The 56323-nt window shown below is 67.1% G+C and carries 54 protein-coding genes and 1 other RNA gene (2 of these 55 running past the window's edge); 27 read left to right on the top strand and 28 right to left on the bottom strand.

What is annotated here, in order from left to right:
- On the bottom strand, window positions 1-593 hold the 5' portion of the coding sequence (locus U1839_RS15230; protein WP_332804456.1) for a crotonase/enoyl-CoA hydratase family protein. Its footprint begins 187 nt before the window's first position; the window shows 593 of its 780 coding nt (coding positions 1-593); its start codon is at window positions 591-593; its stop codon lies beyond the left edge, outside the window.
- A 101-nt stretch (window positions 594-694) separates the two neighbouring features.
- The gene (locus U1839_RS15225) at window positions 695-2230 is read right to left on the bottom strand and encodes an acyl-CoA synthetase (protein ID WP_332804455.1); all 1536 of its coding nucleotides are present in this window, start codon (window positions 2228-2230) and stop codon (window positions 695-697) included.
- Window positions 2231-2337: 107 nt separating this feature from the next.
- Here U1839_RS15225 and U1839_RS15220 point away from each other — a divergent pair, with 107 nt between their 5' ends.
- Genes U1839_RS15220 through U1839_RS15210 form a run of 3 tightly spaced genes read left to right on the top strand, consistent with a single transcriptional unit; the run spans window position 2338 to window position 3619 of the window.
- Window positions 2338-2775 carry a PaaI family thioesterase gene (locus tag U1839_RS15220; protein WP_332804454.1) on the top strand — a complete coding sequence of 146 codons (438 nt, stop codon included), beginning with the start codon at window positions 2338-2340 and terminating at the stop codon, window positions 2773-2775.
- Window positions 2775-3164 carry a PaaI family thioesterase gene (locus U1839_RS15215; RefSeq protein ID WP_332804453.1) on the top strand — a complete coding sequence of 130 codons (390 nt, stop codon included), beginning with the start codon at window positions 2775-2777 and terminating at the stop codon, window positions 3162-3164. The genes U1839_RS15220 and U1839_RS15215 overlap by 1 nt, the downstream gene beginning before the upstream one ends.
- Window positions 3164-3619: a hypothetical protein gene (locus U1839_RS15210; RefSeq protein ID WP_332804452.1), complete on the top strand. Its 456-nt coding sequence runs from the start codon at window positions 3164-3166 to the stop codon at window positions 3617-3619. The genes U1839_RS15215 and U1839_RS15210 overlap by 1 nt, the downstream gene beginning before the upstream one ends.
- 212 nt (window positions 3620-3831) lie before the next feature.
- On the opposite strand, the gene U1839_RS15205 is transcribed toward U1839_RS15210, so the two are convergent.
- On the bottom strand, window positions 3832-4155 hold the full coding sequence (locus U1839_RS15205; RefSeq protein ID WP_332804471.1) for a PQQ-dependent sugar dehydrogenase: 324 nt from the start codon (window positions 4153-4155) through the stop codon (window positions 3832-3834).
- Window positions 4156-4197: 42 nt separating this feature from the next.
- Here U1839_RS15205 and U1839_RS15200 point away from each other — a divergent pair, with 42 nt between their 5' ends.
- Complete coding sequence (locus U1839_RS15200; RefSeq protein ID WP_332804451.1) at window positions 4198-4788, top strand: hypothetical protein; 591 nt, start codon at window positions 4198-4200, stop codon at window positions 4786-4788.
- Between the two features lie 312 nt (window positions 4789-5100).
- Here U1839_RS15200 and U1839_RS15195 read toward each other — a convergent pair whose 3' ends face one another.
- Window positions 5101-6354, bottom strand: a complete 1254-nt coding sequence (locus U1839_RS15195; protein ID WP_332804450.1) for a PQQ-dependent sugar dehydrogenase — start codon at window positions 6352-6354, stop codon at window positions 5101-5103.
- A 170-nt stretch (window positions 6355-6524) separates the two neighbouring features.
- Between U1839_RS15195 and rimP the strand changes: the two genes are divergently transcribed.
- The 15 genes from rimP (at window position 6525) to U1839_RS15120 (ending at window position 20485) form a co-directional block, all read left to right on the top strand.
- A complete protein-coding gene (rimP, locus tag U1839_RS15190; protein WP_332804449.1) occupies window positions 6525-7094 on the top strand; it encodes a ribosome maturation protein RimP in 570 nt (189 codons plus the stop codon).
- Window positions 7094-8707 (top strand): transcription termination factor NusA, encoded by a 1614-nt coding sequence (gene nusA / locus U1839_RS15185; protein ID WP_332804448.1) that lies wholly within the window; start codon window positions 7094-7096, stop codon window positions 8705-8707. The genes rimP and nusA overlap by 1 nt, the downstream gene beginning before the upstream one ends.
- Window positions 8708-8994: 287 nt before the next feature.
- Complete coding sequence (locus U1839_RS15180; RefSeq protein WP_332804447.1) at window positions 8995-9708, top strand: DUF448 domain-containing protein; 714 nt, start codon at window positions 8995-8997, stop codon at window positions 9706-9708.
- Entirely contained in the window at window positions 9705-12446 is a 2742-nt protein-coding gene (infB, locus tag U1839_RS15175) for a translation initiation factor IF-2 (protein ID WP_332804446.1), read from the top strand. Before U1839_RS15180 ends, infB begins: the two co-directional genes overlap by 4 nt.
- Before the next feature lie 191 nt (window positions 12447-12637).
- Window positions 12638-13033 (top strand): 30S ribosome-binding factor RbfA, encoded by a 396-nt coding sequence (gene rbfA, locus U1839_RS15170; protein ID WP_332804470.1) that lies wholly within the window; start codon window positions 12638-12640, stop codon window positions 13031-13033.
- A 31-nt stretch (window positions 13034-13064) separates the two neighbouring features.
- Entirely contained in the window at window positions 13065-13340 is a 276-nt protein-coding gene (locus U1839_RS15165) for an AbrB/MazE/SpoVT family DNA-binding domain-containing protein (RefSeq protein ID WP_332804445.1), read from the top strand.
- Complete coding sequence (locus U1839_RS15160) at window positions 13328-13729, top strand: type II toxin-antitoxin system VapC family toxin (protein ID WP_332804444.1); 402 nt, start codon at window positions 13328-13330, stop codon at window positions 13727-13729. The genes U1839_RS15165 and U1839_RS15160 overlap by 13 nt, the downstream gene beginning before the upstream one ends.
- Window positions 13730-14083: 354 nt before the next feature.
- Window positions 14084-14305 (top strand): hypothetical protein, encoded by a 222-nt coding sequence (locus U1839_RS15155; protein ID WP_332804443.1) that lies wholly within the window; start codon window positions 14084-14086, stop codon window positions 14303-14305.
- Window positions 14305-14889, top strand: a complete 585-nt coding sequence (locus U1839_RS15150) for a thymidine kinase (RefSeq protein ID WP_332804442.1) — start codon at window positions 14305-14307, stop codon at window positions 14887-14889. The genes U1839_RS15155 and U1839_RS15150 overlap by 1 nt, the downstream gene beginning before the upstream one ends.
- Window positions 14886-15578, top strand: coding sequence for a site-2 protease family protein (locus tag U1839_RS15145; protein ID WP_332804441.1), 693 nt, complete (start codon window positions 14886-14888; stop codon window positions 15576-15578). Before U1839_RS15150 ends, U1839_RS15145 begins: the two co-directional genes overlap by 4 nt.
- A 66-nt stretch (window positions 15579-15644) precedes the next feature.
- Window positions 15645-16013, top strand: a complete 369-nt coding sequence (locus tag U1839_RS15140) for a DUF6491 family protein (RefSeq protein ID WP_332804440.1) — start codon at window positions 15645-15647, stop codon at window positions 16011-16013.
- 39 nt (window positions 16014-16052) lie between these two features.
- Window positions 16053-17072 carry a tRNA pseudouridine(55) synthase TruB gene (gene truB, locus U1839_RS15135; RefSeq protein WP_332804439.1) on the top strand — a complete coding sequence of 340 codons (1020 nt, stop codon included), beginning with the start codon at window positions 16053-16055 and terminating at the stop codon, window positions 17070-17072.
- 23 nt (window positions 17073-17095) lie between these two features.
- A complete protein-coding gene (rpsO, locus tag U1839_RS15130) occupies window positions 17096-17365 on the top strand; it encodes a 30S ribosomal protein S15 (protein ID WP_332804438.1) in 270 nt (89 codons plus the stop codon).
- Window positions 17366-17614: 249 nt separating this feature from the next.
- Window positions 17615-19984, top strand: coding sequence for a polyribonucleotide nucleotidyltransferase (gene pnp, locus U1839_RS15125; protein ID WP_332804437.1), 2370 nt, complete (start codon window positions 17615-17617; stop codon window positions 19982-19984).
- Between the two features lie 150 nt (window positions 19985-20134).
- Window positions 20135-20485, top strand: a complete 351-nt coding sequence (locus U1839_RS15120; RefSeq protein ID WP_332804436.1) for a hypothetical protein — start codon at window positions 20135-20137, stop codon at window positions 20483-20485.
- A gap of 62 nt (window positions 20486-20547) precedes the next feature.
- On the opposite strand, the gene U1839_RS15115 is transcribed toward U1839_RS15120, so the two are convergent.
- Window positions 20548-22308, bottom strand: a complete 1761-nt coding sequence (locus tag U1839_RS15115) for a chloride channel protein (protein WP_332804469.1) — start codon at window positions 22306-22308, stop codon at window positions 20548-20550.
- 156 nt (window positions 22309-22464) lie between these two features.
- Between U1839_RS15115 and U1839_RS15110 the strand changes: the two genes are divergently transcribed.
- On the top strand, window positions 22465-24150 hold the full coding sequence (locus U1839_RS15110) for a M20/M25/M40 family metallo-hydrolase (protein WP_332804435.1): 1686 nt from the start codon (window positions 22465-22467) through the stop codon (window positions 24148-24150).
- 69 nt (window positions 24151-24219) lie between these two features.
- Here U1839_RS15110 and U1839_RS15105 read toward each other — a convergent pair whose 3' ends face one another.
- The 5 genes from U1839_RS15105 to U1839_RS15085 form a co-directional block, all read right to left on the bottom strand.
- Window positions 24220-25416 (bottom strand): hypothetical protein, encoded by a 1197-nt coding sequence (locus U1839_RS15105; protein ID WP_332804434.1) that lies wholly within the window; start codon window positions 25414-25416, stop codon window positions 24220-24222.
- Window positions 25417-25421: 5 nt separating this feature from the next.
- Window positions 25422-25931, bottom strand: a complete 510-nt coding sequence (locus U1839_RS15100) for a hypothetical protein (RefSeq protein ID WP_332804433.1) — start codon at window positions 25929-25931, stop codon at window positions 25422-25424.
- 201 nt (window positions 25932-26132) lie between these two features.
- A complete protein-coding gene (locus tag U1839_RS15095) occupies window positions 26133-27542 on the bottom strand; it encodes a hypothetical protein (RefSeq protein ID WP_332804432.1) in 1410 nt (469 codons plus the stop codon).
- A complete protein-coding gene (locus U1839_RS15090; protein ID WP_332804431.1) occupies window positions 27539-29116 on the bottom strand; it encodes an MFS transporter in 1578 nt (525 codons plus the stop codon). The genes U1839_RS15095 and U1839_RS15090 overlap by 4 nt, the downstream gene beginning before the upstream one ends.
- Window positions 29098-30069 carry a chorismate mutase gene (locus tag U1839_RS15085; RefSeq protein WP_332804430.1) on the bottom strand — a complete coding sequence of 324 codons (972 nt, stop codon included), beginning with the start codon at window positions 30067-30069 and terminating at the stop codon, window positions 29098-29100. The genes U1839_RS15090 and U1839_RS15085 overlap by 19 nt, the downstream gene beginning before the upstream one ends.
- A 104-nt stretch (window positions 30070-30173) precedes the next feature.
- On the opposite strand from U1839_RS15085, the gene U1839_RS15080 reads away from it, so the two are divergent.
- Entirely contained in the window at window positions 30174-31187 is a 1014-nt protein-coding gene (locus U1839_RS15080) for a polyprenyl synthetase family protein (protein ID WP_332804429.1), read from the top strand.
- Between the two features lie 27 nt (window positions 31188-31214).
- Window positions 31215-31481, top strand: a complete 267-nt coding sequence (locus U1839_RS15075; RefSeq protein ID WP_332804428.1) for a hypothetical protein — start codon at window positions 31215-31217, stop codon at window positions 31479-31481.
- On the opposite strand, the gene U1839_RS15070 is transcribed toward U1839_RS15075, so the two are convergent.
- From U1839_RS15070 to U1839_RS15055, 4 genes are all read right to left on the bottom strand, one after another.
- Window positions 31472-31630: a hypothetical protein gene (locus tag U1839_RS15070; protein ID WP_332804427.1), complete on the bottom strand. Its 159-nt coding sequence runs from the start codon at window positions 31628-31630 to the stop codon at window positions 31472-31474. The genes U1839_RS15075 and U1839_RS15070 overlap by 10 nt on opposite strands.
- A gap of 210 nt (window positions 31631-31840) precedes the next feature.
- Window positions 31841-32761, bottom strand: coding sequence for a DMT family transporter (locus U1839_RS15065; RefSeq protein ID WP_332804426.1), 921 nt, complete (start codon window positions 32759-32761; stop codon window positions 31841-31843).
- Between the two features lie 193 nt (window positions 32762-32954).
- Entirely contained in the window at window positions 32955-34241 is a 1287-nt protein-coding gene (locus U1839_RS15060; RefSeq protein ID WP_332804425.1) for an MFS transporter, read from the bottom strand.
- 111 nt (window positions 34242-34352) lie between these two features.
- On the bottom strand, window positions 34353-36950 hold the full coding sequence (locus U1839_RS15055) for a TonB-dependent receptor (protein ID WP_332804424.1): 2598 nt from the start codon (window positions 36948-36950) through the stop codon (window positions 34353-34355).
- 144 nt (window positions 36951-37094) lie between these two features.
- On the opposite strand from U1839_RS15055, the gene U1839_RS15050 reads away from it, so the two are divergent.
- Entirely contained in the window at window positions 37095-38246 is a 1152-nt protein-coding gene (locus U1839_RS15050) for an ROK family transcriptional regulator (RefSeq protein WP_332804423.1), read from the top strand.
- Window positions 38247-38349: 103 nt separating this feature from the next.
- Here the strand turns inward: U1839_RS15050 and U1839_RS15045 are convergent, their stop codons facing one another.
- The 3 genes from U1839_RS15045 to U1839_RS15035 all read right to left on the bottom strand — a co-directional run bounded on the left by U1839_RS15045 (window position 38350) and on the right by U1839_RS15035 (window position 40974).
- Window positions 38350-39408, bottom strand: a complete 1059-nt coding sequence (locus tag U1839_RS15045; RefSeq protein ID WP_332804422.1) for a Ca2+-dependent phosphoinositide-specific phospholipase C — start codon at window positions 39406-39408, stop codon at window positions 38350-38352.
- A 118-nt stretch (window positions 39409-39526) separates the two neighbouring features.
- Window positions 39527-39952 carry a GNAT family N-acetyltransferase gene (locus U1839_RS15040; RefSeq protein ID WP_332804421.1) on the bottom strand — a complete coding sequence of 142 codons (426 nt, stop codon included), beginning with the start codon at window positions 39950-39952 and terminating at the stop codon, window positions 39527-39529.
- Window positions 39953-40026: 74 nt separating this feature from the next.
- Window positions 40027-40974 (bottom strand): cation diffusion facilitator family transporter, encoded by a 948-nt coding sequence (locus U1839_RS15035; protein WP_332804420.1) that lies wholly within the window; start codon window positions 40972-40974, stop codon window positions 40027-40029.
- Window positions 40975-41059: 85 nt separating this feature from the next.
- Here U1839_RS15035 and hrpB point away from each other — a divergent pair, with 85 nt between their 5' ends.
- Together hrpB and U1839_RS15025 are read left to right on the top strand one after the other, a co-directional pair.
- On the top strand, window positions 41060-43594 hold the full coding sequence (hrpB, locus tag U1839_RS15030; protein WP_332804419.1) for an ATP-dependent helicase HrpB: 2535 nt from the start codon (window positions 41060-41062) through the stop codon (window positions 43592-43594).
- A gap of 9 nt (window positions 43595-43603) precedes the next feature.
- A complete protein-coding gene (locus U1839_RS15025) occupies window positions 43604-43885 on the top strand; it encodes an ETC complex I subunit (RefSeq protein ID WP_332804418.1) in 282 nt (93 codons plus the stop codon).
- A gap of 160 nt (window positions 43886-44045) precedes the next feature.
- Here U1839_RS15025 and U1839_RS15020 read toward each other — a convergent pair whose 3' ends face one another.
- The 5 genes from U1839_RS15020 to U1839_RS15000 all read right to left on the bottom strand — a co-directional run bounded on the left by U1839_RS15020 (window position 44046) and on the right by U1839_RS15000 (window position 47179).
- Window positions 44046-44573 (bottom strand): NUDIX hydrolase, encoded by a 528-nt coding sequence (locus U1839_RS15020; RefSeq protein ID WP_332804417.1) that lies wholly within the window; start codon window positions 44571-44573, stop codon window positions 44046-44048.
- Window positions 44570-45250: a TPM domain-containing protein gene (locus tag U1839_RS15015; protein ID WP_332804416.1), complete on the bottom strand. Its 681-nt coding sequence runs from the start codon at window positions 45248-45250 to the stop codon at window positions 44570-44572. Before U1839_RS15015 ends, U1839_RS15020 begins: the two co-directional genes overlap by 4 nt.
- A complete protein-coding gene (locus U1839_RS15010) occupies window positions 45250-46071 on the bottom strand; it encodes a TPM domain-containing protein (protein WP_332804415.1) in 822 nt (273 codons plus the stop codon). The genes U1839_RS15015 and U1839_RS15010 overlap by 1 nt, the downstream gene beginning before the upstream one ends.
- Window positions 46068-46532 carry a TPM domain-containing protein gene (locus U1839_RS15005; RefSeq protein ID WP_332804414.1) on the bottom strand — a complete coding sequence of 155 codons (465 nt, stop codon included), beginning with the start codon at window positions 46530-46532 and terminating at the stop codon, window positions 46068-46070. Before U1839_RS15005 ends, U1839_RS15010 begins: the two co-directional genes overlap by 4 nt.
- A 62-nt stretch (window positions 46533-46594) precedes the next feature.
- Complete coding sequence (locus tag U1839_RS15000) at window positions 46595-47179, bottom strand: LemA family protein (protein ID WP_332804413.1); 585 nt, start codon at window positions 47177-47179, stop codon at window positions 46595-46597.
- Window positions 47180-47350: 171 nt separating this feature from the next.
- Here U1839_RS15000 and mscL point away from each other — a divergent pair, with 171 nt between their 5' ends.
- Window positions 47351-47785 carry a large conductance mechanosensitive channel protein MscL gene (gene mscL, locus U1839_RS14995; RefSeq protein WP_332804412.1) on the top strand — a complete coding sequence of 145 codons (435 nt, stop codon included), beginning with the start codon at window positions 47351-47353 and terminating at the stop codon, window positions 47783-47785.
- Between the two features lie 771 nt (window positions 47786-48556).
- Here mscL and U1839_RS14990 read toward each other — a convergent pair.
- The 3 genes from U1839_RS14990 to U1839_RS14980 all read right to left on the bottom strand — a co-directional run bounded on the left by U1839_RS14990 (window position 48557) and on the right by U1839_RS14980 (window position 50543).
- Complete coding sequence (locus tag U1839_RS14990) at window positions 48557-48835, bottom strand: hypothetical protein (RefSeq protein ID WP_332804411.1); 279 nt, start codon at window positions 48833-48835, stop codon at window positions 48557-48559.
- 367 nt (window positions 48836-49202) lie between these two features.
- Entirely contained in the window at window positions 49203-49877 is a 675-nt protein-coding gene (locus tag U1839_RS14985) for a transposase (protein WP_332804410.1), read from the bottom strand.
- 234 nt (window positions 49878-50111) lie between these two features.
- Window positions 50112-50543, bottom strand: a complete 432-nt coding sequence (locus tag U1839_RS14980; protein ID WP_281129619.1) for an RrF2 family transcriptional regulator — start codon at window positions 50541-50543, stop codon at window positions 50112-50114.
- A 167-nt stretch (window positions 50544-50710) separates the two neighbouring features.
- Between U1839_RS14980 and ssrA the strand changes: the two genes are divergently transcribed.
- Window positions 50711-51054: a transfer-messenger RNA gene (gene ssrA / locus U1839_RS14975) on the top strand.
- Between the two features lie 261 nt (window positions 51055-51315).
- On the opposite strand, the gene U1839_RS14970 is transcribed toward ssrA, so the two are convergent.
- From U1839_RS14970 to U1839_RS14960, 3 genes are all read right to left on the bottom strand, one after another.
- On the bottom strand, window positions 51316-53319 hold the full coding sequence (locus U1839_RS14970) for an AAA family ATPase (protein WP_332804409.1): 2004 nt from the start codon (window positions 53317-53319) through the stop codon (window positions 51316-51318).
- A 561-nt stretch (window positions 53320-53880) separates the two neighbouring features.
- The gene (locus U1839_RS14965) at window positions 53881-54552 is read right to left on the bottom strand and encodes a hypothetical protein (protein WP_332804408.1); all 672 of its coding nucleotides are present in this window, start codon (window positions 54550-54552) and stop codon (window positions 53881-53883) included.
- A protein-coding gene (locus tag U1839_RS14960) for a chromosome segregation SMC family protein (RefSeq protein ID WP_332804407.1) crosses the window boundary here: on the bottom strand, window positions 54549-56323 show its 3' portion. 1624 nt of this gene lie beyond the right edge of the window; only the last 1775 of its 3399 coding nucleotides appear in the window; the start codon falls outside the window, past its right edge — the gene reads right to left on this strand; its stop codon occupies window positions 54549-54551. The genes U1839_RS14965 and U1839_RS14960 overlap by 4 nt, the downstream gene beginning before the upstream one ends.

Here is a 56323-nt window from a genome sequence, read left to right as displayed (position 1 = left end):
GCCCGCGCCAGTTCCATCGCCGCAGCATGGGGGTCGTCGGCCAGACGCGTCACGAAGCCATGCGCCAGCGCCTCGCCCGCGTCGAATTCGCGTGCGGTATAGACCAGCTCGCGCAGCACATCGTCGCGCACCAGCGTGCGCCACAAGGGGAAGCCGGCCATATCGGGCACCAGCCCCCAATAGGTCTCGCGGATCGCGAATCGCGTTGACGGCGCGGCGATGCGGATGTCCGCGCCCGACATGATCTGGAAGCCACCACCGAACGCGACGCCGTGGACCGCCGCGATCACCGGCATCGGCAAATTGCGCCAGCCCCAGCTGACATGTTGCGGCAGGATCGACCCCTGATCGTTGCGTTCGCGGCCAAGGCCCGAGCCGCCGCCCGCCATGCTCGCCATGTCCAGCCCGGCGCAGAAGGCGCGGCCCTCGCCCGACAGCACCACGCAGCGCACGTCGCTGCGTTCGGCCAGCGAATCGATCGCCGCGCCGATCGCGGTGAACATCGCCGGGTCGAGCGCGTTCATTTTGTCGGCGCGCGACAGGCGAACATCGGCGATCTGGTCGGCGACGGTGATGGTGACGCGGTCGTTCATTCTCTGTCTCCTGCCTCCGCCGTGTTCCTGCGCAGGCAGGAACCCAGGGCCACATATGCTGCGCTCGATAACCCTGCTCTCCTGCGTGCGCAGGAGAGCAGCTAGACGATACGGCTCCCCGTCTCGCCCCAATAACGATCGCGCAACAGCCGTTTGTACAGCTTGCCCGTCGCATGGCGCGGCAGTTCCTCGACGAAATCAACCTGGCGCGGCGTCTTGACCCCCGACAGTTCGGCGCGGCACCAGCGCGTCAGCTCCTCGGCCAGCGCCGGGCCCGCCTCGGCCATGTCGACCGGCTGGATCACCGCGATCACGCGCTCTCCCATTTCGGGGTCGGGCCCGCCGATCACCGCGGCATCGGCGACGCGCGGATGCGTGATCAGCCGGTTCTCGATCTCCTGCGGGTAGATGTTGACCCCGCCCGAGATGATCATGAAGCTCTTGCGATCGGTGAGATAGAGAAAGCCCTCGGCATCGATCCGCCCGATATCGCCGAGCGTCGACCAGCCCTTGGCGTTGCGCGCCTCGGCGGTCTTTTCCGGGTCGTTGTGATATTCGAACGCGCTGCCGCCCTCGAAATAGATCAGCCCTTCTTCGTCGGGGCCGAGCTCCTCGCCGGCCTCGTTGCAGACATGCAGCACGCCGTACGCCGCCTTGCCGACCGAGCCGGGATGCGCGAGCCACTGCGCCGAGTCGATTGCGGTCAGGCCATTGCCCTCCGACCCGGCATAATATTCGTACAGCACCGGCCCCCACCAATCGATCATCGCATGCTTGACCGGGATAGGGCACGGCGCCGCGGCATGGATCGCGACCTTCAGGCTCGACAGGTCGTAGCGCCTGCGCACCTCTTCGGGCAGCTTGAGCATGCGCACGAAATGCGTCGGCACCCACTGGCTGGCATTGACGTGATAGCGCTCGATCGCCGCCAGCGCGGCTTCGGGATCGAAGTGGCGCATCATCACCACCGTGCCCCCAAGCCGCATCACCGTCATCGACCAACGCAGCGGGGCGGCATGGTAGAGCGGCGCCGGGCTGAGATAGATCGTGTCGGGCCCCAGGCCGTAAAGCCCGCGCGCCAGCATCGTCAGCACCGCCGGGGCAGCGATGTCAGGGTCTTCGGGCAGCGCGACGCGCACGCCCTTGGGGCGACCTGTCGTGCCCGAGGAATACAGCATGTCGACCCCGGCGCGCTGGTCGGCGATCGGCGTCGCCGGCATCGCCGCGACCGCCTCCTCCCATGAACGCCACCCGGCAATCGCGCCGCCCAGCGCGAACGCCTTGACCTCGCCCAGCGCCATGCCCGTAGCGGTGCCGGCGAGCGAGGCGGAGGCAATCACCAACGTCGCGCCGCTGTCGCGGATGATGTAATCCGCCTCTGGCGCGGTCAGCTTCGACGAGATGCAGACATAGAACAGCCCGGCGCGCTGTGCGCCCCAGACGATGTCGTAATATTCCGGCACATTGTCGAGCAGCAGCGCGATCGTACCGCCGGCCGCCAGGCCCTCGGCGCGAAACAGCTGCGCCGCGCGGTTGGAGCGCGCGTCGAGCTCGGCATAACTGATCTGCTCGCCCGTCTCGGCGACGATCAACGCCGCCTTGTCAGGGTGGCTCTGGGCGTGATGGCTGGGATGCACGCGATTCCTCTCCGGTTTCTCTTTGCAACCGATGCTAGCGGCCCAAAACGAAGGCGGCAACGCCCGCGACCTTGCGCGATGCGATCGAATCGCTAGGCACGGGCGAAATGGCGCATGATCTCCCTCGTTTCGACCCAGAACATTTCCGTACCTTCGGCATCGGCGGGCACGGCAGTACCATCGGCGTCGAATATCATGCGCATGGGCCGGACTGGGTGGAACTGTCGCTGCCGTTCCGCCCCGACCTGATCGGCGACCCTGAGAGCGGGGTACTGGCATCGGGCCCGATCCTGACGCTGATGGACATGGCGACGAGCCTGTCCGTGTGGACCCGGCTCGGCACCTTTTGCGCGCACGCCACGCTCGACCTGCGGATCGACTATCTGCGGCCCGCGTCCCCCGGCAAGACGGTGATCGCGCGCGGCGAATGCTATCGCATCAGTCGTTCGATCGCCTTCATCCGCGGCCAGGCGCATGACGGCGACCCCGACGACCCGCTGGCGCATGTCGCCGGCACCTTCATGGCGCCGGAGGGGTATCGCTGATGCAATTGCCTCCTTATGCCCATCTGCTCGGCCTGTCGGTCGTTCCCGGCGAAGACCCGAGCTTGCTGGTGATGCCCTTCAGCGATGCGATCGTCGGCCGCCCCGGCTTCCTCCATGGCGGCGCGATCGGCGGGCTGCTCGAAATGGCGGCGATCGTCGCGCTTCGTAAAGCAATCGATGACGAGGACGTTGATCAGCCGCACGCCAGGATCAAGCCGATCAACGTGACGATCGACTATATGCGTGGCGGTCGCGACAAGCCGACCTATGGCCGCGCCACCGTCACCCGGCTGGGCAAGCGCGTCGCCAATGTCGAGGCGCTGGCGTGGCAGGACGACCCGGCCAAACCGATATCGGCGGCCCGGATGAACTATCTGGTGGTGCGGTAATGCGCGATCCGGCGGAACAGGCGGCCGGCTATCACGCCGAGGCCGAGCGCCTGCGCAAGGCCGGCGATCTCGACGGCGCGCTGGTGCGCCAGCGCCGCACGGTCGCGCTGTGGCGCGACGTCGGTGATAGCGCGCGGCTGGCGCATGCCGTGCGCCACATCGCCGACCTGCTCGTCGAGGCCGGTCGCGCCGCCGAGGCCAGCGAGCCGATCGCCGAGATGATCGCGCTCTATGCGCGACTCGGCGACGCGCCACCGCTCGACGTCGCCAATGCGCTACGCAGCGCGGCGGTGCAGGCCGAGGCGATCGGCGATAGCGACGCCGCTAAGGTCTTCTGGCTCAAGGCACGCCAACGCTACGCCGCGCTCGACGACATGTTCGAAAAGCTGACCGGCCAACCCGGCAACCCCGGCGTCGCCGAGGCCGACGCGCGCATCAGGGCGCTGCGGGGGTAAGAGCGCTTCAGCTCCTCCCCGGAACGGGGAGGGGGACCGCGACGCGAAGCGGCGTGGTGGAGGGGCTGGTCGGGCGATAGCCGGCCACAAAGTCCACTGGTGCGTTCGCCACCAGGTGAGGCAAATGCACGCAGATTGAGCGACGCCAGAGCACACCCGACCAGCCCCTCCACCGCCTTCGGCGGTCCCCCTCCCCGTTCCGGGGAGGAACTTCAGTCCCTCACCTCGGCGTCGGCCGGAACAGGCCTCCCGCCGCTGCCGCGCTCGCCATCCTCCAATAACCACACCGCACCATCAGGCGCCTGGGCGAGATCGCGCACCCGCATGCCGACGGGATACTGTGCCGCGGGTATCGCCTTGTCCCCGTCGAGCGTCACCCGGACGATCGCCTTGCCCGATAGGGCCGCGATCAGCAGCGAGCCGCGCCAGGCGGGGAACCCCCGGCGTCGAGAAAGCAGACCGGATGATCGTGGCGTTGCGCGGTTCGCTCTGATGGGATTTGCGGACGAATTATCTTGATCGTGCGGCGGTGATATGGATCGGATAGTGAAGGCTAGGCCCAGAGAGAGATCACCGTCATGCGCCGCATGCTTGTCACCCTAGCCGCTATTGCCTCCACATTGTCATCCGTCGCCGCCGCACGAACGGACGACGCCGCAACCTCACCCGACGGGCGCTATCGCGCCTGGGTCAAGGTCGAGCGCCCTCCTGCTGTGGACGCACTGGACCGCGGCATTACCTCGCTCTGGCTGACCGATATCCGCACCGGCGCCAGGCGGATGGTCGTGCGAGGCGACAACAGACCATCGCCCGGTGCCGACTCCACAGCGTTCTGGGGACCGCATTTCTCGATGGACGGTAAGTCCGTCTATCTCAGCGTCGTGGCCGGGGAGGTATCGGCAGGCACCTTTCGAGTTGATCTGCGCACCGGAGCCAGACGTTTCATGACGCTCGGCGGCGGCGTCGTCGGCGTGATGCGGACGGGGCCGTATGCCGGCTGCCTGCTGGTCAAGCAGCATCGTTATTGGGCTAAGGGCGGGTCGTACAATCCCGTCCTGCTGCTCCGCCACGCCGGCAAGCAAATCATGATGATCCCGGGCAGCGATAAAGACGATGGAGGCGGGTCGGTCGGCCGCTGGCTGCGCACCAAGGGATGGCGCGCGTCCTGACGGCGGCGGGTGTCGCTTTGTCGCCGTCGTTCCTGCCCAGCAACCCCGGCGTCGCCGAGGCGGACGCCCGTATCAAGGCGCTGCGGGGGTAGGAGCGCTTCAGCTCCTCCCCGGAACGGGGAGGGGGACCGCGACGCGAAGCGGCGTGGTGGAGGGGCTGGTCGGGCGATAGCCAGCCACAAAGTCCACTGGTGCGTTCGCCACCAGGTGAGGCAAATGCACGCAGATCGAGCGGCGCCAGAGCACCCCCGACCAGCCCCTCCACCGCCTTCGGCGGTCCCCCTCCCCGTTCCGGGGAGGAACTTCAGTCCCTCACTTCGGCGTCAGCCGGAACAGCCTCCCGCCGCTGCCGCGCTCGCCATCCTCGAGCAGCCACACTGCACCATCCGGCGCCTGCGCCAGATCCCGCACCCGCATGCCGACGGCATATTGTGCCGCTGGGGTCGTCTTGTCGCCGTCGAGCGATACCCGGACGATCGCCTTGCCCGACAGCGCCGCGATCAGCAGTGAGCCACGCCAATCCGGGAACATTTTCCCCGAATAGAGCATCATCCCGCCCGGCGAGATCACCGGGTTCCACCAGAGTTTTGGCGCCTCCAGATCGGGTCGGCTGGGATGGTCGGGAATCGGCTGGCCGCTGTAATTGTCGCCGTTCGACACGATCGGCCAGCCATAGTTCCTGCCCGGCAGGATGAGGTTGAGCTCGTCGCCGCCGCGCGGCCCCATCTCCTCTTCCCACAGCCGCCCGTCGGGCGTGAACACCATGCCATAGGGGTTGCGGTGCCCCGTGCTCCATGTCGCGGCCTTTACCCCGCCGGCATCGGCCATCGGGTTGCCCGGCGCGGGCTTGCCGTCGAGCGTCAGGTGCAGGATCTTGCCCAGCGCCTGGTCAGGGTCCTGCGCTGGCGCGAAACGCTGGCGCTCGCCCGACGACAGGAACAGCGACTTGCCATCCGGCGCGAACAGGATGTTGGCGCCGAACTGCCCGCCGATCCCGTTGGAGCCGGAGCGCCAGATGACCTTGAGATTTTTCAATGTGCTCGGGCAAGGGCCGGAGGCACATTCTTCAAGATCAAGAAGTGTTGCGCGCGCCAGTGCGAGAGCGGATCCGTCCACGCTCGGCTCAGCATATGTCAGATAAACCGTCGCGCTCGTTGCGAAGTCGGGCGCCACCGCCACATCAAGCAAACCGCCTTGGCCACCACTGGCAATTTCGGGCACTCCCATCACTCGGGCAACAGTACCGCTGGGACTACGTGCCTTCAGCTGTCCGCCCTTTTCGGTAACGAGCAATCGGCCATCAGGGAGGAATGCCATTGCAAAGGGCTGAGCGAATGTGCCGATCGACTCGAGCGCGAACGGCGGCGCGCTGTCGGGCAGATTGGCGTGCCCGGTCGTCGCCGGCACATTGGTCACGCCATAATCCGGCGCGTTGCGCGGCAACTTCTGCGCCGGGTTGGGCGCCGGCGCCGGCGACTCGGTGCCGGCTTGCCCGGTCTGCTGCGGCGCGGCCGAACAGGCGGTGCCGGCGAGCAACAGGGCAACAGTCAGCGAGGCGAAACGCATGGCATTCTCCATCATCGGCGTAAGTCCGTTCGAACGCCCGGCACATCAGCAAGGTTGCGCGCTTGCCACGCCGACGCAACCGGCTTATATCGCGCTCACTCTCTACATCGCCAGATGAAGAGGCTGGAGCCACCCGGTTCCGGCGCCGAACCCTCATGGCTGGAACATTGATGGCGGATATCGCCGTACTGACCGCGCTGATTGCCCCCGAAGCCGAGGCTCTGGGGTTCGATCTCGTGCGCGTGAAGATGTTCGGTGGCGCCGGCGACCAGACGCTGCAGATCATGGCCGAACGCCCCGAAACGCGGCAGCTGACGATCGACGACTGCGCCGAACTGTCGCGCCGCATCTCCGACAAGTTCGACGAGGTCGACCCGATCGAGCATGAATATCGCCTCGAGGTCAGTTCGCCGGGCATCGACCGTCCGCTGACCCGGCTGGGCGATTTCGCGGACTGGGTCGGGCACGAGGCGCGCATCAACCTGGCCGCGCCGATCGACGGCCGCAAGCAGCTGACCGGCGATCTCGCCGGGCTCGATGGCGATCACATCATGATCGACGTGCGCAAGCATGAGCGCATGACGATCGGCTTCGACCAGGTTGCCGACGCCAAGCTGCTGATCACCAACAAGCTGCTCGCCGCGACCGCGCCGCTCTCGCCGGATGGCGCCGACGAGCTTTCCTATGCAGACCTGCCCGCCGAGGGCACCGACGAATTCGAGACCGAGGAAGAGATTTGATGGCCACTGCCGTTACCGCCAACCGCGCCGAACTGATCGCGATCGCCAACGCCGTCGCGACCGAGAAGATGATCGACAAGGGCATCGTCATCGAGGCGATGGAGGACGCGATCCAGCGCGCCGCGCGTGCGCGCTACGGCGCCGAGAACGACATCCGCGCCAAGCTCGACCCGACGACCGGCGACCTTCGCCTGTGGCGCGTCGTCGAAGTGGTCGAGGCGGTCGACGACTATTTCAAACAGGTCAATCTGAAGGAAGCGCAGAAGCTCCAGAAGGGCGCCGTCGTCGGCGATTACATCGTCGATCCGCTGCCGCCGATCGAGTTCGGCCGCATCGCCGCCCAGGCCGCCAAGCAGGTGATCTTCCAGAAGGTCCGCGATGCCGAGCGCGAGCGCCAGTATGAAGAGTTCAAGGACCGCATGGGTGAGATCATCACCGGCGTCGTCAAGCGCGTCGAGTTCGGCCATGTCGTCGTCGACCTTGGCCGCGCCGAGGGCGTCATCCGCCGCGACGCGCAGATCCCGCGCGAAGTGGTGCGCGTCAACGACCGCATCCGCTCGCTGATCCTCAACGTCCGTCGCGAGAATCGCGGGCCGCAGATCTTCCTCAGCCGCGCGCATCCCGACTTCATGAAGAAGCTGTTCGCGCAGGAAGTGCCCGAGATCTACGACGGCATCATCGAGATCAAGGCCGCCGCCCGCGATCCGGGCTCGCGCGCCAAGATCGGCGTGATCAGCCATGATTCGAGCATCGACCCGGTCGGCGCCTGCGTCGGCATGAAGGGCAGCCGCGTGCAAGCGGTCGTCCAGGAAATGCAGGGCGAAAAGATCGACATCATTCCATGGTCGCCCGACACCGCGACCTTCGTCGTCAACGCGCTGCAGCCGGCCTCGGTCAGCCGCGTCGTGATCGACGAGGAAGAGGACCGCATCGAGGTGGTGGTGCCCGATGACCAGCTGTCGCTGGCGATCGGCCGTCGCGGCCAGAATGTCCGTCTCGCCTCGCAGCTGACCGGCAAGGCGATCGACATCCTCACCGAGGCCGATGCCTCGGAGAAGCGCCAGAAGGAATTCGTCGAGCGCTCCGAGCTGTTCCAGAACGAGCTCGATGTCGACGAGACGCTCGCCCAGCTGCTCGTCGCCGAGGGCTTTGGCAGCCTCGAAGAGGTCGCCTATGTCGAGGTCGACGAGATCGCCGGCATCGAGGGCTTTGACGAGGATCTCGCCGCCGAGCTGCAGAACCGCGCCGCCGAGGCGCTTGAGCGCAAGGAGCAGGCCAATCGCGAGGAGCGCCGCGGGCTCGGCGTCGAGGACGATCTCGCCACCATGCCGTACCTGACCGAGGCGATGCTGGTCACGCTCGGCAAGGCCGGGATCAAGACGCTCGACGACCTCGCCGATCTGGCGACCGACGAGCTGATCGAGAAGAAACGCCAGGAACCGCGCCGCCGCGCCGAGGACGCCCCCAAGCGCCCCGAGCACAAGGGCGGGGTACTCGGCGAATATGGCCTGAGCGAAGTCCAGGGCAACGAGATCATCATGGCCGCGCGCGCCCATTGGTTCACCGACGAAGCGACCACCGGGGAGGACGCGCATGCGGAATCCTCACAATGACCCCTTAGCCTCACCAGCAACGCAAAAATCCTTCGTCACCCCGGGCGCGTCCCGGGGGCAGCGGTGGCGCGCGAGCGGCACCCGGCGCACCGGGCTGATTCAATCGCGCGCCGTCCCGTGCTTTGCCGTGGAGATGAAACGCATCGGATCCGCCGCTGTTGGGCTCGACTCTGCTGGACTCGACAATTTGTCGCCTTTCCCTGCCGAATTCCCTGCCGCGGGGACGCCGGCAGGGAAAATCGCGCGCGCCTTGTTGGGGAATCGGGACGTTCGTCCGGGAGCGCCCCATGGCTGAGCCCGAGCGTACCTGCATCCTGACGCGCGACGCCGCGCCGCGCGACGCGTTGATCCGTCTTGCCCTGGCGCCCGACGGCACCGTCCACCCCGATGTCCGCGCCAAGGCGCCGGGCCGCGGCGCGTGGATCGGCGTCAACCGCGCCGCGCTCGAAACCGCGATCGCCAAGGGCAAGCTCAAGGGCGCGCTCAGCCGTGCCTTCAAGGGCGAGGCGACGACCATTCCCGCCGACCTCCCGACCTCGATCGCCGGCGCGCTCGAACGCGCGATGCTCGATCGGCTCGGGCTCGAGGCGCGCTCAGGCATCGTGCTGACCGGCTCGGATCGCATCTCGGATGCAGCCCGTTCCGGCAAGTTGCATCTGCTGCTCCACGCTGCCGATGCCGGCATCGACGGCAACCGCAAACTCGACCAGGCATGGCGCGTTGGCAGCGACCGCGAGGGCGAGGATTTGCGGGGCTTGGTAATCCCGTTGCCCCGCACCATATTGTCCGTGGCGTTGGGCCGCGAAAATGTGGTACACGTAGGCCTGACGGACCCCCACGCCGCTGCCCGGGTGCGCGAAGCGCTAACCCGGTGGCTGCACTTTATCGGCCCCGACCCGGACCCCGAGCCTTGCGAAACCGCCTCGCAGGGCGCATCGGCGTCCCGCACTAGCGGGACGGAACGGGCCGGCAAGACTTTGATCGACGAGGAACACGAGTGAGCGATACCGACAACGAAAAGCCGAAACTGGGCATGCGCGCGCCGCTGGGGCTGAAGCGCACCGTCGAGACCGGCAAGGTCAAGCAGAGCTTCAGCCATGGGCGGTCGAACACCGTCGTGGTCGAGGTGAAGCGTCGCCGCATCCTCGGCCCCGGTGGCGCCGTCACCGAGGCGCCCGCCTCCGTCGAGGCCGCACCCGCGCCCGCCCCGGCGCCGCAGGCGCGTGCGCCCGAGCCGCCGCGGACACCGGCACAGTCGCCCGGCAATTCGCTGCTCTCGCGCCAGGAGCTGCAGGCCAAGCTGCTGCGCGAGGCAGATGAGTCGCGCATGAACGCGCTCGAGGAATCGCGTCGCCGCGAGGAGCGCGAGCGCATCGACGCCGCCGATGAGGAGCGTCGCCGCGCAGAGGAGCGCGCCCAGGCCGCCGAAGCACCGCCCGCGCCCGAAGCCCCCGCTGCTCCGGCACCGGCCGCGCCGACCCCCGCCGCCGCCGCACCCGTCGCAGCGGCACCCGCCGCCGCGCCGACGGCGGCACCGACTCCGGCCCCTGCCCCCGCAGCACCGCCCGCCCCGCGCCCCGCGCCCGTGCCGGCCGCGCCGATCAGCATCGGGCTCGACCCGTCGATGCCCGCACCGCGTCGCTTCACGCCCGTCGCGCGCCCCGAGCGCCCGGCACCGCGTCCGGCAGCTGCGGCACCCGCCGCGCCGGCAGCCGCGTCGTCGAACACGAGCAGCGGCACGACCGCCGGCACCGGTTCCACCTCCGCCGGTGCCGTCGCGCGCCGCCCGGCCGGCAGCGAGCCGCCACGTCCGCAACAGCGCGACCGCAAGGGCGACGATCGTCGCCAGTCGGGCAAGCTCACCGTCAATCGCGCGCTCGGCGCCGATGAGGGCGCCCGCGCCCGCTCGCTCGCCGCGCTGAAGCGTGCCCGCGAGAAGGAACATCGCCGCATGGGCGGCCCGCGCGAGGCGCAGGCCAAGCAGGTCCGTGACGTTGTCGTGCCGGAAGCGATCACCGTGCAGGAACTCGCCAATCGCATGGCCGAGAAGGGCGCCGACCTGGTCAAGGCATTGTTCAAGATGGGCATGCCCGTCACGATCAACGCGACGATCGACCAGGACACCGCCGAGCTGCTGGTGACCGAATTCGGCCACAACATCACCCGCGTCAGCGACTCGGACATCGACCTCGCGGTCGAGACCGATGTCGATGCCGAGGAGACGCTGCAGCCGCGTCCGCCGGTCGTCACGATCATGGGCCATGTCGATCACGGCAAGACCTCGCTGCTCGACGCGCTGCGCGGCACCGATGTCGCATCGGGCGAGGCCGGTGGCATCACCCAGCATATCGGCGCCTATCAGGTCACGCTGAAGGACAAGTCGAAGATCACCTTCCTCGACACGCCGGGCCATGAGGCCTTTACCGAAATGCGCGCGCGCGGCGCCAACGTCACCGACATCGTCGTGATCGTGGTCGCGGCGGACGACGGGCTGATGCCGCAGACGATCGAGGCGATCAACCACACCAAGGCGGCCGGCGTGCCGATGATCGTGGCGATCAACAAGGTCGACAAGGAAGGCGCCAATCCGCAGAAGATCCGCGAACGCCTGCTCGAGCACGAGGTCGTGGTCGAGGAGATGTCGGGCGACGTGCAGGACGTGCTCGTCTCCGCGCTCAAGAAGACCGGGCTCGACGAACTGATCGAGAAGATCCAGCTCCAGGCCGAACTGCTCGACCTCGGCGCCAACCCCGACCGCATGGCCGAGGGCACGGTGATCGAGGCCAAGCTCGACAAGGGCCGCGGCCCGGTCGCGACGGTGCTGGTCAGCCGCGGCACGCTCCGGGTCGGCGACGTGTTCGTCGTCGGCGCCGAGAGCGGCAAGGTCCGCGCGATGGTCAACGACAAGGGCCAGCAGATCAAGGAAGCCGGCCCGTCGATGCCGGTCGAGGTGCTCGGCCTGTCGGGCGTGCCGCGTGCCGGCGATCCGCTGTCGGTCGTCGAGAACGAGGCGCGCGCCCGCGAGGTCGCCGCCTATCGCCAGGGCGTGCTGACGCAGAAGCGCACCACCTCGGTCCCGGCCAGCCTGGAGAGCATGTTCTCCGCGCTCAAGGACAAGCAGGCGATCGAATATCCGCTGGTGGTCAAGGCCGACACGCAAGGCTCGGTCGAGGCGATCGTCGCGTCGATCAACAAGATCTCGACCGCCGACATCAAGGCCCGCGTGCTGCATTCGGGCGTTGGCGGCATCACCGAGAGCGACGTGACGCTGGCCGGCGCCTCGGGCGCGCCGATCATCGGCTTCAACGTCCGCGCCAACGCCAAGGCGCGCGAGATCGCCGAGCGGCAGAAGGTCGCGTTCAAATATTATGACGTGATCTACGACCTGATCGACGAGATCCGCGCCGGCATGGCGGGCGAGCTGGGGCCGGAAGCGTTCGAGACGGTCGTCGGCCGCGCCGAAATCCGCGAGGTGTTTTCCGCCGGCAAGCACGGCAAGGCGGCCGGTCTGCTGGTCACCGAAGGCACCATCCGCAAGGCGCTCAAGGCGCGCATCACGCGCGCCGACGTCATCATCTACCAGGGTGAGATCGCCTCGCTGAGACGCTTCAAGGACGATGTCGCCGAAGTGCGCGCCGGCCTCGAATGCGGCGTGACCTTCACGCAGAACTTCGTCGACATCAAACCGGGCGACTTCCTCGAAACCTTCGAGGTCGAGTTGCGCGAACGTACGCTGTAAATGCCGGAAAGTCGGGGAAGACGTCCGCGGCGGGCGCCTTCCCCACCCCCGACCAAGGCGGAAGTCCGGGCCGCGCGGCGGTGGCGTTCGATCCGTCAGGGAATTGGCGCCGGCTTGACGGCGGGCTGCTTGCCGGGGTTGCTGTTGTTCGCTTTCGTGCCTCTGGCATTGCTCACCGGATCGATCATTCCATGAGTCGACAAAACGAATCTTCGGAAACCAAGACCGTGCGCAGCCTGCGCGTCGGCGAACAGGTGCGTCACGCGCTGTCGGACCTTCTCGCGCGCGGCGACGTGCATGACGAGACGCTCGCCAGTCACCTCGTGACGATCACCGAGGTGCGCATGTCGCCCGATCTGCGCCACGCCACGGTGTTCGCCAAGCCGCTGCTCGGCGCCGACGAGGAGAAGGTGCTCAAGGCGATGCGCACCCATACCGCCTATCTCCAGCGCGAGGTCGCGCGGCGCGTGAACCTGAAATACGCCGCGAAGCTCAAATTCCTCGGCGACGACAGCTTCGACGAGGGCAGCCACATCGACACGCTGCTGCGCGACCCGCATGTGGCGCAGGACCTGGCGGGCGATTGACATCGGCGCCGGTAAGACACATCTTACCGTCATGGGCGCGCAAACCAGAATGTCGGAGAAGGGGCAGGTCGTTATCCCCAAGGATGTACGCGACGCCATGGGCCTCAAGCCTGGCCAGACGCTGGACGTCGTGCGCACCACCAGCGGCGTGCTGCTGACGCCGGTGCAGAACAAGAGCGGACGGACGAGCGAAGAGATCTTCCTGCATTTGCGCGAGATCGCGCCGCCATGGGAAGGTCCACCGGTTTCGATTGAGGACATGGATCGCGCGATCGATCAGATGTTTCGGGATACGTGGAAGAGTTGACCAACGCGCTCGACACCAATGTCGTCGTGCGCATGCTGGCCGAAATCGGCACGCCGCAATACGAGACGGCCAAAGCGTTGTTCGCGCAGCGCTTCACGATCACGGTCTCAGTGTTCATGGAGACGCAGTGGGTGTTGCGATCAGTCTATCACTGGCCGCGCGAACGCATTGCAATGGCGTTCGGCGACATAATGGACTTGCCGCATTTCGTCGGCCCATCGCTTGCACTTGGCTGGATCATCGACCGATTTGCGAAGGGCGCCGACTTTGCCGACATGGTGCATCTCCACACAGCCGACGACGCCGACGCCTTTGCGACATTCGACCAGCAACTGGCACGCCTCGCCGGAGCGAGCAGCCCAATTCCGATCGAGACATTGCGTGGCTGACGCTGCTGCGAGGCGGCATTCTCCGGTGACGCGCGCCCTGATGTTCGGGAGCCTCGCCGCGCTTACAGGCTGCGGGCGCATCGACCCTGTTTCGCCACCGCAGATCAGTGCGGCGGATTTGCATCGGATCGAACAGATCGACTTTGCGACATATCGACCGCACGTGTCGCCGGCGTGCAACGTACCTAGCAGGGCGGTGGGACTGTCATACTGGGCCGGGCGGATGACCACGTCGCAGCGGTTGATGCTGACTTTCGGCTTCCACCGGCTATCGCGCTGGGCAAGCTCGGCGCGGAGCGGGCGCTTGTCGATCCGGCGCTCGAAGCAGTGCTGCGCCGCACTTCGACGCGCATCATGCTCGACATGCCGGCCAGCCGCATCGCAAGCAGGCGCGCGGCATTACCGGGCAATTGCAGGACCGGCTATGAGTTGTCGGCGCCGAGCTATAGCGGTTCGATCGCCTTCATCGATCGCGACTATCTTTGCGACTGGTGCGGCAACGGCGCGACGCTGGCGATGAAATATGACGGCAAAGCTTGGCAATTGGTCGCGATCCACGACAATTGGGTCAGCTGATGGCCAAGCTCTATTTCTACTACGCCTCGATGAATGCGGGGAAATCGACCACGCTGCTGCAGGCCGATTTCAACTATCGCGAGCGCGGCATGAAGACGATGTTGTTCACTGCGGCGATCGACGATCGCTTTGCGGCGGGGACGATATCGTCGCGCATCGGGCTGGAGCATGACGCGATCATGTTCGGCGCGGACACCGACATCGCCGCGCTGGTGCGCGCGAGCACGGACAAGCCGGCCTGCGTGCTGGTCGACGAAGCGCAGTTCCTCACCGGGCGCCAAGTCGATCAGCTGGCGCGGCTCGCCGACAGCGACGGCATCCCGGTGCTTGCCTATGGTCTGCGGACCGATTTCCAGGGCGCGCTGTTCCCCGGCTCGGCGCGGCTGCTGGCCATCGCCGACTCGCTGGTCGAGCTGAAGTCGGTCTGCGAATGCGGACGCAAGGCGACGATGAACCTGCGCGTCGACGCCCAGGGCCGCGCCGTCGCGCAGGGCGCGCAGACCGAGATCGGCGGCAACGACCGCTATATCGCGCTGTGCCGCCGCCATTTCACTGCGGCACTGGATGAGGCGGCAGCGCGATGAACCCCGACAATGTCGTTTACCAGGTCGCGGCGTGGGTGATTCCGCTGATCATCGCGATCGTGTTCCATGAGGTTGCGCACGGCTATGTCGCCTATCTGCTCGGCGACCGCACCGCGCAGCGGCTCGGCCGGCTGACGCTCAACCCGATCCGCCATGTCGACCCGGTCGGCACGGTGATCGTGCCGCTGGTACTGGCGCTCGCCCATGCGCCGATCTTCGGCTGGGCCAAACCGGTGCCGGTGATCGCCTCGCGGATGCGCAACCCGAAACTCGACATGGCATTGGTGGCGATGGCCGGGCCGGCGAGCAATCTGCTGCTCGGCTTCATCGCTGCGCTCGGCGTCACATTGCTCGCGGTGACGCAGGGAGGGGCGCTGCCAGAGGTGGGCATAGCCGGTTTCCTGGCCGATAACCTGTTCAATTTCCTTATGATCAACGTCTTCCTCGCGATCTTCAACATGATTCCCCTGCCACCCTTCGACGGCGGCCATGTCTTCGCGGCGGTGCTGCCCAAGTCGCTTGCGACACCTTATGCACAATTGGGACGCTACGGTTTTCTGATCATGCTGGGGCTGCTCGTCATATTGCCGACGATTGCGCCCGGCGCCGATGTCGTGGCGCGGATCATCGGCCCGGTTGCCGATGGCGTTGCGCGCCTGTTCCTCCGCGTCGCACACGGCGTGTTGTGATCGCTTCATCCTGAATTCAGCCTCGGGCCCGCAGGGTGGTGCGTCGGAGGGGAAGAGGAAGTGGTCATGATGAAATATCCCGCAGTCGCCCTGCCCCTGATGCTGCTCGCCGTAACGGCACAGGCCCAGACGCCGGCGTCCGAGGTCGGCAAGCCGGCGCGCATTCCGTTCATCCGTTTCGGCCAGATCGAGGATTTCGAGGCCGATAGCGACAAGGGCGTCTATCTGCAGGACGCACATCGCCGCTGGTATTATGCCAGCATCTTCGGCCCCTGCACCGGACTGCCCTTCGCGACGCGGATCGGCATCGACACGCGTTTTGCCGGCGACACGCTCGATTCGACCGGCACGCTGCTGGTCGATGGCGAGCGCTGCAAGATCGACCAGCTGACGACCAGCGCCGCGCCGCCGAAAAAGGCCAAGCACAAGCATTGAGGCTGGCCGCGCCGCGTCGCGCGCCCTAAGCGCCGCGCGATGCATGGCTGGATCATCCTCGACAAGCCGCTCGGGCTCGGCTCGACCCAGGCGGTCTCGGCCGTCAAGCGCGCGCTGCGTACCGGCGGCTATGGCAAGTACAAGGTCGGCCATGGCGGCACGCTCGATCCGCTCGCCACCGGGGTATTGCCGATCGCGCTGGGCGAGGCGACCAAGCTCGCCGGCAGGATGCTCGACAGCGACAAGGTCTACGACTTCACGATCCGCTTCGGGGAACAGACCGACACGCTCGATGCCGAGGGCGTCGCGATCGCCACCAGCGACGTGCGGCCGACGGCGGCGGCGCTGGAAGCGGTGCTTGCACGGTTCACCGGGCCGATCGAACAGGTGCCGCCGGCCTATTCCGCGCTGAAGGTCGATGGCGAGCGGGCGTACGACCTGGCGCGCGCCGGGGAAGAGGTGGTGCTGGCGACGCGCGCGGTGACGGTTCACGCCTTAAACTCCTCCCCGGAACGGGGAGGGGGACCGCCCGCTTCTTCAGCGGGTGGTGGAGGGGCTTGGCGCGCGGCGCACGGGCAACGCGCTCCAAGCCCCTCCACCAGCTTCGCTGGTCCCCCTCCCCGTTCCGGGGAGGAATTTGAAGGGGGGGAGGCATTGGAATCGGCCACGCTCACCGCGCATGTCTCCAAGGGCACCTATATCCGCAGTCTCGCGCGCGACATCGCGCTGGCGCTGGGGACGGTCGGGCATGTCACCATGTTGCGGCGGACCAAGGCCGGCCCGTTCGGCCTCGATCAGGCGATATCGCTGGACAAATTGGCCGAATCCGCTATGGCGCGCGAGCTTGAACACCTACTTCTGCCGTTGAGGGCGGGGCTGGACGACATCCCGGCTCTATCCCTCACCCCCGAACAGGCAGGGCTGCTCCGACAGGGGCGGGTTCTGATCGGGATCGCTTCGCACGATGGCCTCTGCTTCGCGACGCTGGACGATGTTCCGGTCGCCCTTGCCGAGGTTCGGGACGGCAACGTCTCCGTGGTGCGCGGCTTCAACCTGTAATGTGATGTCGAGGAACGAATAACATGACGATTTCGCAAGAGCGCAAGGACGTGCTCGTCAAGGAACATGGCCGTATCGAAGGCGACACCGGTTCGCCCGAAGTGCAGGTAGCGATCCTGACGGAGCGTATCCGCAACCTCACCGAACATTTCAAGATCCACGCGAAGGACAACCATTCGCGCCGCGGTCTGCTGATGCTCGTCAACAAGCGGCGTAGCCTGCTCGATTACCTCCGTCACAAGGATGGCGAGCGCTATACCGCCATCATCGCGAAGCTCGGCCTCCGCAAGTAACACGGGACGGCGCCCAAACGGGCGCCGTTTCACTATCCGGGGTACGGGCAATTCGGCCCGCGCTCCGGCCAAACCTTCCCCGTTCGCCCCGAGCTTGTCGAGGGGCTGCACTTCTTCAATCCGGAAGAAGGAAGAAAGAACGAGGCTTCGACAAGCTCAGCCCGAACGGGTTGGGAGGGTAATGCAAGAGCCACTGATGGCTCGCACAGGCCCCGGCACGCATTGGGCGGCCGGCGTAAAGGAAATACAATGTTCGACACCAAGAAAGTAGAAATCCAGTGGGGCGGCCAGACCCTCTCGCTGGAAACCGGCCGCGTTGCGCGCCAGGCTAACGGCGCCGTGATGGCGACGCTCGGCGAAACCGTGGTGCTGTGCGCGGTCACCGCCGCACGCTCGGTCAAGGAAGGGCAGGATTTCTTCCCGCTCACCGTCCATTATCAGGAAAAGTACAGCGCGGCCGGCCGCATCCCCGGCGGCTTCTTCAAGCGCGAGCGCGGCGCGACCGAAAAGGAAACGCTGACCAGCCGCCTGATCGATCGCCCGATCCGCCCGCTGTTCCCGGAAGGTTTCTACAACGAAATCAACGTGATCTGTCAGGTGCTCAGCTATGATGGCGAGAATGAGCCCGACGTGCTGGCAATGGTTGCGGCGTCTGCCGCACTGACCATCTCGGGTGTGCCCTTCATGGGCCCGATCGGCGCCGCGCGCGTCGGTTATGTCGATGGCGAATATATCCTCAACCCGACCAACGACCAGGTGAAGGCCGGCGAGCTCGACCTCGTCGTCGCCGCCACCGGCAATGCCGTGATGATGGTCGAATCCGAAGCGAAGGAGCTTTCGGAAGAAGTCATGCTCGGCGCGGTGCAGTTCGCGCACAAGGCCTGCCGCGAGGCGGTCAACGCGATCATCGACCTGGCCGAGCAGGCTGCCAAGGATCCGTGGGAAATGGCCGCCCAGGCCGACCTGACGGCCGCCAAGGACAAGCTCAAGAAGCTGATCGGCAAGGACATCGCCGCCGCCTACAAGGTGACCGACAAGTCCAAGCGTTCGAACCTGCTCAACGAGGCACGTGCCAAGGGCAAGGCGGCGTTCGCCGATGCCGCACCGCAGGACCAGATGGCTGCCGGCAAGCTGATGAAGAAGCTGGAAGCCGAGATCGTTCGCGGCGCCATCCTCAAGGACGGCCAGCGCATCGACGGCCGCACCACCACCCAGATCCGTCCGATCGAGGCGATGGTGCACTTCCTGCCGCGCGCACACGGCTCCGCGCTGTTCACGCGTGGCGAGACGCAGTCGATCTGCACCACCACGCTCGGCACGCGCGACGCCGAGCAGATGATCGACGGTCTGAACGGGCTCAATTACGAGCACTTCATGCTGCACTATAACTTCCCGCCCTACTCGGTCGGTGAAGTCGGTCGCTTCGGCGCCCCGGGCCGTCGCGAAGTCGGCCATGGCAAGCTCGCCTGGCGCGCGCTGCACCCGGTGCTGCCGGCCAAGGAAGAGTTCCCCTACACGATCCGCGTTCTCTCCGACATCACCGAGTCGAACGGCTCGTCGTCGATGGCGACGGTGTGCGGCGGTTCGCTGTCGATGATGGATGCCGGCGTGCCGCTGAAGCGCCCGGTCTCGGGCATCGCGATGGGCCTGATCCTCGAGGGCAAGGACTTTGCGGTCCTGTCCGACATCCTCGGCGACGAGGATCATCTCGGCGACATGGACTTCAAGGTTGCCGGCACGTCCGAAGGCATCACCACGATGCAGATGGACATCAAGATCGCCGGCATCACCGAAGAGATCATGCGCGCCGCGCTGAACCAGGCCAAGGAAGGCCGCGCGCACATCCTCGGCGAAATGGCCAAGGCGCTCGATCACACCCGTGAAGAGCTGTCGGCGCACGCACCGCGCATCGAGACCTTCACGATCGACAAGTCGAAGATCCGTGAAGTCATCGGCACTGGCGGCAAGGTGATCCGCGAGATCGTCGCCACCACCGGCGCCAAGGTCGACATCGACGACGAGGGCGTGATCAAGGTCAGCTCGTCCGATCCGGCGCAGATCGAGGCGGCAATCGCCTGGATCAAGGGCCTGGTCGAGGAAGCCGAAGTCGGCAAGGTCTATACCGGCAAGGTCGTCAACCTGGTCGATTTCGGTGCGTTCGTGAACTTCATGGGCGGCAAGGACGGTCTCGTCCACGTCTCCGAGATGCGCAACGAGCGCGTCGAGAAGGTGTCGGACGTCGTTTCCGAAGGCCAGGAAGTGAAGGTCAAGGTGCTCGAGATCGATCCGCGCGGCAAGGTTCGCCTGTCGATGCGCGTCGTCGATCAGGAGACCGGCGCCGAACTGGAAGACACCCGCCCGGCGCGCGAACCGCGTGAAGGCGGCGACCGTGGCCCCCGCGGCGATCGTGGTCCGCGTCGCGATGGCGGCGGTGGCGGCGATCGCGGCCCGCGTCGTGACGGTGGTGACCGTGGTCCGCGCCGCGATGGCGGTGATCGCGGCCCGCGTCGCGACGGCGGCGGCGAGCGCGCCGAGCGCGCACCGCGTCGTGAAGGCACGGACGACAACGGCCCCGCGCCCGAGTTCGCCCCGGCTTTTCTGACGGGCGACCGGGATTAAAAGTTAATCCGCAAGGATGGCGGAGAGGATGAGGGGGTCCGGCAGCAATGCCGGGCCCCTTTTCCGTCGGTTGGTGAACCGGCCGCCGCGAGCACGCGGCGACATTCGCCCCGGTTGCGGATGCCACATCGATGTAGGACATTGCCCGCCATGAACGGGATACGGCTCGCCATTGCAGTAACGGCATTTTTCACGATGAGCGGCGCTTCGGGGCAAGCCTCCGAACCCAGCCGGCTTGTGCGCGCCAAGCTGATACACAGCGGGTATTCCACCAAGAACCAAGACTATGTTTATGGGCCGGAAGGGACAGATCAAGTCTGGGCCGAATGGACCTACCGCAGCTGTCAGGGGAAACGCGGCAGCCGAACCTATGTGCGTCACATGTTAGTTCACGCCCTGCGCTTTCCGGAGGCGGGCGGCCTCTATCTCCTCACAGTATCGCCCGACGGCGAGGTAAGGGGAGTGATCCCGGACGACCCGCATTTGAAAACCGCATGCTGAGTTGCGTAAAGCATCCGCGTTGAGCCGTTCCGGGGCGCGAGCGTCAGCCCCTTATCGCCCCCTCACTCCCCAAACAAATCCCGCTGCGCCTTCTCCAGTTCCTCGGCATAGCGCCGCCGGACATAGGTCTCCGACAGGATTCCCAGCACGTGCTGGTCCCCCGCGACCACCGCCAGTTCGTCGCTGCCGGTGCGGTCGAAAGTCTTCATGACCTCGACGATGTTGGTCTCGGGCGTCAACGCGGTGTCGCGATTGGCGGCGAGCGTGGCGATCGCCGCGCCGGGGTCGCGCCCCTCGGCATAGGCGGCAGCCGTTTGCACCACGCCGGCATAATGGCCCTCGCCGTCGCACAGCACGACGCGGCTGGTCGAACCGAGCGGATAGCGGTGGCGGAATTCGGCGATGCTGAGCGCGTCGGGCGTGGCGCGCGTCTCGCGGCGCATCATCCGCCCGGCGGTCAGCGTCTTGACCCAGCCGACGTCGCGCGCGCTCTTGATCGTCTCGCCGCGCAGATGCAGCCGCCAGGTCGAGAAGGAATAACCGAAGGTCTCGCGTACGATGGTCGAGGCGACCAAAGCGGCGGCGACCACCGCGCCGGTCAGCGAGAAATCGTGCGTCGCCTGCAGCACCAGCATCGCCATCGTCATGGGCCCACCGACCACCGCGACGGCAAGCGCCGCCATGCCGACCAGAGCGGCATTGTGCGGATCGATCACCTGATGCCCGACGACCATCGTCACGGCGGCGGCGAAGAGATGGCCGAGCAGCGTGCCGAGGAACAACGAGGCGAAGAACAGGCCGCCGCGAAAGCCGAACCCCAGCGAAACGATCGATGCCGCCGACTTGGCCAGCAGCACCGTGGCGATGAAGCCGAGCGATGCGCCGATTGCGAGATCGGCATGGAGCGCGCCATGCCCGGCCGACAGCGCCTGGGGCGAGACCAGAGCGATCGGGATGAGCAGCGCCCCGCCGATCGCCGGTCGTGCCCAATCGGGCAGCGCGATGCGCCGCACGCCGCGCTCGACCAGCGCCACCGCGCGCATCAGCAACACGCCATAGCCGGCGCACAGCGCGCCGAGCAGCGCGTAGATGATGTAGTGATGCGTTTCGACCGGAGCGCCGGCCACCGCCTCGATGACATAGGGCTGGACGCCGAGCGACTGCGCGACGAGCGCCCCGGCCAGCGCCGCCGCCGCCACCGGCGCGATTGCCGACGGGGTATAGGCGCCGATGACGATCTCGAACGCGTAAAAGGCGCCGGCCAGCGGCGCGCCGAACACCGCGCCGATCGCCGCCCCCGCGCCTGCCCCAACGAGATGGCGCAGGTCGGCACGGCGCAGCGCCAGCGCGCTGCCGACCCACGCCGCGATCGCGCCGCCGAGCTGGGTATAGGCCGCCTCCAGCCCGACCGAGGCGCCGAAGCCGTTCGACAGCACGGTCTGCCCGGAGATCACCAGACTGTCGGCCAGCGACATGCGCCCGCCGTGCAGCGCATTGGCCTCGACCGGATCGACCAGCCGCCGCTTGCGCACCCGCACCGCAAGCGAGAACAGCGCGAGGATCGCCCCGCCGGCGGGCAGCACCAGCAGGATCGGCCCGGACAGCGCCGGCTCGGCGCTGAGGCGTGCCGCCGGCGGCAGCGCGAACAACAGATGTTGCAGCGTCCGCGCAACCCCGCCCTGCACGACGCTGAGCAGCGCCGATGCCGCGCCGACGCCGACCGCGAGCAGGATAAACATCGCCTCGCTCGCGCGCACGCGTCGGCGCAGCCAGGCGAAGGAAAAGCGGATCAGGGCGGGATTGAGCGGGTTCACGGATAGCATCGGCTCGGGGGAGATGCCCAGCGGGTTGAGCTTTTTCGCGCGGCGGCGCAACCCCGCGACGGGTGCGGCATTGCGGTCGTGAGGACAGACCACGTCTCGGTTGTCGGACCGCAAAGCGCGTCATATGCCGTTGCCTCAGCAACCGTAGGACGACACATGCGCAACTCCTTCCTCCTGCCGGCCCTTCTCGCCACCTGTGCCGCCGCGCCCGGCCTCGCGCAGTCCGCCCCACCCGCCGCCAGCGCCGCGCCGATCGACAAGGCGCGGCTGTCCGACGACACGCGCATCCTCGCCAGCGACGCGTTCGAGGGGCGCGGGCCGGGCACGGCGGGGGAGGATCGCGCGGTCGAATGGATCGTCGCGCGCTTCAAGGCGCTGGGGCTGACGCCCGCCGGCGACAAGGGCGGCTGGACCCAGGCGGTGCCGCTGCTCCACACCAGGCTCGACACCGCCGCGCCGGTCAGCGTCCATGCCGGATCGAGCGACATGACGCTGGTGCAGGGCAAGGACATCTATCTCGGCACCGTGCGCGACGTCGATCGCGCGACGATCGCGGCGGCGCCGCTGGTGTTCGTCGGTTACGGCGTCAACGCGCCCGAGCGGCAGTGGGACGATTTCAAGCAGGTCGACCTCAAGGGCAAGGTCGCCGTGTTTCTGGTCAACGACCCGGATTTCAACGCGCCCGCCGGCGACCCGGTGATCGGCGTGTTCGGCGGCCAGGCGATGACCTATTATGGCCGCTGGACCTACAAGTTCGACGAAGCGGCGAAGCGCGGCGCGATCGGCATCCTGATCGTCCATGATAGCGCCGGCGCCGGTTATGGCTGGAACACCGTGATCGCGCCGGGCGGCGAGAGCTTCGCGGTCGTGCGCAAACCCGGCGCGACCGAGCCGACGATGTTGCAGGGCTGGCTGTCGGCCGACGCCGCGACGCGCCTGTTTTCCGCCGCGGGGCTCGACCTGGCGCAGCTCAGCCGCGCCGCACGGCGGCGCGATTTCCAGCCAGTCGCGCTGCCCGGCGCGACGCTGTCGGCCGACATCGCCGTGACGCGCGACCGCGTCGCGAGCCGCAATGTGCTGGCCAAGCTGCCCGGCACGACGCGCCCGCAGGAGACGATCTCGTTCGCGGCGCATTGGGACGCGTATGGCATCGGCAAGGTGCCGGGCGCCAATGGCCGGCTGATCCGCGCCGGCGCCGCCGATGACGCGATCGGTGTTGCGGCGGTGCTCGAACTGGCGCGCGATTTCGCCGCCGCGCCGCGCACCAAACGCACCTTGCTGTTCGCCGCCTGGTCGGCCGAGGAGCGCGGGCTGCTCGGCTCGGAGACCTTCGCCCAGTCGAACCTGTTCCCGGCGCGCGACATGGTCGCGAACTACACGATGGATGTGCTGCAGACGGCGGGCGCGGCGCGTGACGTGGTGCTGGTCGGCGCCGGGCAAAATGAGCTCGAGGACGACCTCGCCAAGGCGGCGGCGACGCAGGGCCGCACCGTCACTGCCGACGCGAAGCCCGAGCGCGGGCTGTTCTACCGCGCCGACCATTTCTCGCTCGCCCGGCGCGGCGTGCCGACCTTGCTGCTGATGGGGATTGGCGGCGGCGCCGACCTGGTCAAGGGCGGCCGCGCGGCGGGCGACCAATGGGTCAGCGACTATACCGCGCATTGCTATCACCAGACCTGCGACGACTGGAGCGCTGACTGGGACCTGACCGGCGCGGCGCAGGATGTCGCGTTGGTCTACCGCATGGGCCGCGATCTTGCGAACAGCACGCGCTGGCCGAGCTGGAAGGCGGGATCGGAATTCGTGCCGATCCGTGCGGCGTCGCGCGCCGCCATCCGATAGCGCATCGCGCGGCGCTGTTGTGCATCGTTACACCATATGTTGGCGATACCGCGCCGGCACAATTTGTTCTCAGCGACGCGCCGACGCATGACCCGGCCCACTGCATCCGCGAAGCGCAACCAACCTGTCGATAACCGAGCTGATTTCAGCGACATCGATCGGCTCGCTCGCCTGATGCGAGATATAGGCGGCCATCGCAGGTTCGTCAGCGACCCCCTGCAATGCCGCGCCGAGCTTTACCACTCCAAGCCCGCGAAGCTCCGTCGGCAGCTCGGCGATCGAACGGTTCGGGCCGCGCGAGCTTTCAATCTCCTCGAGTCGATCGATTAGCTCCTCAAGATAGATGGCGTAATAACTGTTGAGAAAATACGCTTGACCAACGTCAACGTCGTTATACTCGCCCTTCGAGAATTTATCGATAAGATCGCGTGAAAATTGTTCAGCGGCATTTTCCTCCTGAATTACAACACACGCGCCATCTTTTCCATGATTCAGATAAAAATGACCGAGTTCATGAAAATAAACTGCGCTAATACTTCCCGAAAAGTACTCTCCGTACATCAAGGTTGATAGGTTTTTTAGCTGATCTTCGGCCGCGCTGGTCTTATATTTTTCGAATTCACTCAGATCCATTCTTGCCGTGTCGACACCGGCGGCGCGTAGCTCACCGAGCGTGTCGTTGAGAACGTCGCGATATATGCCGCCAACCTTCATGAAATTGAGGTAGGCGGGCAGATACGCCACTTTTTGGGCGAAGCAGGCCTCCCGCGGCAAATGATTGCGCACCAGAAAGACCCAATATTCCGCGGCGCAATGCCCGCCCGGTGTGTCGCGACCGCTTTGGTGCGCCATGTAAAATTGCGCGACACGGCGACCATATTCGGCGATATCGTCCTGGGTGATCAAATCCCTGCGGATCGACGTCAACTTCAGGTTTTCCACTTCAAATTCGAAGAAGTGGACGAAACTTTCCACGCACATCACGACATGACCGTTGAGGTCGTAATAAGCGAAATTGGTCGGATCGAAGCATTCGGGGTCCCCGGCCGCCGCCGCTATCACGCTGTGTTGGGCGATGCGCGCGTCGAAGCCGAGCGGCGCCCGATACCGAACGATCGCATCACGAAAGCGGTTGGCCGCATTTAGGATCATCCCGCGATAGGCCGCGTAATTCTGCTGCGGCCAGGTCTGCGCGGTCGCCGGTGAACCGCAAAGAAGGATGATCCCGGCGAAGAGCATCGCCAGCCGGACGAATGCTCGGCACATCGGGATCAGTGCTCAGGCTGCGGTGTAACGAGACGCGACATGACCAGGATGGTCTTGTTGACGCGCGCATTTTCGTCGCTCGAGAAACTGCCCTTTTTCAGCAACGTCACGGAATCGTCGATCGCGGCCTGAAAATCGCGTGTCTCGAACGACTGCCCGTTGGACATGCGCATTCGGGGGTAGCGAAAGCAGACGCGAGCCATCGGGCGAGACTGGGCGGGGCCGGGTTCGGCGGCGCGCGCCGGGCTGACCAGCAGATCGCCTATACTCAGACCGGACTGATTGCCCTGCTGTTCGACCGGGTCACTTTCGGCAGGATCGATCGTGGTTTGATTGTCGATCGTGCGGACCAGTATCCACATGCCGAACAGCGCGAAGAATACGCCGGGACCGAGCGCCTTGAGCGTGAACTTCCATTGCTCACCCTTGGCGATTTCGGAACTAACGGGGGAACTGATCCCCTGAACATAAAGCTTCCAGCCGAGATAGATGCAAAATATGCCGCCGATTGCCACGACAAGAAGGGTAATTCCCCGAAATATCATAACTATAGCGACAGTATCCACGGCCAATCTCCCCCGGCAAATGATCGCGATCGTATCACGATGCGCATCGTTCGCAAGACGAACGAACGTGACGAGCCCATGCTCCGGCTCGGGCCTTTCGTTGATTGCGTGCGAGGAAGAGGACTGAGAAAATGACAGACGGGTGGTGGATCAGGTCAGGCGCCAGATGAGGCACAAAGTGGTGACAATGATCAACGGTGCGCTTGCCCAGCGCAGCTGCGCCGGCCTCACACCGCCAACTCGGTGGAGGTCGGCGGCGGCGATCGCGGCCGCGACCAGCGCGGCCAGCATCGTCCACAGATTGTAGCGCAGCTCCGAGGCGACGCTCGCCGGCAGATACCCCAGCCCATAGAGCAGCGCCGACAGCGCGACGGGCACGATGATCCGCCGCGTCGGCAGCGCTGGCGCAACGATCAGCGTGCCCAGCGCCAGCGCCATCCAGCAGATCGGCCAGCCGAGCGGCGTGCGCCCGGTCCACAATGCCAGCCAGTACAGCGCGTCGAGCAGCGGGTTATGGACGATGTGATAGCCCCAGTCGTTGGGCGCGGATTCGATCTGCGCGGCCTGCTCGACCTCCTTGTGCGTCAGGAAACGCATGTTGAGGTTGAAATGCGCCAGCCGGTGCGCGGCATAGGCAAAGGGATGCGCGACGACCGCGCCGAACCAATGGCGGTACGGGCTTTCCTTCGCATCGTCGAAGGCATCGCCGACGTCGAGGAACTGGATCGGGCACGCCTCGGGCGACCACCAGGCATAATGGTCCCACTGCACCGCCGTGTAGCATTTGGCGTTGACCGCGACCCGGTCCTGCACGTCGATATCGGGGAACACGTCGACGCCGCTGTGATAGGTGATGCCGGCGAGGTCGAAGATCACCAGCGAGAGCCCGACACCGCTCGGCTCGGCGCGGAGCAGGCGATTGGCGACGGGCAGCGCGCTGGCGAGGATCACGGCGCAGACCAGGGTGGCGGCGGCGAAGCGCCAGCGCGTCGACCACCAGCCCGGCGGCAGCACCGCGATCATCAAGGGCAGGCACGCCGGCAGCGCGTTGAAGCGTAACGTCGCCGCGCCGACCAGCAGCACGATCGCCGCCGCGCGCAACGCCCGGCCGCCGCGCTGTGGCAGCCAGGCGAGCAGCGCCACCACCGCCATCAACCCGCCGGCCATCAGGCAATCCTTGAGCACCGCGCCCATCAGCGCGAGCGGGATCGGCATCAGTGCCGCGAGCGTCAGGCCGATCGCCAGCCCACGCCGCCGCGCGCGCAGCGCCCAACCGGCCAGCCCGGCAAAGCCGGCCCAGTAAAGCCCCATCTGCAGCACCAGCATCGGTGCCGGGCCGGCATGGATCACCAGCAGCTGACGCCACAGCCAGTCCATCGCCGGCGGATGCCAGTCGTCATAATGGCCGGTCAACGCCTCGCCATATTGGCGCACCGCGTCCCAGGTCATGATGCCGGGCCAGAAGGCGGCGGCCTGCAGCAGCGCGGCGAGCAGCAAGGCGAGGCCGAGCACGACCGGCACCATCCACGTCTGCCGGCTGACCGATCGCACGTCGGTCATGCCGCGAACGCGGCTTCACCGTCGAGCGTGCGCAGGTCGCGGCCCAGCGTCTCGCGCCCGAACAGCGCCACCAGCAGCAGCGCGAGCGCGGCCGGCGCCATGATCAGCGCCGCCGCGAGGCCCATGGCCGGGATCGCCCCGGCGATGCTCAGCCCCTGCGCGATCAGCCCGCCGGCCTTGGTCGAGGCCGCCACCCAGCCGGTCGCGCGCCCGCGCACGCGCAGCGGGAAACTCTCGGCGGTATAGGGCAGGATGATCGCGATGATCCCGTTCGAGCCGACGATCAGCAGCGCCACCGGCAACACCGGGCTGCCGCTGCCGGCCAGTTCGAGCGCGAGCACCCCGGCGAGGCCGCCCAGCGTGACGGCGATCATCGCGGCGAGCGACCATTTGGTGCTCCAGCGGCTGTACATCCAGGCGGCGAGGAACACCGTGGGGAAGGCGATCAGCGCCGACTTGGCGAGCAGACCACTGGCCACCGCGACCGAATAACCCTTGGCCGCGAGATCGGTCGGCAGCCACAGCAGCAGGCCGAAATTGACCAGCCCCCAGGCCAGCGCGGCGACGGTCAGCGCGGCGAGCTTGCCGGCCAGCGCGCGGCCGGTCAGCGGCACGTGGCCGATCGCCGGCTGCGCGACGACCGCGCGCGCGACCGCGCCGAAGCGGCGCATCACGGCTTCCGCCTCGGCGGTGCGGCCGCGTGCGAGCAGGAATTTGGCGGATTCGGGGATCATCCCGCCGAGCAGGATCAGGCTCAGCCCGGTCGGCAGATTGGCCAGCCACAGGATGCGCCAGCCGAACACCGGCAGCAGCAGCGCCGACAGCCCGCTCGCCGCGAAATAGCCCCCCGCCGCGCCGAGCCCGCCGACCAGCACCAGGCTCCAGCCGCGATGGCGGTTGGGCATCATCTCGGCGAGCAGCGCATAGGTTACCGGCAGCATGCCGCCGGCCGCGGCGCCCATCATGAAACACATGCCGATGTTCCAGGCCAGACTCGGCATCGCCCCGCAGATCGAGGTGCCGACGAACATCACCGCCGACAACAGGATCGAGGCCTTGCGGCCATAAATGTCGGCGATCACGCCCCACAGCATCGAGCCGATCACCGTGCCGGTCAGCGCGGCAAACGGCACCAGGCTGACGGTCGCGCGCGGCACACCATATTCGCTGACCATGCCGGGCACGGTGAAGCCGAGCGAGGCGGGCTTCATCACGTCGATGATCAGCGCGATTGTCAGCACGGCCATCAGCCGCCAGTGTGGCCAGCCGAGTGCGGCGTCCTCGGGCGCGGCGATCTCGATCGTCGCGGTCGCGGCGCGCTGCGCGGCGATGTTGCGCGGCAGCAGCCCCCACGCCGCGACGATCACCCCGCCGATGATCAGGAACATGCCGCCGATCATGCCGGCGTCCATCGGCATGCCGGCCAGCCGATAGTGCATCGCCCGCGCCATCGCGAACATCGGCAGATGGAGCAGCACACCCGCGGTCACCGCCACGCAGCCGAGCGCGAACGCCCACACCGCCTGGCGATCGCTCAACGTCGATTGCAATCCCTTCAGCTCGCCGGTCGCCATGAACCCTCCGCGACGGTTTGCCCGCGATCGGCCGCGGCCAGTGCGGCGACGAGCGCGGCGCGATCGAGCGACACGCAATAAGACGGGCGCGCGCGCTCGAAACGCCAGCCTTCCGCCAACGGCCCGGCATCGACCACATCGTAGCCGAGCTCGTCGATCAGGCCGGCAACCACCTGCTTCGCGGCACTGTCGTCGCCAGCGATCGGCAGCGCGCGACGCCCCGGCGCGCCGGCCGGTCGCGCGTCCTTTTCGATGTCGCGCTCGAGGATCGCGTTCCACGCCTTGACCACCTTGGCGCCGACGAGATGCTTCGCCGTCTCTTCGCTGGTGGTCGTTTCGCCGGCGTCGAGCGCCGCGATCGCCCCATCGCGCATCGGATAGTAATTGTCGGCATCCATCACGATCTTGCCGACGAACGGCCCGGGGTCGAGCGTGGCGAGCGCGGCCAACGGGATGGCGAGCAGGACCAGGTCGCCGAACGCCGCCGCGTCGGCGACCGTCCCGACGCCGCAGCCGATCGACGCGACGGTGGACAGCAACGACGTCGGCCCGCGCGAGTTGCTCAGCATCACCTGGTGCCCGCGCGACACGGCGAGCCGTGCCACCGCCCGGCCGATGAAGCCTGCACCGACGATCCCGATCTTCATCGGCTGCACCGCACGCTCGGACACCGTCTCGCGCAGATGCTGGTGGTGGCGAATCACCTCGTCGATGATGAAGCGGAGGAATTTCTCGCTGAACTCGGGGTCGAGATCGGCTTCCTCGGCGAGGCGGCGCAGCCGCGCGATCTGCCGTTCCTCGCGGCCGGGGTCAGCCGGCGGCAGTCCGCTCGTCGCCTTGTAACGGCCGACCGCCTGCGTCACCTTGAAGCGCTCGGCCAGCATGTGCACCAGCGCGGCGTCGATATTGTCGATGCTCTGGCGATAGCCGCGCAGCGTCTCGTCGGTCACCATGGCTTCCCCTGTCCTGACGCGTCCTCTTTGCGGTGCGATAACACGCGGCGCAAGCCCGGTTGGGCTTGCCTTTATGCTGTCTTGTCGCCACATCGCACGGCACCATGAGCGCCACGATCCACCGCCTCGACGCGTCGCGTGCCCCCTCGCTCGAACCGATGGTTCAGCTGGTCGCCGGCGACCTCAATCTGGTCAACGCCGTCATTCTCGGCCGGATGCAGTCGGACATCCCGCTGATCCCCGAACTGGCCGGCCATCTCATCGCTGGCGGCGGCAAGCGCATGCGCCCGATGCTGACGCTCGCCAGCGCAAGGCTGCTCGGCTACACCGGCGCGCGCCACCACCGCCTCGCCGCCGCGGTTGAGTTCATCCACACCGCCACGCTGCTGCACGACGATGTCGTCGACGGCTCCGACCTGCGGCGTGGCAAGCGCACCGCCAATCTGATCTGGGGCAACCCGGCGAGCGTGCTGGTCGGCGACTTCCTGTTCAGCCGCTCGTTCGAGCTGATGGTCGAGGATGGCAGCCTCAAGGTTCTCAAGATCCTGTCGGGCGCCAGCGCGATCATCGCCGAGGGCGAGGTCAACCAGCTGACCGCCGCGCGCCGCGTCGATATCGGCGAGGAGCGTTATCTCGACATCATCGGCGCCAAGACCGCCGCGCTGTTCGCCGCCGCCTGCCGCATCGCCGCAGTCGTCGCCGAACGCCCCGAGAGCGAGGAGCTGGCGCTCGATTCCTACGGCCGCAATCTCGGCATCGCCTTCCAGCTGGTCGACGACGCGATCGATTACGTCTCCGACGCCGGCACGATGGGCAAGGACGCCGGCGACGATTTCCGCGAGGGCAAGGCGACGCTGCCGGTCATCCTCGCTTATGCCCGCGGCAGCGCCGAGGACCGCGCCTTCTGGAAGGCGGCGATGGAAGGCCACCGCGCGCGCGACGAGGATTTCACCCACGCCGTGGCGCTGATCCGCGACAGCCGCGCGGTCGACGATACGCTCGCCCGCGCCCGCCATTACGGCCAGCGCGCGATCGACGCGCTCGGGCCGTTCCCCTCGGGCGCGGCGAAGGATGCGATGGTCGAGGCGGTCGAGTTTGCGGTGGCGCGGGCTTATTAGCGCGAGGTCGCGCCGAAGCAGGAATATATGGCTGTAACGCTGCTTCAGACCGGCGGACATCTCTCGCTGGAATTTGCGAGCTCCTATCTAGCGGCCGTACGTGACCATATTCGAGCCCGTTACCCCGACGTCGAAACAGAGTTTGCCGGTATTGCGACGATCGTCCGTTTTGGCGGAGAGGAATTTACCTTTCAGAACGAGTGGGATGATCCCTGCCTGATTTCCGGGTCGGCTAAGGGAGATGTAATTCTGCGGAGTATCCACGCGCATTTTGCGAGCGAAAGCTACCGCTGATCGGCAATCAGCGCCCGGCGGGTGGCGAACTCGGCTTCCACGACTTGGTCGGACACACCTTGCCCTTCTCGGATCTGGGCGCGCGCGATATCGACCTTGCGCTGAAGGAAATCGCGGCGATCCTGCTGTTGTTGGAGATAGTCGCGCATCGACTCCTCACCTGCTGACGGGTGAGGCGGGTAAATACATCATGCCGCGTCAATTGGGCAACGTCAGCAATGTTTCTAATTCGTCGCATCGAAACACCTTCACCGACACAGGCATAAAGCTTCAACAACGAAAGCTTTAGACGCGCTCCGAAAAATGTCTGCCGCTGCCGACGCGATCAAGCACCGCACCGCGACGGCGCGCAACAATCACTAGCCGTGTTCCTGCACCTGCAAGACCGGCGCACGGCTCGGCCGCAACGCTACGACCAGCACCCCGAGCAGTGCCAGCGCGGCACCGAGCAGCATGCGTCCGTCGAGCCTGTCGCCGGTCAGCAGCACCCCGCAGCCGATCGTGGCGAGTGGCGTCATCAGCGTCAGCGGCGCGAGCATCGTCGCCTCGTAACGGCCGATCAGCCAGTAATAGGCGGTGTGCGCGAACACCGAGACGACCAGCGCAGCGAACAGGATCGCGGCGACGAACGGCCAGCCGACCGCCAGCGCGCTCGACCATTGGCCGTGCTCGAGCAAGGCCGAGCCAAGCGCGAGCGGCACGAACGACGCCAGCCCGACCCATGCCTGGAAGCGCAGCGGCGCGACGTCCTCCATCTGCTTCATCAGGATCGCGCCGAGCGACCCCGCAAAGGCCGCACCGAGCACGAACCACAGCCCGACCGACAGCGCGACGCCGTGCGGGTGCCAGATCACCAGCACCACGCCCGCCAGCGTCAGCGCGATGCCGAGCCAGCGCCGCCAGTGGATATGTTCGCCGAGCATGGCGATCGACAGCAAGGTGGTGATCGGCACGCCCGCCTGGATGACGATCCCCGCCGAAGAAGGCGACGCGGTCTGCAGCCCGATGAACAGCAGCGCGAAATTGCCGCCGCCCATCAACAGGCCGATCAGCACGATGCGCCACAGCGGCTTCGGCGCCGGCCGCAACCACGGCAATGTGACGAGCAGCACGATGGCGAAGCGCAGCGCCGCATAGAAAAGCGGCGGCACGCCCCACTGGCCGACGATGATCTTGCTGAGGACGTTGCTGAACCCCCAGACGATACAGACCGTCGCCAGCAGCAGGAAATCACGGACGCGCATCGGCAATCCATGCACGACGGTGGCAGATTCGGCCATGGGGGGATCGTGGCGGGGCGTGGAAATGTCACGGTGGGCATCGCTAGCGACCAATCCCACCAGAGCGGGATGACATCTGTCTGAATCACCCCCGGTCCGTTCGTTTCGAGCGCAGTCGAGAAACGGCAACAAGCGCTATGCCAGGTTTCTCGACTTCGCGCGAAACGAACGGGTTAAGGTAAAGTCATCCCGCCTAGCGTGCGACGGTACGCCCCGGCGATCGTGCGTCGGTCATGCCGCGCTCCAACCGGCGCAAGCCGATGGCGGCGCCCAGCACCAGGACCGCGCCGAGCGTCGGGATGGCGCACATCATCAGCGGCAGATCGACATTGCCCGCCCCCCGAAAATCGGTCCTCGACAGCAGCGCCGCCAGCAGCATGCCGCCGGCGGCAAAGCCGATCTTGCCGCTTGCCGCGAACAGACCATAGCTCGGCCCGGCGCGCGACACTGCCATGCCGCTCACGGTCTCGCTGAATACGGCCCATTGCACCATGCCGACGCCGCCATTGCCGAGCCCGAAAACCAGCGCCGCAACCACGGCGAGGAGCGGGCTTTGTGCGGTCAAGGCAAAGCCGGTCAGCGCGACGATCTGCAGCAGCGCGGCGCCGAGCATGACCGTGGCACGGCGCATCACATGGCAGAGACGCAGCCAGATCGGCTGGCCCAACAGGATACCGGCGGCGGCGGCGAGCATAACCGCGCCGCCCCACCACGCCGATTGCAGCGTATAGCTGGCGAAATAGGGCTCGAGCTTTGAGAAGGCCGGGGTGAAGGCGGAGGTCGCGACCATCACCACCAGCAGCAGCCAGAGCGCCGGCGGCAAGGACGCCCGGGTCGTGGCGCGGCTGGCCTGCGCGCGCCTTGCGTCCGGCGCGGTGCGATCGCGCAGCACGCGCGCCAGCATCCCTGCGCTGCCGATCGCGACAAGCGCGAAGAGCGCGGTCAGGCCGAGCAGGAACCGGATGCCGCCCGGCCCGTCATGCATCGCCACCAGCGGGCCGACCGTCGCCGCGACGATCAGCGTGGCGGCGCCGCTGAACCAGATTCGCGTCGAGGCGACGCGCAGCCGGCTCGCCGGGTCGGTCGTACCCAGCGCCATCAGCGCGTTCTGCGGGATGTCATAGGCCGCAAAGGCGAAACGGAAGCCGATGCCCGCCACCATCGCGTAACCGAAGCGCAACGGCGCCGGCAACGACGCGCCGAAAAACACCGCCAGACCGGCCACCGAACACAATACCGACCCGACAAATTGCAGCCGGCTGGCCGCTGCGGCGGTGGCGAGCCATCGCTGCAACCCATAGCCCATCCCCAGATCGATTCCGGCGCTGACCAGGAAGCCCGTCGCCAGGACGATGCCCATCTCCTGCGCCGGCAAGCCGGCGATCTCGGTCAGGAAAAAGGCAAAAAGGATCTCGCTGGAATACCAGAACAGACTCTTGCCAAGATGCGCGAAGCCATAGACGAGCGTGACGCGCCACATGTCGGTTCGACCAAGGATCGCGCGCCTCCCATCGGCTGGTTGTCGGTTCGCACCCCTGACACCCCTTTTGTGACGGGTCGATGGCATCGACCGGCCGGGAGCGGTGAACGATCACATCTTGAGCGTCACCCCGAACCAGTAGGAGCGCCCGGGGCTGGTGGTCGTCGTCGGCGCGGACGCGCCGATGCCGGTGTCCTCGATCCAATAGCTGTTGGTCAGGTTACGCGCCTCGCCGAAAACGGTCAGGTTGCGCAGCAGGCGGAAGGTCGCCTGCGCATCGAGCCGCGCATAATGGTCGATCCAGATATCGGCTTCCGGCGTCGCGCCGAAGGTGCCGGTGAAGGTCCGGCCACGCAGGCGATAACCGACATTGCCGCCGAACCGCCCCTGATTATAGGTCAGGATCAGATTGGCCAGCCATTTGGGCTGGTTGCGCAGACCCTTCACGCTGCGCGCGGTGCCGTCGGTAAATACCACGTTCCAGGTGCCGTCGAGCAGGGTGTAATTGCCGGTGAAGCCGAGATTGCCCAGCGGCCCCGGCAGGAAGGCGAATTTGTCGACGACCAGGCTGGCTTCGAGCCCATCGACCTTGGCGCTGCCGCTGTTGAGCGGGATCGTGTCGATCTGGGTGAGCACGCCGGCGCTGTCGAACGTGTTGCGCACCTGGCGGAAGGTCTCGTCGGCCAGATTCTTGTGGAACAGGCCGAGCGAGACATAACCGCCCTTGAAATAGCCTTCGATGCTCGCGTCGTAATTCTTCGCCTTGCGCGGCCCGAGATCGGGATTGGCCCCGCTGACCACCTTCACGCCGGCCGAATTGTACGTAACGGTAACGCCATTGGCGAAGTCGGCGAAATCAGGGCGGGCGATCGTCTCGGTATACGCGGCGCGCAGCTTGAGCTTCGCGACCGGTTCGAACGATGCCTGCACGTTGGGCATGAACTCCTGATAGTCGCGGCGCCGCGTCTGCGGAGTGATCAAGCCCGAGATGGTGCTGGCCGTGGCGTCGCCAACATAGGTCTTCTCGACGCGGAAGCCCGCGAGAACACGCAAGCCAGGCAGCGTGAACACCGCGGCGGCATGACCGGCGAGCACGTCTTCCTTCAGCCGATAATCGGTGGTCGTCGCATCGTCGCGCGCATAAATGCCGTGCGCGGTCACCCAGGCGATATAGGCCGTCTGGTCGATAAAGGCGGGACTGGCACCATCGAGGATTTGCGTGCCCGCGCCGCTGTCCAGAACCTCGGACAGACGCAGCACCGGGCTCGCGGGGATGGTGTAATTGTTGGTCGTCTGGTTGAACGTGCGATCGAGCCGGCGCCACGCGACACCGCCGACGAACCCCAGCCCGCGCGCGCCGCCCTGCGCATTCCAGTTCAGCTCGGCACTGGCATTGTAGACATTGTCGCGGTGCGGCAGCGTCTGGAGGAAGGCGGCCTTGCCGGTGCGCTGGAGCCAGTTTGCAGGGGCCGACGCCGCCGCGAGCGAGGCCGCGTCGAGCGTCACCCCGGGCACGTCGCCGTCGAGGTTATAGTCGCCCGCGAGACTGCCGATCTGGAACCGCTCCGACCGGAACAGCGCTTCGTCATGATTGTAGCGCGTATAGGCGGCACGCAGGGCGAGCGAGGCGCGGTCCGCGATGCGGTAATCGAGACCCGAGCCGAGCAGGATCGACTCGCGGTTCAGCCGGTACTGCTCGAAATAGGTTTCGCCCGTGCCCTTGGTGAAGGTGCCGCTGGTCGGCGTTGCACCCGTCACGCGCGTTCCGGTGATAAAGGTACCGCCGCGGTTGAACGACTGGTCGATCGAGTCGTTGAAATAGCTGACCGACAGGAAGCCGTAATAGTGATCCGCCGAGCGCGTCTCGATCTTGCCGAACAGCGCCTTGCGTCGCTGTTCGGTCGGAAAAACGCCGTGGAAGATATCACCATTGGCGACGTTGACGCCGCCAATCTGGCTGTAGGACGTCACTTCATTGTAGCGATCGAAGAAGCTGTATTGCTGGAACTCGCCGCCAAGCACGACGCCGAACTGGCGGTTGGCGCCGAAAGTGAACTTGGCCGCGCCATCGACCCGCAGCGACGGATGGCCGCTCGCCGGAAAGCCGTCCTGCTCGTAGAGTCCATAGGCGCCGCGCAGCTTGAAATAGCTGGCGGTCCCGCCGTCGAACGCGCGCAGCGTGCGCAGTTCGATATGCCCGCCGATCGAATTGGCGTCCTGGTCCGGCAGCACGGTCTTGTAGACGTTGATCTGGTTGATCACCGATGCGGGAAACACGTCGAGCTGCGTGCCGCGATTGTTGCGCGACGAATTCCAGATCAGATTGCCGTCGACCTCCATCGAATTGTAGCGCGCATCGAAGCCGCGCACGGTGACGGTGCGCGCCTGCGAGCTGGAAAAGCCACGGTCGGCGCTGACGCCGGGCAGCCGATCGAGCACTTCGGCGAGCGAACGATCGGGCAAGCGCTCGATTTCGCGCTGGGTGAGCGTATCGACGATCTGGTCGGCACGGCGCTTGGTATCGCCGGGCGACTGGTTGAGCTGACGATAGGCCGTGACGACCACCTCCTCGGTCTTGCCGGGCGCGTTCGGCCCCGCCGCGCTGTCCTGCGACCCATCGCCGGCGTGCGTCTGGGCGCGCACCGCCGCAGGAAGCAGCGCCAGCAGGAGCGCGGTGCCGGCCAGAGCCTGGGCGCGAGCTATTTCCATGTGCGAATCCCCCGTGATGTTTCGCTGTTCGACTCGCCGGTTAGCGCCATCGGGCGACACTTTAATTACATAAATAAACTTAAAAGCCGTGTAGGAGGCGGCGAGCACAGTTGATACGGGGGCTGACGGACGATCGGGAGAGACATGCTGACGGCAACGCTGAACCTGTCCGCGAACGAGCGTCGCATCGTCGATCTCGTCTGGCGGCGCGGCCCGATCGCGCGCACCGAACTGGCGGTCATCACCGGGCTGACCGGTGCGTCGGTGACGCGCATGATGCGCCGGCTCGATGACTTCGGGCTGGTCGAGGAGACGGTCAACCGCGTCGGCGCGCGCGGCCAGCCGACCCGACCCGTGCACATCAACCGGGCGGGCGCGCTCGCGATCGGCGTCTATTTCTCGCATCGCCATGCCGAGATCGGGCTGATCGATTTGGGCGGCACGATCCTGCGTGCCGAGACGCGTGTGCTGGACAATGGCGATCCTGCCGCGCTCGGCGCGATGACCGCCTCCTTCATCGCCGATGTCACGGCACAAGGCCTCGCCCCGCGCGACCGGCTGCTCGGCGTCGGCGTGGCGGTGCCGGCTGATTTCATCGACGGCGTCCATCAGCTCCACGCCCATGCCTATTTCCCCGAGCTTGGCCGGCGCGACGCGTTGCGCGATTTCGCGTCCGCGGTGCCGGTGCCGGTCTATGTCGAGAATGACGCCGCCAGCGCCGCGCTCGGCGAGCGCATCCTCGGCGCGGCGCAGCATCTCGATTCCTTCGTGTTCGTCCATATCGGGCACGGTGTCGGCGGCGGCATCATGATGGACGGCCGGCTGATCCGCGGCGCGCGCGGCAATGCCGGGATGATCGGCATCCAGTTTCCCAACGATCGCCCCCGCCCTTCCGGGCAGGACCTGTTCGCCACGCTGGCGCGCGCGGGGATCATGATCGACGATTTCGCCGATCTCGAAGCGCTTTCCGTGCAAGGCTGCCCGCCGCTGCGCGCCTGGATCAAGCGCGCCGGCGCGCAGTTGCGCGACCAGCTCGGCATCACCGCGCGCCTGTTCGATCCCGAGGCGATGCTGATCGGTGGCCGGTTGCCGCTGCCTCTGCTCCAGGCTTTGCTGGCCGAGGTGAACGTGCCCAGATTCTGCGACGAGGGGGTCGGCCTGCCACCGCCGCGCGTCGTCGGATCGATGCTCGGCGTCCGCGCCGGCCTGGTCGGCGCGGCGGCGCTGCCGATCTTCCGCACCCTGCTCGACTGGCGCGAAGAAGAGAATAGCGCGCCGGGATTGTTGATCGCTTAGAGCATCGCGCTGAAACGTGGGTACCGGTTTTCAGCACAAGCGATGCGACAACAAATATCTAGATCAGCGCAACTGATCCCGATTTCAGGCACGCTGCTCTAAGCTAGCAGCGCCGGCGCGCCGTGACCGGGTTGCAGCGCGCGAATCCGTGGTCGAAGTGGACCGCATAGCCCGGAAAACGCGGGTCGACGCTCGGAAAGTCGGTCGACACGAAGGTGGCGCCGCTCGCAAAGGCCGCCTCGCGCCGGCGCGGATCGGCATGGCGGGCTTTTTCGGTGTCGGCGTCGGCGCGGGTATAGACGAGCAACCCGGCGCGGCGTGCGTCGGCGATGCGCGGATCGCGCGGGTCTGGCAGGATGGCGATGCGATCATGTGCGCCAACGCGCAGCGGCGCGCGCTTCGCCGGACGCGCCGCGGTGAAGATCACATCGTCGCCGTCGCGGTCGGTCGCCGCGCGATAACTGCGCGCGTGATCCTCGTCGTCGAGCAGCATGACCATGACCTTACCGCGCAGCGCGCCGAGCGTCGGCCACGCCGTCCCGACATCACCCGGCAGTAGCAGGGCCGAGCCAATGGCGTCGCGCAACTGTCGTTTGAGCCGCGTCCACCCGTCCGCACAAAGGCCGACGCAATTGCGATCGCGCGCCGGGGCGTCTTCCTTGACTTCGATCATCAGGATGATCGGCAGATGGTCCGGATGCGCCTTCGACCAGCCGGCGATTTCCGCGAGGCAGTCGGCCAGGAGCGGGCAGCTGCTGCGCGGGTCGTAGGTGGGCTTGTGCAAAACCTTGAAGCCGGGGGTCCGCATCTTCCCCGCCGGATCCCATGGCGCGTCCGCCACCTTGCCGCCGCGGACCAGCGCGTCGAGCAGCGGCGGCCGCGCGAACAACGTGCCGGCGGGGTCGTCATGGACGTCAAGCTCAAGCGCCATGATGCCCAGATCGAGCTGTTGGCCGAGCGGCTCGCGCGCATAATCGATCGCATCGGCGAGCCGCGGCCCGGTCCAATAGCCGCCTTCGGTGAAGCCGGAATGCCGTAGATACTCCAGCAGGATCGCATCTGGCCGCAGATGATAGCTGTTGTGCGTGCCGATCATCTGCACCTCGTCGAGCCGCAACAGATCGTCGGGCCGCGACCCATCGCCCGCCGTTGTGGCCCCCAACGGGAGCGCTACCGCCGCCAGGGCTAACGCGTGTCGTACCGATCGAGCGCTCTTCATTCGATCGCTGATATAATTTAATTATGTAATTTAAAAGGCGGTTTTGGCGATGAGATCGCGACTATGCGTCCAGACGCTTCCGCAGAAAGTACCGCACATTGTCGCGCGGCGAATTGTCGAGGGCGCCGAACACCTCATAGCCGAGCTTCTCGTAGAAGCCCCGCGCCTGAAAGGTGAAGGTCGTCAGCCACGCCCCGACACATCCGCGCTCGATGGCGATCCGCTCCGCCGTCGCCATCAACTTCACACCCAGGTCTTGATCGCGCATGGCGGCGGGTACGATGAGATAGTCGACGAACAGCCAGTCATAGACCGTCTTGCCCCACAGCCCCCCGACGACCGCGCCATCGTCATCCGTCAGCGTGATCGCAATCGGCTTCGGGTCGGCGGGGTAACCCTGTTCGGCATTGAAGGCCGCCAGCGGGGCCAGAATCGCGTCGCGAATGGCATCGGTCGGCGCATCGCAGATAGTTAGAGCGGCATCCATACCGCGCTATATCGCGCCCGGCGGATCATCCGCCACCGGCAATTGGTTGCGCGCGCCTGGCACACCCACCCTCGTCAGCACCCACCCGCGCAATCCTCGCCATGTTCGATCTGCAGCGTTGCGTGGCCGATCGCAAAGCGCTCCTTGAGCATTGCGCGTGCGCTGGCGAGGAAGTCGTCGCCGGGATGGCCTTCGGGGACGACGAGATGCGCGGTCAGCACCGTTTCCGTCGTGCTCATCGGCCAGATGTGCATGTCGTGGACGCGCGCGACGCCGGGCAGCGTGCGCAACTCGATCCACACCTTGTCATAATCGATCGCGCGCGGCACCGCGGCGAGGCTCATCTCGACCGACTCGCGCAGCAGGCCCCAGGTCTGCCAGAAGATCAGCACGGCGATGACGAGGCTGACGGCCGGATCGACCCAGACGAAGCCGTAGCGCCAGATCACCAGCCCCGACACGACCACGCCGGCCGACACCACCGCGTCCGCCGCCATGTGCGCAAAGGCGGCGCGGACGTTGATGTCGCCCTTGCGCCCGCTGGCGAACAGCATCGCGGTCGCGCCGTTGACGAGGATGCCGAGCCCGGCGACCGCCGCGACGGTCAGCCCCATGACCGGCTGCGGCGCGGCAAGCCGCTGGATCGCCTCGAGCACGATCGCGCCGAGCGCGACGAGCAGCAGCAACGCATTGCTCAGCGCGGCGAGGATGGTCGAGCCCTTCAGGCCATAGGTGAAGCGCTTGGTCGGCGCCGTCTTGGCCAGCCGCACCGCCGCCCAGGCCGCGCACAGCCCGAGCACGTCGGACAGATTGTGTCCGGCGTCTGCGAGCAGCGCGACCGAATCGGCATAGAAGCCAAAGCCGGCTTCCGCGGCGACGAACAGCAGGTTGAGGCCGATGCCGATCGCGAAGGCGCGCTCATGATCGCCCGACGGCGCGTGCGCGTGGCCATGGCCGTGCCCGTTCCCGTGCGCGTGCCCGTGCGCGTGAGCATGATCGTGATGATGGGCATGACCGGCCACGCGAATCTCCTTCTTTCCAACGGCTAGCATTCCCGTGCCGTGAAATACTAGGACATGGCGCCTGTGCTGTGGCAGCAGGCGGGCGATGCTGCCGATCCACGCCGTCCTGCCCGATCTGCTCGCCGCGCTCGCGGCCGGGCCGAACGCGGTGCTGATCGCGCCGCCGGGCGCGGGTAAGACCACCGCCGTCGCCCCTGCCCTGCTCGGCGCGGACTGGTGCGGTGGCGAGATCCTGCTGCTGTCGCCGCGCCGCCTCGCCGCGCGCGCCGCCGCCGAGCGCATGGCCGCGCTAGCCGACGAACCGGTCGGTGCTACCTTCGGTTACGCCACGCGGATGGACAGCAAACGCTCCGCAAAGACACGCGTCACGGTGCTGACCGAGGGTATCTTCGTCGCGCGGATCCAGGCCGATCCCGAACTGACCGGTGTCTCGGCGGTGCTGTTCGACGAGGTGCATGAGCGCAGCCTCGACAGCGACTTCGGGCTCGCGCTGGCGCTCGACGCGCAGGGCGCGCTGCGCCCGGACCTGCGGCTGCTGGCGATGTCGGCGACGCTCGATGGCGCGCGCTTCTCGGACCTGATGAGCGGCGCACCGGTGATCGAGAGCGCTGGGCGCAGCCATCCGCTCACGCTGCGCCATCTCGGCCGCGCGGCGGAAGCGCGGATCGAGGACAGCATGGCGACGGCGATCCGCACCGCGCTGCGCGAGCAGACCGGCGGCGTGCTCGCCTTCCTGCCCGGCGTCGCCGAGATCGAGCGCACCGCCGAACGGCTCGATGCGATCGGCGACCATATGGTGCTGCACCGGCTGCACGGCAGCATGGAGCCGCAGGCACAGCGCGCGGCGATCGCGCCCGATCCGCATGGCCGGCGCAAGATCGTGCTGGCGACCTCGATCGCCGAGACCAGCCTGACGCTCGACGGCATATCCGTGGTGGTCGATTCGGGGCTGGCGCGGCGCCCGCGCTACGATCGCGCGGCAGGCATGACGCGGCTGGTGACCGAGCGCGCCAGCCAGGCGGCGGTGACGCAGCGCGCCGGCCGGGCCGCGCGCCAGGCGCCGGGCACCGCCTATCGCCTGTGGGAGGAAGCCGCGACCGCCGGCCTGCCGCGCTTCGACCCGCCCGAGATGCTCGAGGCTGATCTCTCGGCGCTGACGCTCGACTGCGCGATCTGGGGCGTGGCCGATCCGCGCCGGCTCGCCTGGCTCGACCCGCCACCCGACGCGGCGATCGCCGAGGCACGCTCGCGGCTGACCACGCTCGGCGCGATCGATGCTGACGGCCGCCCGACCACGCACGGCCATGCCATCGCCCGCCTGCCGCTCGCGCCGCGCCTCGCGCATATGCTGGTGCGCGCGGGGGAGATGGGCATGGCCCGTATCGCGGCCGAGGTGGCGGTGCTGCTCGGCGAGCGCGGGCTGGGCGGGACGGATGTCGACCTCGAGACGCGCCTGCGCCGCTGGCACGGCGAGCGCGGGCCGCGCGCCACGGCGGCGCGGAAGCTGGCCGAGCGGTGGAACAAACTCACTCCCTCTACCCTAAGGGGAGAGGGTCGGGGAGAGGGGTGGCCACAAACGACACCGCCCGTGGCCACCCCTCTCCCTAACCCTCTCCCCTTAGGGGAGAGGGAAAAGGAGGCTGCCATCGCCATCGCGCTCGCCTTCCCCGATCGTATCGCCAAGCGCCGTGACGGCTCGGGGGAGACCTGGGCCTCGGTCGGCGGGCGCGGCTTCAAGCTCGACCCGACCTCGCCGCTCGCCCGCGCCGAATGGCTTGCGGTCGCCGAGACGCAGGGCATGGCGGCGGGCGCCCGCATCCTGTCGGCGGTGGCGATCGACGCGATAACGGTGGAGGCGCTGTTCGCCGATCGCATCGCGACGAAGCGCAGCGTGAGCTTCGACCCCGCGACCGGCGGTGTGGCAACGCTGCGCGAACGGCGGCTCGGTGCGGTACGACTGTCGAGCGGCCCCGACTCCGCCGCCGACCCGGCCGCCATCGCCGAGGCGCTGCTCGCCGGGGTACGCCAACACGGCCTCGACCTGCTGCCCTGGCCCGAGAGCAGCCGGGCGCTCCGCGCACGCGCGACCTTCGCGGCGGAACATGGCGGCGCGGCGGTCGCGCTAGACGACGCGGCGTTGCTCGCCGAGGCCGATGCGTGGCTCGCCCCGCTCCTTACTGGCAAGCGCCGGCTCGACCAGATCGACCCGGGCGGGCTTGCCGACGCCTTGCGCAACATCATCGGCTGGGACGGCATGAAGGCGATCGACCGGCTCGCGCCGAGCCATTTCGACAGCCCGGCGGGCAGCAGCCACCCGATCGACTATGAAGCCGAGGCCGGCCCGCGTGTCGAGCTGCGGCCGCAGGCGCTGTTCGGGCTTGCGGCGCATCCGATGGTCGGCGGCGGGCGCGTGCCGTTGGTGCTGAGCCTCACCTCGCCCGCCGGCCGGCCGATCCAGACGACGCGTGACCTGCCCGGCTTCTGGGCGGGTAGCTGGGCCGATGTCGCGCGGGAAATGCGCGGTCGTTACCCGCGCCACCCCTGGCCCGATGATCCGGCGGCGGCGAATCCAACACTGCGCACCAAAAATGCGGATGCGCGACGCGGCGGATCACGATAAGGGGGCGGCATGCCCATCGCCCGCATCTACCAACGCCCCAAGAACGCCATGCAGTCCGGTCGCGCCAACACCGATCGCTGGGTGCTCGAATTCGAACCCGCCGAGGCCAAGCAGCCCGACCCGCTGACCGGCTGGGCCGGATCGGGCGACACGCGCGAGCAGGTCAAGCTGAGCTTCCCGAGCGTCGCCGCGGCGCAGGCCTATGCCGAGCGCGAGGGGCTGGCGTTCACCGTCATCCCGGCGCCGACGCGTACGCTCAAGCTGCAGACATACGCCGACAACTTCAAATAGCGATTGGCGTCCCCACCCTCTTCGGGTGAGGCATTGGCGTTACCTGCCCCCGTTCGTTTCGAGCGCAGGCGAGAAGCGGCAACAAGCGCTCCGCCAGGTTTCTCGACTTCGCTCGAAACGAACGGGCTGGGGGGGGCGTTCAGACAGATGTCATCCCGCTTCAGCCGCCCAGGATCGACGGGCCGAGCAGCGTCAGGATCTTGACGTCGATCGCCACGCCTTCGGCCCGCTTCGCCGCGACATAATCGACGATCCCGGCCAGCGGCACGCGGTGGACGGTGATGTCCTCGTCGCCCTCGCCGCCGCCGTCGCTCACCCTGGTAAGGCCGGTGGCGCGTACCAAGGTGAAACCCTCGCTCACCATGCCCGGCGAAGAGTGGAAGTAACCCAGCGTCTCGATCCGCGCCGGGCGGTAGCCGGTTTCCTCTTCCAGCTCGCGCGCGGCCGAGGACTCGACGCTCTCGCCTTCATCCTCGTCGCCGACCAGGCCGGCGGGCAGTTCGAGGCAGCGCTTGCCGAGCGGCACGCGATATTGCTCGACCAGGATGACCTCGCCATCGTCGATCGCGAGGATCACCGCCGCGCTGATGCCGCGGGTGCGCGAGACATATTCCCATTTGCCGCGCTTCTTGGCGACGATGAAGCGGCCCTCCCAGACCGTTTCTTCCGGAGCGTCGAAATCGTTCACAGTTCGATCAGGCGATCGGGCAGTTCGTTGACATCGGCGTCGGTCTTGGGAAACTTCTCCGCCAGGATCGTGCCGATCGCCGCAACGGCGGCGGCCATCCCTTCGGCCGGGCGGCCCGCCTTCACCTCGACGACGAGGGCAGCCATCGCGTCACCCCAGCGTTCCGGCGGCACGGCGCCGTGGATTGCCTCGTCGGCGACGATCTCGGCCATGTGCTCGCCGAGCGAAAGATAGAGCAGGATGCCGACACGCGCGGTGGTGCGGCGCTCGGCGCCTACCTTGAAGTACTGCACCGCGCGGCGCCGCACGCGGCGCGAGCGCGTCGCGCGCGGGGTGAGCGCGAGGCGCAGCGGCATCCAGGCCAGCGCGTAGCGAATGACGAGGAAGACCACCGCCTGCGCCAGCATCACCGCGAAGAACATCCGCCCGACTTCTGGCGCGCCGCTCCAGCCGTTGGAGAACCAGGCGAGCTTCATTTCGAGTGTCGCCGGGGTGGCGGCCGCGATGGCCGCGACCAGCAGCATCGCGGCGATGGCATAATGCAGCGCGACGTCGTGATAGCTGTCCGACGTCTCGCTGACGATGGTGACGATCTCGCCATCGGTGCCGTGCTCGGCGGCGGTGACCGCCGCGCCGACCCGGTCGCGCCCGGCCTCGTCGAGAAATGTCCCTGCCATCACCAGCTCCCCGACGCGCCGCCACCACCGAACGATCCGCCGCCGCCGGAGAAACCCCCGCCGCCACCGCCGCCCCAGTCGCCACCACCGCCGCCGCCCCATGACGAGCCGCCGCCGCCGCGGCCGCTGGCGAGACTGCTCAGCACCGAACCCCACAGCACCGCCTCGCCGATGCCCCCGCTGCCGCGATAGCGCCGGCCGCGCGCGCCGCCGAACGCCATGGGCAGGATGATGACGACGATGACGATGATCCAGAAAATCACCGCGATCGGGCTGGTCTTGCTCGCGCGGTGCGCGGGCGCCGCGGTCGCCGCCTGTTTGGCCTTCTGCTCGGCTGCCTCGAGCGGCAGCGTCATCTGCTGGCCGATCGCCGTGGCGCCGGCAACGATCCCGCCGGGCATGTCGCCCGCCTTGAAGCGGGGCAGGATGGTATCGTTGATGATCACGCTCGACATCGCGTCGGTCATGATCGGTTCGAGGCCGTAGCCGACCTCGATCTTGACCTTGCGGTCCTTCGGCGCGACGATCAGGATGATGCCGTTATTGGCGCCCTTTTGCCCGATGCCCCACGCCCGGCCGAGGCGATAGCCATAATCGTCGATCGGATAACCCTGCAGATCGGGGATGGTCGCGACAACGAACTGCCGCGACGAGGCTTTCTCGATCTGCGCCGAGAGATCCTCGATCTGCTTCGTCTGATCGGGCGACAGCAGCTTGGCCGCATCGACCACGCGGCCGGTGAGCGGCGGGAAGGTCTGTGCCATTGCCGGCATCGCGGCGAGCGCGAGCAGGACGAACAACAAGCGGCGAACAAGGCTCATGTCGCTTTGGCTCCAACGGGTTCGAGCGTGCGCGTGATCGCAGCGGCGCCGGCGATGATGCCGCGCGGCAGATCACCGGCGCGGAAGGCGGGCAGGATATCCTTGTCGATGATCGTCTTCGCTTTGGGATCGGACAGCGTCGTTTCGAGGCCATAGCCGACCTCGATCCTGACCTTGCGCTCGGTGGGCGCGACGAGCAGCAGCACGCCATCGTTCACGTCCTTGCGGCCGACACCCCAGTATCGACCGAGATGGAGGCCGTAGTCCTCGATCGAATGGCTCCCGAGACCGGGCACCGTCACGATGACGAACTGATGGCCGGTCGCCTTTTCCAGCGCGGCGGACTGCGCCGACAGCGCGGCCTCCTGCGGCGGCGACAGCAGGTCGGCCGTGTCGACCACCCGCCCGGTCAGCGCGGGAAAGGCATAGCCGGCCGGCGCGGTCGCTTGCGCCGTCGGCACCGCAGGCGCCGCGCTGCCGCATCCGGCAAGCGCCAGAGCCAGCAGCGCGAACGCCCGAGGGATCAGTTCGAATTCCCGAAATTGACCGCCGGAGCGGCCTCGGCGCCGGGCGTCGTCGCCTGGAACGGCACCATCGGCTTGGCACCGTAGAAGATCTTGGCGCCGACCGCGTCGGGGAAGGTGCGGATCGTCGTGTTGTAGCTCTGCACCGCGGCATTGTAATCGCGCCGCGCGATGGCGATGCGGTTCTCGGTGCCTTCGAGCTGGCTCATCAGCGTGGTGTAGTTGCCCTGCGACTTGAGCTCGGGATAGGCCTCCTGCAGGCGCTGCAGCGACAGCGTGACGCCGGCCTGGGCCTGCTCATAGGCCGCGACCTTGGCCGGATCGGTCAGGTCGGCGCCGGAAATCTTGACCTGGCTGGCCGAGGCACGCGCCTGGGTGACCTCGACGAGGATGCTCTTCTCCTGCGCGCCGGCGGCCTTGACCGTCGCGACGAGGTTGGGGATCAGATCGGCGCGGCGCTGATAATTATTCTGCACATCGCCCCATTTCGCCTTGGCATTCTCCTCGGCGGTGGGGACGCTGTTGATCCCGCAGCCAGACAGGCTGACAATGGCGGCGAGTGCGAATGCGGCACGGTATTTCATCAGACAATCCCTCCAAGGCTTGCGCGCCCTTATCTAAGGGTCGCCGATGCCCACGTGAAGGGGGGTGCTGCATTATCCGGTCAATACACCCGTTGGATGTACCGCAGCGTGGCTTGCATCGCGTCGGGAAAGGTCGGTAACGTAACGATCCGGGCTTGGTAGGAAATAGGCATGTTCAAGGAATTCAGGGACTTCATCAATCGCGGCAATGTGATGGACCTCGCCGTGGCGGTGATCATCGGCGCGGCGTTTGGCAAGATCGTCACCTCGCTGACCGACGACATCATCATGCCGATCATCGGCAAGCTGACCGGCGGGCTCGATTTCTCCAGCCATTTCATCACGCTCGGCGCGATACCCGCGAGCTATGCCGGTTCGCTCAGCGACTATGCCGCGCTGAAAAAGGCCGGCGTGCCGCTGCTCGGCTGGGGTGCGTTCATCACCCAGGCGGTCAATTTCGTGATCATCGCCTTCATCATCTTCCTGCTGGTGCGCACGATCAACCGCATGTCGGCCAAGCCCGAGGTGGCGCCCGCCGAGCCGGCAGCGGAACCTGCCGACATCGCGCTGTTGCGCGAGATCAGGGACGAAATCAGGAAGCGCTGAGCGGGGCGGGATGGGGCGCGGTTTGCGCCTGCTTTACCTGTTCTTCCTGTTCCGGTTTTTTTCGTTCCTGTCCGGTTGGAGGCGGCGCGCGGCAATCTCGTTTGATTGCAACGACGTGACGCGTCGGCGTGTTGGCGATGCATGTCCAACTTAACAGGTGCGGAGCAGGTCGGCGGAACAGGTGGGAACAGGTCCTGTTCCGGGGGAGAACAGGTGCGGCGTCGCCAGGCTATTGCGGGCGACGATTTTCGCATGACCGACGATGAGAAGGAGCGACGCGCTGGGGGCGCGAGCGGGGGCTGGTAGCAGGGTGTGGCGTGGGGGTGAATCATGGCGCGGGGCGACGCGCGTGCGGTTGCCGTCGAGGTTGGCGGTCGTCCGGCTCGCCTGACGCCATCCGCTCGATCACCGCGAGCTTACACTCCCGGCTGAAGCGCCGCTGATCGACTCCGTTCGCCATAACGTCCTCCTTACTGGAGAACTGTCACCCTTTTCTCTGTCTCATTTCAGGGGTGCACTACACACGTGTCACCGTAATCAATGGCACGTGGTACCGTAATTCCTAATTCTTCTCTTGTTTTCTATAAATAACTCTAAGTAAAATCGCAAAACCATACGCGATACAGGCCCATTGCGTAGCCATTAGCATTTGTTCCGCCCCAATATACCCGCACTGATAAGTAATTTCCATTACCGATAATAAAAATATTACCGGCATCATTATTATAGAATTATTCGGACTAAAAAGATAGTTGAATATATTCATCAAATTTACTTCTTATTTTCAACCATTGGCTGCACAATTCGTTGACCGAGCTGCACGCCAGCAGAAATATTTGTAGCGATCCTATTTGCCGCTTGATTGCCCGCAGCAACACTAAATATTTTCTCGCCGCTTTGAAGCCCGGCCTTAGCCCCAGCACCGCCGCCGATACCACCACCCAAAGCAGCAGCCGCGACGCCTGAGGATAACGGCTTGCCATCAATTGCATTATTAGCAACTTGCTGAACACTGGAAACGCCACTCCCCAGTACCGTCTGCTCGGTCACTCTCCTAACGACCGTTGCGACTCCTTTGGTGAGAAGTTTCCCTCCCACGCCGCCATTTACCGCCCCTGCAACCGTGGCGGTAGCCAATCGGCCAATCTGCGATTTAGAAGAATCCCAAGCTCTTGACCAGTTGCCTTTGCGAGCTTCGCTGACCGCAGTTGACCAAGCAGCACGATCTTTTTTGTCAGCAATCTGGCCGATAGCTTCGATGGCGAATCCGATTCCTGCCCCGATGCACCACGGACCACATTCGCCACTCGGATCCTCGTTGTTGACCGGGTCATTGTAGACATAAGCGTACAGATTAACCTGATCCTTATACCCGGAATTACGGTGTCACGTGCAATTACCCCTCAATCTTAATCTCCTAATCTCCCGCGACATCCCTGGGCTTTGGCCCCCGCTTTGCCGGCGCGAGCTTGAGCCCCGTCTTAGCTTCCATGTCCGCCAGCCACTCTTTCGACCCCGCCGGTCGCCCGACACTCTCGGCCTTGCGCAAGGCGGCATAGGTTATCGCCTCGTCGAAGGGGTCGCCGAGGAAGGCGGCAAAGTCTCCGACGCGCTCCAATGCCGGGGCGACGGTAACGACGTGATCGTCCTGGCCGGCGATCAGCGCGCGGGTGCTCGACCAGCGCCAGTCCTCGGGCCGATCGACCAGCCGCGCGCGCAGCGGGTTGAGCGCGACATAGCGCAGCGCGGCGACGAGATGCGGCTCGTCCATCGCCACCGAGCTGAAGCGGCCCTGCAACAAATGGCCGGTCACGCGGAGCCGGGCATTGATATAGCCGGTATAGTGGCGATGGACGTAGCGGAAGGTGCGGCTCAACCCGTCCTCGTCGCTCGGCGTCGCGACGATGTGGACGTGGTTGGGCATCAGGCAATAGGACCAGATTTCCACCCCTGCCCGACCCGCCGCGTCGGCGAGCAGATCGAGATACAGCCCATAATCGCCATCTTCGAAGAAGGTCTTCTCGCGGCGATTGCCGCGCTGCGTCACATGGTGCGGGATGCCGGGCAGGACGATGCGCGAGAGGCGGGCCATGGCGGGAGGTTAGCGTGGTCAGGCGACGCGCGCAAGAGATTGGGGGTTATTGCACGTGTCACCGAAATCGCCACCGAAATCGCGCGAAATCGTCGGCGCCGGCCGCTGGCGGATCGGGGCAGGAACGCGCGTTCAGCGCGATTGGCGGTAACGCATCGTCGCTGGGCCCCGGCCTTCGCCGGGAAAGAAGACAGGAAGCGTGCAGGCGGCGAACGGCGTTTTGCCCGCCGGCCCTCAAGCCGCCGCGAGATCCTCCGCCGCGGCATCGGCAAGGCTGGTCCCGTCGAGGATCCGCGCCGTTTCATCCCGCACCCGCATCATGGCGTGGCGGATCGCGCAGGTCGCCTCGGACTTGCAATCGTTGCAGCGGCGATAGGCGGTACGGCTGACGCACGGCACCAGTGCCAGCGGCCCTTCGATCACGCGGATGATCTCGCCGAGCGAGATGAGGTGCGTCGGGCGCGACAGGCAATAGCCGCCCATCTTGCCGCGATGGCTGTGCAGGAAGCCGGCCTCGCGCAGATCGGCGAGGATCAGCTCGAGAAACTTGCGCGGCACATTGGCCTCGGTCGCGATGCGGTTCATCGGGATCGGCGGACCACCGGCGGGTGCTTCGGCGAGGAAAAGCATCGCGCGCAGCGCGTAGCGGGAACGCTGTGTCAACATAACATCACCTTTATGGACCGATATTGTGGCGAGCGAAAGGCGGACTTTTCATTTGCCGTCCAGACGGATCGCCCGAGACGATGGCCGCCGTACGCAGCAGCGCCGCGCGAGAGCATGATGAAAGCGCGGGTTCACGCGCGACAGGCAGCGATATGCTTTTCGCGATGGGTCTGGACCCTGCGCCGACTCTCCCTATATGAGGAGGTGCCGGGTTCGCCCGGCTATAGCGATAAACTGAGGCGATGTACTAGGCGCAGCGGACCCGGGGGCAGTACCCGGCGGCTCCACCAAAACCCTTCGCGCAAGCGAAGGGCTCTGACGGGGCCGAACCAGGATCGACGTGTGTTGAAAGGCGCAGCTTTCGCTCGGAATGGGACCACCGTGACGGCCCATATACAAGTGCCAACGATAACGAGGCGCTCGCAATTGCCGCGTAACTGATGGTTTAACGACCTAAGTTATATGGACGAAAGCGCGGTTGGGACCGCACCGGGCAACAGAAGCGGAAACCGGCGGTACGGGGAGCACCGAGCAACAGAAGCTCCCCACTTTCTTTCCAAATGGCACGGTGCGACTGCGCCACCTTTGCGTCCAGAAGGAAGAAGAGGATGTTCGCGCGGAGGCGCGGAGAGTTGCGCTGCCGGCTATCACTGCGCGCGAAGCGCACGACCTTCCCCTGCCGCTCGGCTGATATTTTTGATTCATTATGACGACAGCACGAAGCGCAACCCCTTCGCGCCTTCGCGCGAACCGATAAAATTGGCTCCCGCGCCTAAAAGCCCATCACCGCCATGCCGCCGGGCTTGACCGCCAGTTCCGCTTCGAGCGCCTCGATCAGGCGCGACGTGTCGCGCGCGCCGGTCACGCGCAGCTGGCGCGCGACGACCGCGAAGTCGCCGGGAGTCAGCCCGGCGAGCCGGTCGAGCCCCGGCGGCGCGGGCTGGCCGAAGAAGCCCGCGAACGCCCGTCGCGCCGCCGCCGGCCCGAGCGGACGCAGGACCAGCTTGAAGGTGAAGCGCCGCAGCGCCGCCGGATCGAGCCGGGCGAGATCGTTGGTCGCGGCGAACACCGGCAGCGGGTGGCGATCGAGCCAGGTGAGCAACTCGTTGACCTGGCTAACCTCCCAGCTGTGCGACGCGGTGGCGCGGTCGTAGAGCAGCGAATCCGCCTCGTCGAACATCAGCACCGCGCCCTCGGCGATCGCCTCGCGAAAGGCACGCGCGATGTTCGCCTCGGTCTCGCCGACCCATTTCGACATCAGATCCGACGCACGACGCGTGACCAGCGCGCGACCGAGCCGCTCGGCGACCTCGCCGGCAAGTTCGGTCTTGCCGGTGCCGGGCGGCCCGGCGAGCAGCACCGACCAGCCGGACTCGTTGCCGGGACGGGTCAGCCGGTCGACGAGATCGCCGACCGGCGGATCGCTCTCGAACAGGTCGAGGTCGAGCGGGGCCGCCGCGCGAACCGCACCGACCGCGCGGCCGCTGACGCCGACGACCAAAGCGCGGGCGATGCGCTGGTCGTCGTCGGCGCCCCCGCCGGCGATCGCTGCGGCACGCATCGCGACGCGCGCGACGCTGGTCGTCTCGGGCATGTGGCGGGCGAGCGCGGACAGCGCCGCGCCGGGGGCCGTGCCCTCGCTCGCCGCGATCCGCGCCAGCACGCGATCACGGTCCGCGCCGCGCGGATGATCGAGCCGCAGCACGAAGCTCATCCGCCGCAGATAGGCGGCATCGACATTGTCGACCGCGTTGCTGGTCCAGATCACCGGCACCGCATTGGCCTCGAGCATGCGGTTGACGAAGATCTTCGAGCCGGCGCGGTTGGCGAAGCGCCGCGCCGGGCCGGTCGGCGCGGCATCGCCGATCAGATCCTCCATCTCGTCGAACAGCAGCAGCGCGCGGCGGTCGCGCTGCAACGCGCGTTGCGCGCGCAGCAGCGCGGCGACGCGTTCGTCGCGGCGCGGCTCCTGCCCGCTGCCGTCGCTTTCGCCGACCGCGAACAGCTCCGCCCCGGCCGCCGCGGCGAGCGCACGCGCCAGCTCGGTCTTGCCGACGCCGGGCGGGCCGTGGAGCAGGATGTTGATCCCGGCGGCGCGCTGATCGAGCGCGCCACCGAGCAGCCGCGCGAGGAAGGCGACGTCACCGTCGAACGCGGGAAAATCGTCGAGCGCGAGCGCCGCGCCCTGGCGCTTGCCGGCGAGCGCCTCGATCAGCCGCTCGGGATCATGCCCGCCGCGCGCCAGCACATCCTCGAACCACCAGCTGACGTCGAGCGACACGCCGCCGCCATGCGTCATGGTGACGACGAGCAGGCCGAGTTCGACCGCCAGGCTGTTGCGCACCAGATTACCGGCGAGCAGCGGATCGGCGCCGGCGAGCATGCCGGCGATGCGCGCGACATCCTCATGCGCCGATTCGAGCGCCCAGCGCAGCTTGGCGATGCGCGGGTGGAAGACGAGCGCGAGCCCGGCCTCCAGCACGCCACGTTGCGGCGCGTCGAAACCGAGCACGCGCGCGACATTGTCCGCCGCCAGCGCGAGCTCGGGCGGCAGCGGATCGTCCGCCATCGCACCCACCAGCGCGCCGAGCCGCGTCCAGCTGAGCTTGCGCTCGGCCGGCTGATCCTTCTTCACGCGCGGCCGCGGAGCCGGCCAGAACTCGGCGCGGTGCTCCTCGGCCCATGCGAGCAGCGCCTGGCCGGCGCGCCCATTTTTCGTCAGTGTCGCGCGCAGCATCGTTGCCAGCCGCCGCGACGTTACCGTCGTCGTGCCCATGTCATACCCATTCGTGCCGCGCGGACGCAGCCCCGGGTCAGAACCTGCGCATGGCGAGGTCGAGATGGAGACGAAAAGGGTCGCTGGAAGGGAGGGCGCGCAGCCAGATACCGGGAGTATCTGGCAAGCGTCCGACCGCGCCAGCGGCCCTTTTCGTCCCACCGCTTCGCGGCAGGCTTGTCCGGGCACTGTGGCGCGTCGGACCGCTCAACCGGGCTATTCAGCCCGCTTTTCGCAATCCTCCTCCCACAGCATCCCGGGCAAGCCTGTCTCGATCCTCGTCATGCGCAGGTTCTGACCCGACGGCGTCAGGCGACGTTGTCGTTATCGGGAATATGCACGCCGGGTCGTCGAACCCGGCCGGGAGCGACTAGCGCTTCGGCGAGGTTCGAACGGCGGCGGGCATGATCCCGCTTAGGTTGGCCGTGTCGAACATTGATTGCCTTCCTGCTCCAGGAGACGGAGCGGGGGCGCGGTTACGCCGATGGAATGATTTCGTCAACTCCCGGCGGATGGCGCGTACCGTCGATGGCCGGGTCGCCGAGGTGCGCTGACGCAGGCTCAGTCGGACAGTTTTCGCAGCAACAGCCCGCCATCGAGATGCGGATGAGCCTTGGCATAAGCGACAAGCGCACGTTCCAGCGAAGGGCGATCGGCGAAGGAACAATGCTGGTTTTGCAGCGGTCCCGCCGGGGCATTTGCCTCCGCCATGGGCGCAGCGGGTGGTATCGGCGCGGCCCTGCCCGCGCGATGCCTTGTTGTGGCGGGTCGAGTGTCGACGATCACGGGCTGATCCCCGCCGCTGACCGTGCCGCCGGCGGCTTTCACGATCTCGACGCTGCTGTCGCAATCGATCGGGAAGGCGATGTCGAGCAACAGGCCGTGGCGCTCGACCAGGCCGTAGGTGGCGGCGGCGCCGGGCTCGTCGCCGGCGGGACTCTGGATGATCCAGAGATGGCGGCCCGGAAGGTCGAGGCGTTTCGTGACCAAATAACCGATGCCGTCGTCGCGCGTCACCTTGCGCGGTGTCGTGCGCGTCCGGCCATCGGGCAGCCATTCGACGTGCCGCACGATCGGCGCTGCGTTCTGGCCGAGTACATCGACCCGGTACCAGCCCGGCGCCACCGGCCCCGCATCGTTCGGATCGCCCTTGTAGAAGGGCGGCCCCTCCCACCAGCAGCCGGACAGCAGCAGCGCCAGCGCGATCGTCGCGAGGCGCCGCGCGCCGGTCATGCCGCCAACAGGCTCTCGGCCCCGCCGAGATCGACCGAGACCAGCCGGCTCACGCCCTGTTCGACCATCGTCACGCCGAACAGCCGGTGCATGCGGCTCATCGTCACGGCATTGTGCGTGACGATCAGGTAGCGCGTTTTGGTCTCCTGCGTCATCGCGTCGAGCAGGTCGCAGAAGCGCTCGATATTGGCATCGTCGAGCGGTGCATCGACCTCATCGAGCACGCAGATCGGCGCCGGGTTGGTAAGGAACAGCCCGAAGATCAGCGCCACCGCGGTCAGCGCCTGCTCGCCGCCCGACAACAGGGTGAGCGACTGGAGCTTCTTGCCCGGCGGCTGCGCCATGATCTCGAGCCCGGCCTCGAGCGGATCGTCCGAATCGACCATCGCGAGATGCGCCTGGCCGCCGTTGAACAGCGTCGTGAACAGGCGGCGGAAATGGCCGTCGACCGCCTCAAACGCGGCGAGCAGACGCTGGCGCCCCTCGCGATTGAGCGTGCCGATCGAGCCGCGCAACCGGTTGACCGCAAGGCCCAGTTCCTCGCGCTCGGCGAGGTTGCCGACGCTCGCCGCTTCGAGTTCGGCGAGTTCAGTTTCGGCGACGAGATTGACCGGACCGATACGCTCGCGATCGACCATCAACTTGTCGTGCGCGGCGGATTCTTCGGCCGGGCTGCGCACGGTGGCGGATTCGAAACCGACACGCTCGGGCAAGACCGGCGGCGGGCATTCGAACCGCTCGCCCGACACGCGGCCCATCTCGATGCGGCGCTGCTCCTGATTTTCGGCGCGCGCGGCGGCCCCGGCGCGCGCCTCGCGGGCTTCCGCCAATGCCTCGGCGGCGACCTGTGCCTGCGCCTCGGTGCGGCGCAGCGCGACGTCGGCGGCGCGTTCGGCTTCGGCCAGCGTCTCGGCCTCGACGCGCGCGGCGCCGTGCGACGTCTCCAGCGTGGCAATCTCGGCGCGCAGCGCGGCGGGCTTGTCGGCCAATGTCTCGGCCTCGTTCGCCAGGTCGGCGGCGCGCTTGTCGATATCGCCGATGCGCCGCGCCGCCTCGCCGGCGCGCGCGCGCCAGCCGCGTACCTCGGCGGCATTGGCGGCGAGCCGCTCGCGATCCTGCGCCATGCCGCGATCGATCGCGGAGCGTTCGGCGCGGGCATTGGCGATGGTCGTGCGGCGCGTCTCGGCCTCGCCCGACAGCCGGGCGACGGCGTCGCGGGTTTCGCTGCCGTCGGGCAAGGCAGCGCGCTCGCGCTCGGCGCGGGTCACCTCGCCCGCCGCCTCGTCCTGCTCGCTCGCCGCGCGCTGGCGCCGGCCTTCGAGATCGCCGCGCTGCGCCTCGATCCGTTCGATCGCCGAAGCAGCGCGGTCCTCGGCGCGCGCCGCGTCGCGCGCGCTGGTCTCGGCGGATTCGAGCAGGCGACGCGCGTCGGCGGCGGCGCGGCGCGCTTCGGCGATCGCGCCATCGATGCGCGCCAGTTCGTTCTCGGCCAACTCGACCGCGCCGACCGCCGCGGGCCGCGCGGCTTCGATCGTGCGCAACCGGTTGATCCGCTCGAGCCGCTCGGCGGCAGCGGCGCCGCCCGATTTGGCGACATAACCGTCCCAGCGGCGCAGCACGCCGGCCATCGTCACCAGCCGCTGCCCGACCGCGAGCGGCTGATCGCCATCGGCCTCGGCGACAAAAATCTGCGCCAGGCGCCGCGCCAGCGCCGGGGGCGCGGCGACGTGACCGCCTAGCGCGACCGTGCCGGCGGGCGCGGCGGGATCGC

The sequence above is a fragment of the Parasphingomonas halimpatiens genome, assembly GCF_036663795.1.
Lineage (GTDB): Bacteria > Pseudomonadota > Alphaproteobacteria > Sphingomonadales > Sphingomonadaceae > Sphingomonas.
This window is presented reverse-complemented; position numbering and strand designations above follow the sequence as displayed.

Coding starts and splice junctions, on each gene's coding strand:
- U1839_RS15110 (WP_332804435.1), top strand. CDS start 22,465: ATGCGCAACTCCTTCCTCCTGCCGGCCCTTCTCGCCACCTGTGCCGCC.
- U1839_RS15090 (WP_332804431.1), bottom strand. CDS start 29,116: ATGGCGACCGGCGAGCTGAAGGGATTGCAATCGACGTTGAGCGATCGC.
- U1839_RS15150 (WP_332804442.1), top strand. CDS start 14,305: ATGGCCAAGCTCTATTTCTACTACGCCTCGATGAATGCGGGGAAATCG.
- U1839_RS15050 (WP_332804423.1), top strand. CDS start 37,095: ATGCTGACGGCAACGCTGAACCTGTCCGCGAACGAGCGTCGCATCGTC.
- hrpB (WP_332804419.1), top strand. CDS start 41,060: ATGCTGCCGATCCACGCCGTCCTGCCCGATCTGCTCGCCGCGCTCGCG.
- pnp (WP_332804437.1), top strand. CDS start 17,615: ATGTTCGACACCAAGAAAGTAGAAATCCAGTGGGGCGGCCAGACCCTC.
- U1839_RS15095 (WP_332804432.1), bottom strand. CDS start 27,542: ATGACCGACGTGCGATCGGTCAGCCGGCAGACGTGGATGGTGCCGGTC.
- U1839_RS15070 (WP_332804427.1), bottom strand. CDS start 31,630: ATGCGCGACTATCTCCAACAACAGCAGGATCGCCGCGATTTCCTTCAG.
- U1839_RS14980 (WP_281129619.1), bottom strand. CDS start 50,543: ATGTTGACACAGCGTTCCCGCTACGCGCTGCGCGCGATGCTTTTCCTC.
- U1839_RS15040 (WP_332804421.1), bottom strand. CDS start 39,952: ATGGATGCCGCTCTAACTATCTGCGATGCGCCGACCGATGCCATTCGC.
- U1839_RS15210 (WP_332804452.1), top strand. CDS start 3,164: ATGCGCGATCCGGCGGAACAGGCGGCCGGCTATCACGCCGAGGCCGAG.
- U1839_RS15060 (WP_332804425.1), bottom strand. CDS start 34,241: ATGTGGCGCGTCACGCTCGTCTATGGCTTCGCGCATCTTGGCAAGAGT.
- U1839_RS15200 (WP_332804451.1), top strand. CDS start 4,198: ATGCGCCGCATGCTTGTCACCCTAGCCGCTATTGCCTCCACATTGTCA.
- U1839_RS15220 (WP_332804454.1), top strand. CDS start 2,338: ATGGCGCATGATCTCCCTCGTTTCGACCCAGAACATTTCCGTACCTTC.
- truB (WP_332804439.1), top strand. CDS start 16,053: ATGCATGGCTGGATCATCCTCGACAAGCCGCTCGGGCTCGGCTCGACC.
- U1839_RS15215 (WP_332804453.1), top strand. CDS start 2,775: ATGCAATTGCCTCCTTATGCCCATCTGCTCGGCCTGTCGGTCGTTCCC.
- U1839_RS15075 (WP_332804428.1), top strand. CDS start 31,215: ATGGCTGTAACGCTGCTTCAGACCGGCGGACATCTCTCGCTGGAATTT.
- U1839_RS15115 (WP_332804469.1), bottom strand. CDS start 22,308: ATGCTATCCGTGAACCCGCTCAATCCCGCCCTGATCCGCTTTTCCTTC.
- U1839_RS15140 (WP_332804440.1), top strand. CDS start 15,645: ATGATGAAATATCCCGCAGTCGCCCTGCCCCTGATGCTGCTCGCCGTA.
- U1839_RS15010 (WP_332804415.1), bottom strand. CDS start 46,071: ATGAGCCTTGTTCGCCGCTTGTTGTTCGTCCTGCTCGCGCTCGCCGCG.
- U1839_RS15065 (WP_332804426.1), bottom strand. CDS start 32,761: ATGGCCGAATCTGCCACCGTCGTGCATGGATTGCCGATGCGCGTCCGT.
- U1839_RS14985 (WP_332804410.1), bottom strand. CDS start 49,877: ATGGCCCGCCTCTCGCGCATCGTCCTGCCCGGCATCCCGCACCATGTG.
- U1839_RS15165 (WP_332804445.1), top strand. CDS start 13,065: ATGGGCGCGCAAACCAGAATGTCGGAGAAGGGGCAGGTCGTTATCCCC.
- U1839_RS15105 (WP_332804434.1), bottom strand. CDS start 25,416: ATGTGCCGAGCATTCGTCCGGCTGGCGATGCTCTTCGCCGGGATCATC.
- rbfA (WP_332804470.1), top strand. CDS start 12,638: ATGAGTCGACAAAACGAATCTTCGGAAACCAAGACCGTGCGCAGCCTG.
- U1839_RS15085 (WP_332804430.1), bottom strand. CDS start 30,069: ATGGTGACCGACGAGACGCTGCGCGGCTATCGCCAGAGCATCGACAAT.
- nusA (WP_332804448.1), top strand. CDS start 7,094: ATGGCCACTGCCGTTACCGCCAACCGCGCCGAACTGATCGCGATCGCC.
- mscL (WP_332804412.1), top strand. CDS start 47,351: ATGTTCAAGGAATTCAGGGACTTCATCAATCGCGGCAATGTGATGGAC.
- U1839_RS15145 (WP_332804441.1), top strand. CDS start 14,886: ATGAACCCCGACAATGTCGTTTACCAGGTCGCGGCGTGGGTGATTCCG.
- U1839_RS15155 (WP_332804443.1), top strand. CDS start 14,084: ATGCTCGACATGCCGGCCAGCCGCATCGCAAGCAGGCGCGCGGCATTA.
- U1839_RS14970 (WP_332804409.1), bottom strand. CDS start 53,319: ATGGGCACGACGACGGTAACGTCGCGGCGGCTGGCAACGATGCTGCGC.
- U1839_RS15120 (WP_332804436.1), top strand. CDS start 20,135: ATGAACGGGATACGGCTCGCCATTGCAGTAACGGCATTTTTCACGATG.
- U1839_RS15000 (WP_332804413.1), bottom strand. CDS start 47,179: ATGAAATACCGTGCCGCATTCGCACTCGCCGCCATTGTCAGCCTGTCT.
- rimP (WP_332804449.1), top strand. CDS start 6,525: ATGGCGGATATCGCCGTACTGACCGCGCTGATTGCCCCCGAAGCCGAG.
- U1839_RS15025 (WP_332804418.1), top strand. CDS start 43,604: ATGCCCATCGCCCGCATCTACCAACGCCCCAAGAACGCCATGCAGTCC.
- U1839_RS14965 (WP_332804408.1), bottom strand. CDS start 54,552: ATGACCGGCGCGCGGCGCCTCGCGACGATCGCGCTGGCGCTGCTGCTG.
- U1839_RS15080 (WP_332804429.1), top strand. CDS start 30,174: ATGAGCGCCACGATCCACCGCCTCGACGCGTCGCGTGCCCCCTCGCTC.
- rpsO (WP_332804438.1), top strand. CDS start 17,096: ATGACGATTTCGCAAGAGCGCAAGGACGTGCTCGTCAAGGAACATGGC.
- U1839_RS15195 (WP_332804450.1), bottom strand. CDS start 6,354: ATGCGTTTCGCCTCGCTGACTGTTGCCCTGTTGCTCGCCGGCACCGCC.
- U1839_RS15055 (WP_332804424.1), bottom strand. CDS start 36,950: ATGGAAATAGCTCGCGCCCAGGCTCTGGCCGGCACCGCGCTCCTGCTG.
- U1839_RS15180 (WP_332804447.1), top strand. CDS start 8,995: ATGGCTGAGCCCGAGCGTACCTGCATCCTGACGCGCGACGCCGCGCCG.
- U1839_RS15015 (WP_332804416.1), bottom strand. CDS start 45,250: ATGGCAGGGACATTTCTCGACGAGGCCGGGCGCGACCGGGTCGGCGCG.